This window comes from Kitasatospora sp. NPDC036993, from assembly GCF_055607525.1.
In genome coordinates this window covers 433,946-490,165 of record NZ_JBVJRP010000001.1, presented here as the reverse complement: position 1 = coordinate 490,165, position 56,220 = coordinate 433,946, and the positions used below count along the sequence as shown (strand labels likewise).

The 56,220-nt window shown below is 72.9% G+C and carries 51 protein-coding genes (2 of these 51 only partly in view); 23 read left to right on the top strand and 28 right to left on the bottom strand.

What is annotated here, in order from left to right:
* Both ACZ7C5_RS02285 and ACZ7C5_RS02280 read right to left on the bottom strand, forming a co-directional pair.
* On the bottom strand, positions 1-170 hold the 5' portion of the coding sequence (locus ACZ7C5_RS02285) for a hypothetical protein (protein WP_470321723.1). The gene continues 25 nt to the left of window position 1, outside the view; the window shows 170 of its 195 coding nt (coding positions 1-170); it begins with the start codon at positions 168-170; its stop codon lies beyond the left edge, outside the window.
* A 9-nt stretch (positions 171-179) separates the two neighbouring features.
* Positions 180-926, bottom strand: a complete 747-nt coding sequence (locus ACZ7C5_RS02280) for a hypothetical protein (protein WP_470321722.1) — start codon at positions 924-926, stop codon at positions 180-182.
* 28 nt (positions 927-954) lie between these two features.
* Between ACZ7C5_RS02280 and ACZ7C5_RS02275 the strand changes: the two genes are divergently transcribed.
* A complete protein-coding gene (locus tag ACZ7C5_RS02275) occupies positions 955-1,830 on the top strand; it encodes a glycosyltransferase family 2 protein (RefSeq protein WP_470321721.1) in 876 nt (291 codons plus the stop codon).
* A 24-nt stretch (positions 1,831-1,854) separates the two neighbouring features.
* Here ACZ7C5_RS02275 and ACZ7C5_RS02270 read toward each other — a convergent pair whose 3' ends face one another.
* Genes ACZ7C5_RS02270 through ACZ7C5_RS02260 form a run of 3 tightly spaced genes read right to left on the bottom strand, consistent with a single transcriptional unit; the run spans position 1,855 to position 5,116 of the window.
* Positions 1,855-2,994, bottom strand: a complete 1,140-nt coding sequence (locus ACZ7C5_RS02270; protein WP_470321720.1) for a DegT/DnrJ/EryC1/StrS family aminotransferase — start codon at positions 2,992-2,994, stop codon at positions 1,855-1,857.
* Positions 2,991-4,046 (bottom strand): NAD-dependent epimerase/dehydratase family protein, encoded by a 1,056-nt coding sequence (locus ACZ7C5_RS02265; RefSeq protein WP_470321719.1) that lies wholly within the window; start codon positions 4,044-4,046, stop codon positions 2,991-2,993. Before ACZ7C5_RS02265 ends, ACZ7C5_RS02270 begins: the two co-directional genes overlap by 4 nt.
* Positions 4,047-4,063: 17 nt before the next feature.
* A complete protein-coding gene (locus ACZ7C5_RS02260) occupies positions 4,064-5,116 on the bottom strand; it encodes an NAD-dependent epimerase/dehydratase family protein (RefSeq protein WP_470321718.1) in 1,053 nt (350 codons plus the stop codon).
* A gap of 125 nt (positions 5,117-5,241) precedes the next feature.
* Here ACZ7C5_RS02260 and ACZ7C5_RS02255 point away from each other — a divergent pair, with 125 nt between their 5' ends.
* The gene (locus tag ACZ7C5_RS02255) at positions 5,242-6,162 is read left to right on the top strand and encodes a hypothetical protein (protein ID WP_470321717.1); all 921 of its coding nucleotides are present in this window, start codon (positions 5,242-5,244) and stop codon (positions 6,160-6,162) included.
* A 287-nt stretch (positions 6,163-6,449) separates the two neighbouring features.
* Entirely contained in the window at positions 6,450-6,827 is a 378-nt protein-coding gene (locus tag ACZ7C5_RS02250) for a hypothetical protein (protein ID WP_470321716.1), read from the top strand.
* 748 nt (positions 6,828-7,575) lie between these two features.
* Here the strand turns inward: ACZ7C5_RS02250 and ACZ7C5_RS02245 are convergent.
* A complete protein-coding gene (locus tag ACZ7C5_RS02245; RefSeq protein ID WP_401089098.1) occupies positions 7,576-7,794 on the bottom strand; it encodes a helix-turn-helix transcriptional regulator in 219 nt (72 codons plus the stop codon).
* A 651-nt stretch (positions 7,795-8,445) separates the two neighbouring features.
* Here ACZ7C5_RS02245 and ACZ7C5_RS02240 point away from each other — a divergent pair.
* Entirely contained in the window at positions 8,446-9,741 is a 1,296-nt protein-coding gene (locus ACZ7C5_RS02240; protein ID WP_470321715.1) for a tyrosine-type recombinase/integrase, read from the top strand.
* Positions 9,742-9,812: 71 nt separating this feature from the next.
* On the opposite strand, the gene ACZ7C5_RS02235 is transcribed toward ACZ7C5_RS02240, so the two are convergent.
* On the bottom strand, positions 9,813-10,460 hold the full coding sequence (locus ACZ7C5_RS02235; RefSeq protein WP_470321714.1) for an ATP-binding protein: 648 nt from the start codon (positions 10,458-10,460) through the stop codon (positions 9,813-9,815).
* A 230-nt stretch (positions 10,461-10,690) separates the two neighbouring features.
* Here ACZ7C5_RS02235 and ACZ7C5_RS02230 point away from each other — a divergent pair, with 230 nt between their 5' ends.
* The 11 genes from ACZ7C5_RS02230 to ACZ7C5_RS02180 all read left to right on the top strand — a co-directional run bounded on the left by ACZ7C5_RS02230 (position 10,691) and on the right by ACZ7C5_RS02180 (position 23,181).
* Positions 10,691-11,506: a hypothetical protein gene (locus tag ACZ7C5_RS02230; RefSeq protein ID WP_401089104.1), complete on the top strand. Its 816-nt coding sequence runs from the start codon at positions 10,691-10,693 to the stop codon at positions 11,504-11,506.
* A gap of 184 nt (positions 11,507-11,690) precedes the next feature.
* Positions 11,691-12,434 carry a YcnI family copper-binding membrane protein gene (locus ACZ7C5_RS02225; RefSeq protein WP_401089106.1) on the top strand — a complete coding sequence of 248 codons (744 nt, stop codon included), beginning with the start codon at positions 11,691-11,693 and terminating at the stop codon, positions 12,432-12,434.
* Between the two features lie 76 nt (positions 12,435-12,510).
* Positions 12,511-13,179, top strand: coding sequence for an SCO family protein (locus ACZ7C5_RS02220; RefSeq protein WP_401089108.1), 669 nt, complete (start codon positions 12,511-12,513; stop codon positions 13,177-13,179).
* Positions 13,176-13,700 (top strand): copper chaperone PCu(A)C, encoded by a 525-nt coding sequence (locus ACZ7C5_RS02215; RefSeq protein WP_401089110.1) that lies wholly within the window; start codon positions 13,176-13,178, stop codon positions 13,698-13,700. The genes ACZ7C5_RS02220 and ACZ7C5_RS02215 overlap by 4 nt, the downstream gene beginning before the upstream one ends.
* Positions 13,701-13,713: 13 nt before the next feature.
* A complete protein-coding gene (locus tag ACZ7C5_RS02210) occupies positions 13,714-15,756 on the top strand; it encodes a FixH family protein (RefSeq protein ID WP_401089112.1) in 2,043 nt (680 codons plus the stop codon).
* Positions 15,757-15,761: 5 nt separating this feature from the next.
* A complete protein-coding gene (efeB, locus tag ACZ7C5_RS02205; RefSeq protein WP_401089113.1) occupies positions 15,762-17,075 on the top strand; it encodes an iron uptake transporter deferrochelatase/peroxidase subunit in 1,314 nt (437 codons plus the stop codon).
* Between the two features lie 124 nt (positions 17,076-17,199).
* Positions 17,200-18,135, top strand: a complete 936-nt coding sequence (gene pheA / locus ACZ7C5_RS02200; RefSeq protein ID WP_401089115.1) for a prephenate dehydratase — start codon at positions 17,200-17,202, stop codon at positions 18,133-18,135.
* A gap of 600 nt (positions 18,136-18,735) precedes the next feature.
* On the top strand, positions 18,736-20,010 hold the full coding sequence (gene serS / locus ACZ7C5_RS02195) for a serine--tRNA ligase (RefSeq protein WP_401089117.1): 1,275 nt from the start codon (positions 18,736-18,738) through the stop codon (positions 20,008-20,010).
* A gap of 52 nt (positions 20,011-20,062) precedes the next feature.
* The gene (locus ACZ7C5_RS02190; RefSeq protein ID WP_470321713.1) at positions 20,063-20,917 is read left to right on the top strand and encodes an HAD family hydrolase; all 855 of its coding nucleotides are present in this window, start codon (positions 20,063-20,065) and stop codon (positions 20,915-20,917) included.
* A gap of 205 nt (positions 20,918-21,122) precedes the next feature.
* Entirely contained in the window at positions 21,123-21,845 is a 723-nt protein-coding gene (locus ACZ7C5_RS02185; RefSeq protein WP_401089121.1) for a FadR/GntR family transcriptional regulator, read from the top strand.
* 64 nt (positions 21,846-21,909) lie between these two features.
* Complete coding sequence (locus ACZ7C5_RS02180; RefSeq protein WP_470321712.1) at positions 21,910-23,181, top strand: CynX/NimT family MFS transporter; 1,272 nt, start codon at positions 21,910-21,912, stop codon at positions 23,179-23,181.
* Between the two features lie 84 nt (positions 23,182-23,265).
* Here the strand turns inward: ACZ7C5_RS02180 and ACZ7C5_RS02175 are convergent, their stop codons facing one another.
* From ACZ7C5_RS02175 to ACZ7C5_RS02160, 4 genes are read right to left on the bottom strand one after another with little or no spacing between them, the layout of a single operon-like run.
* Positions 23,266-23,982, bottom strand: coding sequence for an ABC transporter permease (locus tag ACZ7C5_RS02175; protein WP_401089124.1), 717 nt, complete (start codon positions 23,980-23,982; stop codon positions 23,266-23,268).
* Positions 23,983-24,040: 58 nt separating this feature from the next.
* Positions 24,041-24,958 carry an ABC transporter ATP-binding protein gene (locus ACZ7C5_RS02170; RefSeq protein ID WP_401089126.1) on the bottom strand — a complete coding sequence of 306 codons (918 nt, stop codon included), beginning with the start codon at positions 24,956-24,958 and terminating at the stop codon, positions 24,041-24,043.
* A 29-nt stretch (positions 24,959-24,987) separates the two neighbouring features.
* Positions 24,988-25,887, bottom strand: coding sequence for an ABC transporter permease (locus ACZ7C5_RS02165; RefSeq protein ID WP_401089128.1), 900 nt, complete (start codon positions 25,885-25,887; stop codon positions 24,988-24,990).
* The gene (locus ACZ7C5_RS02160) at positions 25,871-26,962 is read right to left on the bottom strand and encodes an ABC transporter ATP-binding protein (RefSeq protein ID WP_470321711.1); all 1,092 of its coding nucleotides are present in this window, start codon (positions 26,960-26,962) and stop codon (positions 25,871-25,873) included. The genes ACZ7C5_RS02165 and ACZ7C5_RS02160 overlap by 17 nt, the downstream gene beginning before the upstream one ends.
* Before the next feature lie 217 nt (positions 26,963-27,179).
* Between ACZ7C5_RS02160 and ACZ7C5_RS02155 the strand changes: the two genes are divergently transcribed.
* Genes ACZ7C5_RS02155 through ACZ7C5_RS02140 form a run of 4 tightly spaced genes read left to right on the top strand, consistent with a single transcriptional unit; the run spans position 27,180 to position 31,064 of the window.
* Positions 27,180-27,623 (top strand): hypothetical protein, encoded by a 444-nt coding sequence (locus tag ACZ7C5_RS02155; protein WP_401089131.1) that lies wholly within the window; start codon positions 27,180-27,182, stop codon positions 27,621-27,623.
* Positions 27,624-27,637: 14 nt separating this feature from the next.
* Positions 27,638-29,920, top strand: coding sequence for a hypothetical protein (locus tag ACZ7C5_RS02150; protein ID WP_470321710.1), 2,283 nt, complete (start codon positions 27,638-27,640; stop codon positions 29,918-29,920).
* A complete protein-coding gene (locus ACZ7C5_RS02145) occupies positions 29,917-30,540 on the top strand; it encodes a hypothetical protein (RefSeq protein WP_401089135.1) in 624 nt (207 codons plus the stop codon). The genes ACZ7C5_RS02150 and ACZ7C5_RS02145 overlap by 4 nt, the downstream gene beginning before the upstream one ends.
* The gene (locus tag ACZ7C5_RS02140) at positions 30,537-31,064 is read left to right on the top strand and encodes a hypothetical protein (protein ID WP_470321709.1); all 528 of its coding nucleotides are present in this window, start codon (positions 30,537-30,539) and stop codon (positions 31,062-31,064) included. Before ACZ7C5_RS02145 ends, ACZ7C5_RS02140 begins: the two co-directional genes overlap by 4 nt.
* Before the next feature lie 43 nt (positions 31,065-31,107).
* On the opposite strand, the gene ACZ7C5_RS02135 is transcribed toward ACZ7C5_RS02140, so the two are convergent.
* Both ACZ7C5_RS02135 and ACZ7C5_RS02130 read right to left on the bottom strand, forming a co-directional pair.
* A complete protein-coding gene (locus ACZ7C5_RS02135) occupies positions 31,108-31,995 on the bottom strand; it encodes an LLM class flavin-dependent oxidoreductase (RefSeq protein ID WP_470321708.1) in 888 nt (295 codons plus the stop codon).
* Positions 31,996-32,051: 56 nt separating this feature from the next.
* On the bottom strand, positions 32,052-32,963 hold the full coding sequence (locus ACZ7C5_RS02130) for a serine/threonine-protein kinase (protein ID WP_401089142.1): 912 nt from the start codon (positions 32,961-32,963) through the stop codon (positions 32,052-32,054).
* Positions 32,964-33,060: 97 nt separating this feature from the next.
* Here ACZ7C5_RS02130 and ACZ7C5_RS02125 point away from each other — a divergent pair, with 97 nt between their 5' ends.
* The 3 genes from ACZ7C5_RS02125 (at position 33,061) to ACZ7C5_RS02115 (ending at position 35,283) form a co-directional block, all read left to right on the top strand.
* Entirely contained in the window at positions 33,061-33,606 is a 546-nt protein-coding gene (locus ACZ7C5_RS02125; protein ID WP_470321707.1) for an RNA polymerase sigma factor, read from the top strand.
* A gap of 14 nt (positions 33,607-33,620) precedes the next feature.
* Complete coding sequence (locus ACZ7C5_RS02120) at positions 33,621-34,454, top strand: hypothetical protein (RefSeq protein WP_470321706.1); 834 nt, start codon at positions 33,621-33,623, stop codon at positions 34,452-34,454.
* Between the two features lie 94 nt (positions 34,455-34,548).
* Entirely contained in the window at positions 34,549-35,283 is a 735-nt protein-coding gene (locus tag ACZ7C5_RS02115) for a hypothetical protein (RefSeq protein WP_470321705.1), read from the top strand.
* Positions 35,284-35,441: 158 nt separating this feature from the next.
* On the opposite strand, the gene ACZ7C5_RS02110 is transcribed toward ACZ7C5_RS02115, so the two are convergent.
* On the bottom strand, positions 35,442-35,630 hold the full coding sequence (locus ACZ7C5_RS02110; protein WP_188299315.1) for a hypothetical protein: 189 nt from the start codon (positions 35,628-35,630) through the stop codon (positions 35,442-35,444).
* A gap of 161 nt (positions 35,631-35,791) precedes the next feature.
* On the opposite strand from ACZ7C5_RS02110, the gene ACZ7C5_RS02105 reads away from it, so the two are divergent.
* Positions 35,792-36,634, top strand: a complete 843-nt coding sequence (locus ACZ7C5_RS02105; protein ID WP_401089149.1) for an HAD family hydrolase — start codon at positions 35,792-35,794, stop codon at positions 36,632-36,634.
* 66 nt (positions 36,635-36,700) lie between these two features.
* On the opposite strand, the gene ACZ7C5_RS02100 is transcribed toward ACZ7C5_RS02105, so the two are convergent.
* The 14 genes from ACZ7C5_RS02100 to ACZ7C5_RS02035 form a co-directional block, all read right to left on the bottom strand.
* The gene (locus tag ACZ7C5_RS02100) at positions 36,701-37,636 is read right to left on the bottom strand and encodes a phosphate ABC transporter ATP-binding protein (protein ID WP_401089152.1); all 936 of its coding nucleotides are present in this window, start codon (positions 37,634-37,636) and stop codon (positions 36,701-36,703) included.
* A gap of 23 nt (positions 37,637-37,659) precedes the next feature.
* Positions 37,660-38,571, bottom strand: coding sequence for a sortase (locus ACZ7C5_RS02095; protein ID WP_401089154.1), 912 nt, complete (start codon positions 38,569-38,571; stop codon positions 37,660-37,662).
* Positions 38,568-40,415 (bottom strand): substrate-binding domain-containing protein, encoded by a 1,848-nt coding sequence (locus tag ACZ7C5_RS02090; protein ID WP_470321704.1) that lies wholly within the window; start codon positions 40,413-40,415, stop codon positions 38,568-38,570. Before ACZ7C5_RS02090 ends, ACZ7C5_RS02095 begins: the two co-directional genes overlap by 4 nt.
* Positions 40,416-40,453: 38 nt before the next feature.
* Positions 40,454-41,698, bottom strand: coding sequence for a phosphate ABC transporter permease PstA (gene pstA, locus ACZ7C5_RS02085; protein WP_401089157.1), 1,245 nt, complete (start codon positions 41,696-41,698; stop codon positions 40,454-40,456).
* A 70-nt stretch (positions 41,699-41,768) separates the two neighbouring features.
* Complete coding sequence (pstC, locus tag ACZ7C5_RS02080) at positions 41,769-42,800, bottom strand: phosphate ABC transporter permease subunit PstC (RefSeq protein ID WP_401089158.1); 1,032 nt, start codon at positions 42,798-42,800, stop codon at positions 41,769-41,771.
* A gap of 110 nt (positions 42,801-42,910) precedes the next feature.
* Entirely contained in the window at positions 42,911-45,475 is a 2,565-nt protein-coding gene (locus ACZ7C5_RS02075; RefSeq protein ID WP_470321703.1) for a hypothetical protein, read from the bottom strand.
* A gap of 307 nt (positions 45,476-45,782) precedes the next feature.
* A complete protein-coding gene (locus tag ACZ7C5_RS02070; RefSeq protein ID WP_188296267.1) occupies positions 45,783-46,370 on the bottom strand; it encodes a hypothetical protein in 588 nt (195 codons plus the stop codon).
* Between the two features lie 279 nt (positions 46,371-46,649).
* Positions 46,650-47,693 (bottom strand): PstS family phosphate ABC transporter substrate-binding protein, encoded by a 1,044-nt coding sequence (locus ACZ7C5_RS02065; protein WP_188296268.1) that lies wholly within the window; start codon positions 47,691-47,693, stop codon positions 46,650-46,652.
* Between the two features lie 446 nt (positions 47,694-48,139).
* Positions 48,140-48,544 carry a hypothetical protein gene (locus tag ACZ7C5_RS02060; RefSeq protein ID WP_401089162.1) on the bottom strand — a complete coding sequence of 135 codons (405 nt, stop codon included), beginning with the start codon at positions 48,542-48,544 and terminating at the stop codon, positions 48,140-48,142.
* On the bottom strand, positions 48,534-48,947 hold the full coding sequence (locus ACZ7C5_RS02055; RefSeq protein WP_401089164.1) for a YegP family protein: 414 nt from the start codon (positions 48,945-48,947) through the stop codon (positions 48,534-48,536). Before ACZ7C5_RS02055 ends, ACZ7C5_RS02060 begins: the two co-directional genes overlap by 11 nt.
* A gap of 296 nt (positions 48,948-49,243) precedes the next feature.
* A complete protein-coding gene (locus ACZ7C5_RS02050) occupies positions 49,244-51,070 on the bottom strand; it encodes a GAF domain-containing sensor histidine kinase (protein WP_401089166.1) in 1,827 nt (608 codons plus the stop codon).
* Between the two features lie 59 nt (positions 51,071-51,129).
* A complete protein-coding gene (gene cydD / locus ACZ7C5_RS02045; RefSeq protein ID WP_470321702.1) occupies positions 51,130-54,666 on the bottom strand; it encodes a thiol reductant ABC exporter subunit CydD in 3,537 nt (1,178 codons plus the stop codon).
* A gap of 4 nt (positions 54,667-54,670) precedes the next feature.
* On the bottom strand, positions 54,671-55,696 hold the full coding sequence (cydB, locus tag ACZ7C5_RS02040) for a cytochrome d ubiquinol oxidase subunit II (RefSeq protein ID WP_470321701.1): 1,026 nt from the start codon (positions 55,694-55,696) through the stop codon (positions 54,671-54,673).
* A gap of 34 nt (positions 55,697-55,730) precedes the next feature.
* On the bottom strand, positions 55,731-56,220 hold the 3' portion of the coding sequence (locus tag ACZ7C5_RS02035) for a cytochrome ubiquinol oxidase subunit I (RefSeq protein WP_401089171.1). 1,055 nt of this gene lie beyond the right edge of the window; 490 of the gene's 1,545 nt are visible here — the last part of the coding sequence; its start codon lies off the right edge, out of view; the stop codon is at positions 55,731-55,733.

The window sequence follows — 56,220 nt, the reverse complement described above, 5'->3', positions numbered from 1 at the left end:
CCGCTGGCCAGGCTTCGGAGCATGGCGTTGTCCCGCAGGAGCCAGCCGTTCGGGGTCTGCGTCTCCAGGCGGTGAGCCCAGTCGGCTTCGCTCTCCGCGAGCCCGGCGGGTGACGGGCGCGAGACCGGCGCGTTGTAGCTGGTGTGGGCGTATTCCCAATCGGCGTGCAACGGGTCCTCCTACTCGGGCAGCACGGTGTGGAGTGCGTGTTCCAGGGCTTCGCCGTGAGTGGCGCCGTCGAGGCGTGCCTGCTCGCTGTGAACGACCAGGTCGAACGCGACCGGCGGGAGCCACGCCGGCAGGGCTACGCGGAGGCGGCTCGGGTCAGGCCACCAGCGGCGGAGGGGCAGTCGGTAGCGGTCGAGTGCGTCGGCGGCCTTGAGGAGGTCCACCAGGTGCGGGCTCTGCCGGTAGGCGTCGGCCTGGCTGTCGGTGAAGTTGTCGTGCGGGACGTCGTGGAGCGCGACGGCAGTGATCGTCTCGGTGGTGACCGGTTGGCCGAAGGTGCGGGCCACGGTGTCGAGGTTGCCGGCGAGCCAGCGTGCGGCGCGTTCGCCGTGGCCGGGGTCGTCGCGGTCGTGGTGCCGTCGGCAGTCGTGGCAGGCCGCTGCGGCGGCGAGGGCCAGGGCTTGATCACGACCGGGCTCGTGATGTTGGGCGAGGAACTGGACGAGAAGGCTGACGCGGGCGTTGTGCATGGCGCCGTGAATGGAGTCGATCACGGCCGGGCTGGCGAACCAGGAAACGTCGGGTACCAGCAGGGTCGGGCGATATGGCATCGTGGCCGGGGCACTGGGACCGGCGGGTCGGTTGCCGGCGATCCAGCTCAGGGTGTGCTGGTCCATGTGCTGGTGGTCCGGGAGCCTGCGGGTCTCGGCGAGTACGCGCAACGGCGCGTCGGCCGCTTCCGGTGTCGGCGAGATCATGAAGGACTCCTCGATGGGATCGGGTGCAATGGGCGTCACGCTGGGCGTGGTGGTGCTGACGATGGGCAACCGGCCGAAGGAGCTTCGTGCGCTCCTGGACTCGGTCGAAGCCCAGGAGGGCGGCGGCAGCACCCGGGCCGTGGTGCTCGGGCAGGGCGTGAAACTGCCCGAGCTGCCGGAGTGGCTGGACGCGGTCGAGCTGCCCGAGAACCTGGGCATCCCCGGAGGGCGGAATGCCGGCGTCGAGCGGCTGCGTGAACTCGGCGGTGTCGACGTCCTGGTGGTCCTGGACGACGACGGGCTGCTTCCCCGAACCGACACTTTCCGGCTGGCCCGGGAAGCCTTCGAAGAGAATCCGCGCCTCGGTGTGGTGTCCTTCCGGATCGCGGACGAGACCGGGTACACCCAGCGCCGCCACGTCCCCCGATTCGGCGCGAGCGATCCGCTGCAGTCCGGCCCGGTCACGACGTTCCTGGGCGGCGGGCACGCGATCCGCATGAGCGTGATCGACCAAGTCGGCCTGTTCCCCGCCGAGTTCTTCTACGCGCACGAGGAGACCGACTTCGCCTGGCGCGCGCTCGATGCCGGATGGGAGATCGACTACCGGGCCGACCTGGTGTTGCAGCATCCCCGCACCGATCCGGCCCGGCACGCCACCTACTACCGGATGACGGCACGCAATCGGGTGTGGCTGGCGAAGCGTCATCTGCCTGCCGTTCTGGTGCCCGTCTACCTCACCTCCTGGGCGCTGTACACGGTGGTGCGGCGGCCGCCGCTCTCCGGTCTCAAGGCTTGGTGGTCCGGCTTCTTCGAGGGCGTTCGGACACCGTGTCCTCCGCGTCGGCCGATGCGGTGGAGCACGGTGTGGCAGATGACCAGGCTGGGTCGGCCGCCGGTCATCTGACAGTCGGCCTCGCGGAGTTGCGGGTCAGGACCAGACAGCGAGGATCGCGTCGATGACGCGCTGCACGTCCGTACTGGTCATGGCCGGGTAGCACGGCAGGGACAGCTGCCGGGCGGCGATCTGATCGGTGACGGGCAGGTCGCAGTCGACGTACCGGTAGGCGGCGAGTCGGTGGACCGGTTTGAAGTGGACGCTGGTGCCGATCCCGTAGGCGTCGAGGAGCAGGTCGGCAACTGTGTCGCGGCTCCGGCCACCGAGCGGTTCGATCAGGACGGGGTAGAGGAACCAGCCGTGCTGGACGCCGTCCAGCACGGTCGGCAGCCGCAACCCCGGAAGGCCGGCGAGGGACCGGTCGTAGGAAGCGGCGATCTGCGCCCGTCGCGCGGTGAAGTCCGGCAGCTTCTGGAACTGCTGGATCCCGACCGCGGCCGTGATGTCCGGCATCGTGTACTTCAAGCCCGGCACGGTGACCTCGTAGTCGGCGGTGCGGCGCTTGCCGTGGCGCTGCCACACTGAGGAGTCGATGCCGTGTCGGCCGAGGAGGCGTGCGGCCTGGACGAGGTCCGTGCGGCCGACGATCATCCCGCCCTCGCCGGTGGTCATGACCTTGTTGGCGTAGAAGGACAACACCGCCAGGTCGCCGATGCTGCCCGCTTGCAGACCGTCACGCGAGGCGTGCAGAGCGTGGGCGGCGTCCTCGATGAGGACCAAGCCGTGGTCGTCGGCGAGCTTGCGGAAGGCCGGCAGGTCGCAGGGGTGGCCACCGTAGTGCATGACCACGATGGCCTTCGTCCTGGAGGTGATCGCCAGCTCAGCCGCCTCGGGGTCGATGTTGAACGTGACCGGATCCACCTCGGCGAACACCGGTGTGCCGCCGCACTGGACGACGGCGTTCGGGGCCGCGCAGAAGGTGAGGCTCGGAGTGATCACCTCGTCCCCCGCCCTGATGCCGACGGCGAGGAAGGCCAGGTGCAGGGCGGCGGTGCACGAGGACACGGCGAACGCGTCCTCGGCTCCGAGTGCGGTCTTCACGACTTCCTCGAACCGGGTTGCCTTCGGGCCGTGCGTGAGCCAGCCCGACCGCAGGGTGTGGATCACCTCGGCCTCCTCCTCGCTCCCGATGGACGGCCGGTTCCACGGAAGAAACGGTGCGGTGGTTGTCACGGCCGCCCCCACGTGGCGGTGTACTCGGCCTGATACCGCTGGCAGGCGGGGGAGCGCACGGATCGCACCCTGTCGGCGGTGAAGGCGTCCACCAGGCCCCGGTGGTTGTCGTACTGGGGCTCGTCCGGATCAGCGATCGTGCGGGTCGCGAGGAGGTCGGCGATCTCCTGCACGCCGTCCTTGAGAGCGGTGGAGCACGCCCCGGGCATGTGGCGCTGGAGCCGGGTGAAGCTGACCCGGTAGTCGCGGGCGTCGGCCTCGTCCCGCTCCGGCCCGCGCTGGATCTTCGAGCCGGGCACGACGGCAGCGACTGTCTCGGCGATGTCGGCGATGGTGTGGTTCTCCTGGTCGCTGCCGACGTTCCACGCCCCGGTCAGGTTGTCGGCCATGACGCCGGTGAGGACTTCGGCGACGTCACCGACATGGACGAGGGGTCGGCGCTGTGCGCCGCCGTTGAGCGGGATGCGACCGGTGGCGACCGCGCGGGAAGCCATGGAGTTGACGACGGAGTCCAGACGCTGGCGGGGCGATGAGCCGTGGACGGTTGCCAGCCGAAGGGTCGTGAACTCGGTGACTCCGGCGAGTACGTCGGGGAGGCGCCGTTCGGCGAGGACCTTGGTCCGGACGTAGATGCCCAGCGGGTTCGGCTCGGTGTCCTCGTCCACGGTGCCCTCGTGCCTGCCGTAGACGCTGCAGGAGGAGAAGAACACGTACTGGCCGACGCCCGCGCCGGCGGCAGCCTCGGCGGCGATCATCGGGGCGGCGTAGTTCAGCTCGACGGCCAGTTCCTCGTCCAGTTGGCAGGCCGGTTCGCCGACGATCCCGCCGAGGTGCACGACGACGTCCGCGCCGTCGCAGACGTCGGCCAGCAGGGCGGGGTCGCGCAGGTCCCCGCCGACGAACGCGGCGGTGTTGGGTAGTAGCCGACCCGGGTCGTCCCCGCGGTTGTAGATCAGGCCGTCCACGACGGTGACGTGGTGGCCGTGGGAGACGAGGTAGTGGGAGGCGACGGAGCCGATGTACCCGGCTCCGCCGAGGAGCACGACGCGCATGGAAGCGGTCCCTTCGTTCAGGCGGCCATAGAGGCGGTCGGCGCGGCAGTGAACCAGTCCGGGATGGCGCTCGGCGTGGTCCTGAGCCAGTTCACGTAGCGGTCCACGCCCTCGGTGAGGGTGACGGCGGGGCGCCAGCCGAGCAGGTCGGCGGCCCTGCGGGTGTCGGCGTAACCTCCGCGCGGGTCGCCCTCGGGCATGGGTGTCTCGACGAAAGCGGCGCGGGGGTAGTGGGCGGCGACCAGCTCAGCGATCCGCCGGACCGAGGTGGGGATGCCGGTGCCGATGTTGATGGTCTGTCCGGCGGCCTGGTCGGCGACGAGGGCGAGGATCGTGGCGTGCGCGATGTCCTCGACGTGGACCATGTCGCGCACCTGGTGGCCGCCGCCGTTGAACCGCATCGGCGTGCCCGTGTGCGCGGACAGGGCCAGCCACGGGACCATCCAGGAGTGCGAGCCGGGCTTGGGGATCTGCGGGTCGCCGTAAACCGAGAAGTACCGGACGATCGAGTACTCGGTACCGCTGCTGCCGAGCATCAGACGCGCCTGGTGTTCGCCCCACAACTTCGTGTTGGCGTACACGGAGATCGGGGTCAGCGGCTGGTCCTCGATGAAGCGCGCCACACCGTCCACCGCTGGGATGCCGTCGCCGTAGACGGAGGCGGAGGACACGAACACCAGCCGCTTCACCGACGACTCCAGCACCGCATCCAGAACGGTCTGGGTACCCTGCACATTCGCCGCGAAGGCAGTGTCGGGCCGGCGGGTGCAGGCGGCGACGTCGGCGTGCGCGGCGGCGTGGATCACGTAGTCCGCGCGGCCTGCGAGCCACTTCACGGTGGCCCGTTCGCGCACGTCTCCGAGGACGACCCGGGCACCGTGCTGGTCCACCCGGAACAGGTCCCGCACCGGGTGCGGGTAGGCGTCGAACCTGTCCAGGACGGTCGGCTTGGCTCCGCACGCGGCGAGCTGGGCGACGATGCGGCTGCCGACCAGGCCACCACCCCCGGTGACCAGCACGCCGGCCCCGGCCAACTCGCGTAGGCGCGGGTCGAAATACACGTCGGCCATGAGGCAACGACCTCCTCTGAAGTGCGGGTTTGTGCACTCAGTGAACAGCCGGCCACGTCCAGGCGGTACGGTGATGGCCCGCCCATCCCGTTCAATCTGTTCAAGATCAGTTCTGGGGGTGCGAGTTGACTGGCAGCAAGAAGCCCAACCGGCAGCTGGCGAGCATCATCGAGGAAGCCGGGTGCACGTACGAAGCCCTGGCCAGAACGGTCCGCACTGTTGCGGCGGAGGCCGGCGAGACCTTGCACACCTCCCGATCCGCCGTACTCTCCTGGGTCCGGGGCGGCACCCCAACTGGCAGAACCGCGACCTACCTTGCCGAGGCTTTGACCAGAATGGTGAAGCGGAAGGTGACGGCCGCCGAGATCGGTCTAGGCTTCCCCGCAATCGGGGAGGTCATGACCCCTGATCCTCTGGCAACCGCTGCCGATCTCGGGAGACTTGTCATGTTCCACCGTCGCGACTTCCTCGCCCTCGCCTTCGGCACCGCTGCGGTCGGGCTCCCGCTCGTCTACGACCACCAGGCCGTCGCCGCTGCCCTGCGAACCGCGAAGGGCAGTCGCAGGGCCGGGGCTGAAGAGGTCTCCACCGTCCGGCAGCTCACCGAGATGTTCCGGACCGCCGACGAGAGACTGGGCGGCGGCCACGGGCTGTCCACTGTCTCGTCCTATCTGGCGGACGCCGTCGTGCCGATGCTCCAGGCCACGTTCCCGTCCGAGGAGGTCCGCCGGAGCGCGTACGGCGCGGCGGCTGAGCTGGCGACCTTGGTCGGATGGAAGTGCCATGATCTCGGCCGCGAGGGCGCGGCCCAGAGGTTCTACCTCCTCGCCTACCAGCTCGCCTGCGAGTCCGACCCCGCAGGTCACGGAGCCTGGATGATGCGGGCCCTCACCCACCAGGCCCTCGATCTGAGCCAGACCACGCACTGCGTCGAACTGGCCGAGGCCGCGCTGTCGCGGGCCCGGGGGAAGGTCGACCGGACCTCTGGGATCAGTGCCTGGATCTCATGGACGGCGTGGCATCCGACCGGAACCGGAAGGAGCTGAAGACGGTGCGCTCGACCATGGCCGTCTACAGCAGGCGGGGAATCCCTGGCGCATCCGAACTCGCGCAGAGAGCTGGCGAACTCGTGTCCCAGTGACGCCAGCTGCGTCGGCCGCTTCCCGACGAACGTGCCACTCCTTCCGCCCTGAACCGCTCTTCGGCCTTCGGACGGGTGGGCGACGGTCCGGCGCGCTGCGCGGGCCGCGCCCTCTGGCCGGGGCGGCCACGCTCACCAGTCCCAGGTGGCGCAGAGAGCCACAGACGCTACGAGGACGCAGGCGGCGACGCGATGCCGTACTGGGCCCTCTCCTGGGGCCCATCGCGCGCCACGGCCAACTCCCGTAGTGCCAAGGTCTTCTCCCGGCTCGGCGACCGGAAGGGCGCCGCGGAGAACTACGCGGCAGCGGCGGCCCCCCAACCGGCCACGACCTACACGAGGATCCTCGCGCTCGACCTGGTGGCCCAGGCGAGGATGGAACTCGCGGACGGCGGCATCGAGCAGGCGTGCGGCACCTGGAACCGCGCGCTCGACGCCATGGCCGGCGTGCAGCCTGTCCGCACCCACCGTTCGGTGCTGGAGATACGCAAGAGCCTCGCCCAGTTCAAGAGCCGTGGTGTTTCCGCCGCCCAAGAGCTCGACGAGCGGGCAGCCACCTTCTTGGCCTGACGGCCCACCATGGCTCCGATACCCGGTTCAAATGAAGCCGCCCGCCGAAGCCTGAGTCCCTCCGCCGCCTGCATCAGCCGGATGGCATCGAGCCAATCGGGCGGCGGAAGAAGGAGAGTTCGGCCATCATCGTCACGTGCAAGCAGGGGATGGGATCCGCGTGGCGTGGAGCCGAGGGCGGGCTGCGGCGGTGCGCCGTCGGGCGCGGCTACGGCGATGGCGTCGGCAGGTAAACCGCCGCGCGGGCGAAACCGAACCGGACCGGACCATCGTCCGGACCGGACGGGACCGGACCGTCCGCAACACCGGTCCCCGTCACCGGACCGTCGATCCGGACGGTCCCCGTCTGCGGACCGGCGGTCCGGGACGGAACCGCAGGCCGGTCCGCCGGTCCGTCCCCGTCCGGTGGAACGGTCCGCTCGGTCCGCGCCTGCGGACCACCGTCCGTCGAAATGGTCCGGGACCGGTCCCCGTGTTCCGCCACAGGCTGCGGACCGTCCCCGGGTTCGGTCCCCGTGTCCGGACCGTCCGCAGCGGACGGACGACGGCCGTCCGCAGAGTCCGGAACCGACACCGGTCCCGTCGAGGGTGTGGAAGGCATGCTCTCCAAGGAGTCTCCTAACTGCGCTCCCGGACCGTGGAGTCCGGGACCGCCGAGTCGAGCGGTGATGTGGGGAAGGGCCGTACGGCCCGCCGACGCGCTGGGCGGCGGGGACCGGGGGGTGGAAGCTGACCGTGCAGGTGGTGCTCAGGCGGCGGCGCGGCCTGAGCTCAGATCGTCCAGCCATGCCTCCACCTCGGTCCAGCGGTAGCGCAGGTGCCGGCCGACCTTGATCGCCTTCGGGCCTTGGCCCCGGTGCTTCCACCCGTAGACGGTGTCGAGGGGCACCTGTAGGTGGTCGGCGAGCTCCTGGGCGGTGGCCAGCGGGCGGCGGTCGGCAGTGGTGGCGCGGAAGGGCTTGGGCACGTATCTCCTATGGGCAGGGAACAAGGGCAGGCCGAAATAGACGGTCCCTTTTCGGGCCGCCTGCTCGGGTGAGCGATGGAAGTTCAGCAGGAGATCGGAGAATTTCCCAAAAAGACTCCAACCCCCTCGCGGGGGCCTCCTGCGAACGCGATCCGGGCGAGTATGACCGGCCTGCGGCTCGGGACCTAAAACGGACCGAGCATCACCCACCCTGGCTGGGTGCACGAAGTTGCCGCCCGCAGGTGACGGCGCCCATTAAGACCGTAGGAGCCGGGATATCCCCTGGGCAAGGACTTCGGGAAGATCACGGAAAAGATCTTGCTGAGCGCGCCAGGCCAGCGCGCTTGGGCCACCGACAGCACTCCCCCAGTGAGGACGCGTGGCCCAGGCCACTGCCACATGCCCCTCTCGCGAAGGCTCGCGCATTTCCCGGGACGATCTGACACTATTTGGCACTATCGGCCGCTGACGGGACGATCAAGCACCGTCCATTTGACAAACGCCCGCCGGTCGATGAATATCCAACACCCGCCCGAAGAAAGCATTGATCGCGACTTATCGGATCTGCGGTTCGCCCGCGAGGAAAATCCCCCTTTACCCACCGCCGCCCACCCGGCGCGTATCTCCATGTCTCCAACCCGAAGGAGCCGAATGGCCACCGTCTACGACACCTGGCACAAGACCTACCCCCGCCCGACCGACAAGCCCTACCGTGAGCACAAGGGCAAGTACCCGAGCGCCGACCACGGCAAGGGCAAGCGCTGGCAGGTTCGCTACCGCGACCCCGACGACGTCCAGCGCAAGGAGGACTTCGAGCTCAAGACCAAGGCCGATGACCGCGCCGCCGAGCTCAAGGTCACGCTCAAGGAGGGCACCTACGTCGACCCGAACGCGGGGAAGACGACCGTGGGCGAGTACGCCGAGACGTGGCTGGAGGCCGCCACTCCCGGCCCGACCACCCTGGAGCGCTACGACGGCGTGGTGCGCAACCACATCGTGGCCCGCCTGGGGAAGTTGGAGCTCCGGGCACTCAAGCCGACCACGATCAAGCGCTGGATAAGGCGACTTCAGGACGAAGGGTTCGCGCCGTCCAGCATCGGTTGGTACGGCTCCGTCCTGATCATGATGCTGGATGCGGCAGTTGACGACGGCGCGATCGCCACCAACCCCTGCCGGGCGAAGTCGGTGAGCTTCCCGAAGGTGGAGAAGGAGCCGGTCGTCCCGTGGTCCGTGGAGCGCGTCCACGCGGTCATCAACGGCCTGCCGGAGCGCTTCCAGGCCGGCGGATCCGTCGCGTTCGGCTGCGGGCTCCGACAGGGCGAGGTCTTCGCCCTCTCCGTCGACGACATCGACTTCCGCCGCCGCATGGTGACGGTACGTCGGCAGGTGCGCTTCGTGGCCAAGACGATGGTGTTCGCGCTGCCGAACGGCGGCAAGGTCCGACAGGTCCCGCTGCCCGATGGACTGGCGAGGGCCCTGAAGGCCCACATGAAGAAGTTCCCGCCGACCCGGGTCACGCTCCCCTGGCGCCTCGCCGATGGCGACGACCACACGGCGAACCTGCTCTTCACCGACGACAGTTCCAAGCCGTACCACCGCAGCGTCTTCAACGCGGGCGCATGGAAGCTCGCGCTCGTCGCGGCCGGGGTGATCCCGCCGCGCGAGAAGGGGGCGAAGTACTTCCAGGCGGCCCCGGACGACGGCATGCACGCCCTACGGCATGCCTACGCATCGGTGCTGCTGGATGCCGGCGAGACGATCAAAGCGCTGGCGGCCTACCTCGGCCGCAGCGACCCGGGCTTCACGCTCCGGACCTACACCCACCTGATGCCGACGAGCGAGTCCCGGACCCGCTCGGCAATCGACAGGGTGCTTCCTGGTGCGAAGGCGGGGCACAGCGCGCCGAAATCCGAAGGCATGTGCCCCACGTATGCCCTGGCGGCCTGATTCCGGTCTCGCGTTCGCCGCGACCTGGACCTAGGAAGAGGCTATTCGTGCAGGTCAGAGAGCTATAAGCGCTACGACGCGGCGCGCAGGAGGGCGTTGTCCTGCCACTTGAGGATCTTGTCGAAGCTGACGATCGCGCCCCGCAGCGGGTGGTTGCGGAGCTGGACGTGGTCGGTGAGGGCGTGGATGAGGAAGAGGCCGCGGCCGGATTCGGCGGTGAGGTCGGGGAGGGTGTCCAGGTCGACCGGGCGCAGGGTGGGGGCGGTCGGCCCGCAGGGCAGGACGTGGGTGTCGTACGGGTGGCCGTCGCGGCGGGGGCGGTGGGCGGTGAGCACCCGGGACGGGACGGTGGCGCGGCCGCGGCGGGTGCGGTGCGGGCCCCGGCCGGTGACGGCCGGGCGGGCCGCCGGTGCGGACGCGGCCGGGCGGCGGGCGGGCGCGGCCGGCCCGGCGAGGGCCGGCAGGCCGGGGCCGGAGTCGGTGACCTCGATCCGCAGCCGGTCGCCGCAGATCGAGGCGGTGACCTGGAACAGGTCGTCGGGCCGTCCGGTGGCGCCGTGCTCGACGGCGTTGGCGCAGGCCTCGCTGAGGGCGACCCCGAGGTCGTCCGCGATCTGCGGGTCGACGCCCGCGGTCGCCATCGCACCGAGCAGGATGCGCCGGGCCAGCGGGACGCTGGCCGGGTCGCGCTTGAGGTGCAGAGTCCACCAGATGTCCACGGGAGGTCCCTCCTGGCTGCGGCTCCACATACAACTAGGTATCTCCGGGCGATTCGGCGGTGAACCGTTCCCGGGGGCCGCTACCGCCCGTTCGGCGGATGGACTGGGGGCCGGGGTCTGTGCCGGGCGGCGCGTCGGTCACCCCGCACGCCGCTGCCGAAAGGGGCATTCGTAGGGATTTCCCACCCTGCCCGTGTCGGCGGCGTACGCAATGAGAGGATGGCCCGGCCATGACTGCCCTCGCCGCCGCCCCGCTCCCGGGCGCCCCAGGACCGGCCCGGCCGGTGGGGTCCGCCGCCTGGGACCTGCGGCTTGCCCGGGCCGTCCCGTTCGCGCTGGTGTGCACCCTGATCGCGGCCGCCGGGCACGCCCTGGCGGGCGGCGGGAACGTGCCGCCGACCGCGCTGGCGGCGGGCTTCGCCGCGATGCTGGCGTTCGCGGCGGCAGGCGGAGGCCGGGAGCGTTCGCTGGCGGGCATCGCCGGGGCGCTGGGCGCCGGGCAGCTCGGACTGCACTGCCTCTTCCACGGTTTCAACGGCTCGATGCCCGGCATGCACCACGGCGGCTCGGCGGCGCTGACCGTGCCGCAGGTGGCCGGCCGGCTGATCTGCAACGAGGCCCGTCCCGGCACGCTGGCCGGCCTGTCCGGCGGCCCGTCGCCGGAGCAGCTGGTCTCCTCCGCCGGCCTGGACCCGCACGCGTACACCGCCGCGCCCTGGTGGCAGGCCGGCGTGTTCGGCATGACGCCGTCGATGCTGGCCGGGCACCTGGCCGCCGCGCTGGTCGCGGGCTGGTGGCTGCGGCGCGGCGAGGCGGCACTGTGGCGGCTGCTGCGGGTGGCCGCCACGGCCGCCAGGGAGCACTGGGCGGCGCCGCTGCGGACGGCGTTCGCGCTGGCCGCCGCGCTGCTGCGCGGGCTGTTCGGCGTGGCGGGCCCGGCCCGCCGGTTCGGGGCCGGGGACGGGACGGGCCCGCTCCCCGCGGGTGCCGTGCTGCGGCACAGCGTGGTGCGGCGCGGTCCGCCGTGCGGGGCCCTCGCGTACTGACCGGCGTTCCCGGCGGCCCGTTGGCCGTACCGGACGCCCGGTGTGCGCACCGTCCGGCCGTTCCCCGACCACCGGGGCGGCCCGAGGCTCTGCCCCCCACGTCCCCAGGCGCGGCCCCCGCGGCACGGCTCACGTCCGTCGCCCGGTACCGGCCGCCGCCGAGCTCCGATCGGAGACCCGCATCATGCGTTCCCTTCCCGCCCGCCGTCTCGCCGCCGTCGCCCTGACCGCCGCCGCCTCCGTGGTGGCGCTGGCCGGCCCGGCCTTCGCGCACGTCACCGTGAACCCGGGCGCGGCCGCCCAGGGCGGCTACACGGCCGTCGACTTCCGGGTGCCGAACGAGAACGACACGGCGGGCACGGTGAAGCTGGAGGTCAACCTCCCGCTGGACCACCCGCTGGCCTCGGTCCGGACCCTGCCGCTGCCGGGCTGGACCGCCGCGGTCGAGAAGGCCAAGCTCGACAAGCCGATCAAGGTGCACGGCAACGACGTCACCGAGGCCGTCTCCAAGATCACCTGGACCGCCGACGCCGGCACCAAGATCGCCCCCGGCCAGTTCCAGGAGTTCCGGGTCTCGCTCGGCCCGCTGCCGACCGACTCCGACAGCCTGGTCTTCAAGACCCTCCAGACCTACGACAACGGCGACGTCGTCCGCTGGATCGACGAGAGCAAGGACGGCCAGCCCGAGCCGGCCAAGCCCGCCCCCGTCCTGAAGCTCACCAAGGCCGCCGAGGGCGACGGCCATGGCGTGACCGCCTCCCCGGCCGCGAACGGGGGCAGCTCCGACCACGCCGCCGCCTCCGGCGACGCCAAGTCCAGCGACTCCACCGCCCGCACCCTCGGCGTGGTCGGCATCGTGGTCGGTGTGATCGGCACCGCCGTCGGCGTGCTCGGCCTGCGCCGCAGGAGCGGCGGCTCCGCCTCCTGACCCCCCGCGCCGGCGGTCCGCGACCCCACCCCGGGCCCGGACCGCCGGCCGTTCACCGCGCACGATCGGAACTCCCATGCCCCGCACCACCCGCACCACCCGTCTGGCCGGCGCGGCCGCGCTCGCGCTGGCCGCCGCCCTGACCCTCTCCGCCTGCGGTTCCTCCGGCGGCGACGGCACCGCCGCCAAGGTCACCCGGCAGAAGGAGGACACCCCGTACCAGGGCACCAAGCTCGCCAGGAACTTCGAGAAGCCGGACCTCCAGCTGACCGACACCTCCGGTCAGCCCTTCGACCTGCGGCAGCAGACCAACGGCAAGGCCACCCTGCTGTTCTTCGGCTACACCAGCTGCCCGGACGTCTGCCCGACCACCATGGGCGACATCGGCGTCGCGATGAAGGCGCTCCCCGAGGAGGACCGGAAGAAGATCAACGTCGTCTTCGTCTCCACCGACCCCCAGCGCGACACCCCCCAGGTGCTGCGTACCTGGCTGGACTCGATGGGCGGCGACTTCATAGGCCTCACCGGGGACCTGGCGAAGGTGAAGACCGCCGCCAAGTCGCTCGGCATCATGATCGAGGACCCGGTGGTCAACCCGGACGGCACGGTCACCTCCACCCACGGCGCCCAGGTGCTGGCCTTCCTCCCCTCGGACGACAAGGCGCACGTGCTCTACATGAGCGGCACCGAGGAGAAGACGTACGAGCACGACCTGCCGCTGATCGCCAAGGGGGTCGCGGCGTGACCGCGGTGACCACCGGAACCCGCCGCTTCCGCCGCACCGCCCTGCTCGGCGCCGTCGTCGCGACGGCCCTGGGCGGCGGCGCCATCCTGGCCGCCTGCGGCACGGACGGCGGCACCGGCGGCGGCACCGGCCAGGACGGTGCCGCCGCCGGCCCGGCCAGGCTCAGCGTCGCCGACTCCTACATCCCGCTGCCCCCGGCCGGCGGCATGGCGGCCGGCTACCTGACCGTCAACAACGACGGCGGACAGGACCAGCTGCTCAAGGTGACCAGCCCGGCCGCCGGGTCGGTCACCATGCACCGCTCGACCGCGTCGACCATGGAGCAGGTGGACAGCCTGGACGTCCCCGCGCACGGTGCCCTGCAGCTCGCCAGGGGCGGCAACCACCTCATGATCATGGGATGGCAGAAGGCCCCCGCCCTCGGTGACGAGCTGGAGCTCGACCTCACCTTCGCCAAGTCCGGCACCATCTCCGTCAGGGTGCCGGTCAAGGAGCTCACCTACCGCCCCGGCCAGAGTTAGGGGACCGCCAACCATGGGGACCGCCACCACGCAGCCGGCCGGCCCGGAGAAGGCCGCCCACCGCCGGATCGCCGGGGTGCTCGGAGTGCTCGGCGCGCTGCTCGCGCTGATGCTCGCGGGCGCCGGACCGGCCTCCGCGCACGCCACCCTGGATTCCACCGACCCGCGGCAGAACTCGGTGGTCGCCACCGCCCCGCAGGCCGTGACCCTGACCTTCAGCGAGTCCGTCTCGCTCTCCGGCGACTCCGTCCGGGTGCTCGACCCGGCCGGCCAGGCCGTGGACACCGGCAACCCGGCGCACGCCGACGGCAAGGGCAACACCGCCAGGGTCGGGCTGAAGGGCGGGCTCGGCAACGGCACCTACACGGTGGCCTGGCGGGCCGTCTCGGACGACTCGCACCCGATCGGCGGGGCGTTCACCTTCTCCATCGGCGCGCCCTCGGACACCTCGGTGTCGGCCACCGCGTTGCAGGGCGCCGAGGCCGACGGCCTGGTCGCCGCCCTGTACGGCACCGGACGCACCGTCGCGTACGCGGCCTTCGCGCTGCTGGTCGGCGCCGCCGCCTTCGTGCTGCTCTGCTGGCCGGCCGGCACCGCCCGGCGCCCGGTGCAGCGGCTGCTGATGACCGGCTGGACGGCGCTGCTGGTCTCCACCGTCGCGGTGCTGATGCTGCGCGGCCCGTACGAGCGCGGCTCGGGGGTCGGGCAGGCCTTCGACCTGTCGCTGGTGCGCGCCACGCTGGACGAGCGGATCGGCACCGCGCTGGCCGCCCGGCTGCTGCTGCTCGCGGCGAGCGGGGTGTTCCTGTCGCTGCTGGTCGGGCAGCTGGGGCAGCCGCCGCGGCCGGTCGGGCCGAAGCCGGAGGACCAGGGATCCGTGGTTTCCGGGGCTTCCGAGGACGACCCCGAGGCGGCCGAGCTGCGCGAGCTGGAGCGGCGGGCCGCCGAACGGCCGCAGCGCGAGGTCCGGCTCGGCCTCGGCGTGGCCGGGCTGGTGCTGGCGGTCGCCCTCTCGGCGACCTGGGTCGGCGCCGACCACGCCTCGGTGGGCATCCAGGTCTGGCTGGCGCTGCCGCTCGGCATCCTGCACCTGATCGCGATGGCGCTCTGGCTGGGCGGGCTGGCCGCGCTGCTGGTGGCACTGCGCGAGGGCGTCGGCGCCGGGGTGGTGGACCGCTTCTCGAAGATCGCCTTCGGCTCGGTGGCCGTGCTGGCCGTGACCGGGATCTACCAGTCCTGGCGGGGGCTGGGCAGCTGGGGCGCGCTGACCGGCACCGAGTACGGGCGGCTGCTGCTGGTGAAGAGCGGCTGCGTGGTCGTGATGCTCGGCGTCGCCTGGATCTCCCGGTCCTGGCTGGCCCGGCTGCGCTCGGCCCCGGCCGAGGCGGTGGAGGTCGAACAGGCCGAACTGCCGGAGCCGGTCGCCGTGGCGGCGCACAGCGAGGACCCGCTCCGGCAGGCCCAGCTGGAACGCCAGCGGGACGCCCTGCGCAGCGCCGGACGGGACCGCGGGCTGACCCCGACCCGGGCCGGGCTGCGCCGCTCGGTGCTGGTCGAGGCGCTGGTCGCGGTGGCCGTGCTGGTGGTCACCACGATGCTCACCAACTCGCCGCCCGGACGGGTCGCGGGCGAGGTCAAGGGCGAGGGCACCGCAGGGGCCGTCGCACCGGCCGCCGGCGGGGCCGCGGCGGCGCCGCAGACCGAGCCCGGCCGCACCGTCGACCTCAAGCTCCCGTACGACACCAAGGGCCGGACGCCGAACGCCAAGGGCACCGCGACCGTCACCCTCAACCCGGCCAGGACCGGCCCGAACGAGGTGAAGCTCGCGCTGGTCGGCGCGGACGGGCAGCCGGTGGACGTTCCCGAGGTGCAGCTCGCCTTCACCCTGCCGGACCGCGACCTGGGCCCGCTGCCGGTCGCGCTCACCCCGGAGGGCACCGGCCGCTGGAGCGGCACCGCGCAGCTGCCGCTGGCGGGCACCTGGGTGGTGTCGGTGCAGATCCGCTCCTCCGACATCGACCAGACCACCCCGACCCAGCAGTTCAAGATCGGGTGAGCGAGGTGGCGGACGTTTCGACACAGCAGGAGTCCACGCGGCACGGGTCCACGCCGCACGTCTCGACGGGGCACCCGGGCTTCACCCGGCGGGCGCTGCTCGGCACCGCCGGGGCCGGGCTGCTGGCCGGCGCCGGCGCGGGTGTCGCCGGGGCGGTCGTCCTGGACGGCCGGCCCGGTACGGCGACCCCCGCGGCCGGCCGGCCGGGCGGGGCGCTGGGCGCGGCCCGGGTGCCGTTCCGCGGCGAGCACCAGGCCGGGATCACCGACCCGCCGCAGGCCAGGGTGCAGCTGGCCGCCTTCGACCTGACCGAGGGCGTCGGCCGGGACGGGCTGCGCACCCTGCTGCAGCGCTGGACGAGGGCGGCCGACCGGCTGACCGCCGGAGAGCCGGCCGAGGAGTTCGACAACCAGGTCGCGCTGGACGCCGGGCCCTGCTCGCTCACCCTCACCCTCGGCTTCGGCGCCACCCTGTTCGACCGGGCCGGACTGGCCGACCGCCGGCCGCCCGGGCTCGAACCGCTGCCCGCCTTCCCCGGTGACGCGCTCGATCCGGCCCGCGGCGACGGCGACCTGTTCGTCCAGATCGGCGCGGACGACGCCCTGGTGGCGGTGCACGCGCTGCGGGTGCTCCAGCGGCTGGCGGCCGGCACGGCGGCGCTGCGCTGGCAGTCGGCGGGCTTCGCCCGCACCCCGGGGGCGGCCGCGCAGCCGGTGACCGGACGCAACCTGATGGGCCAGATCGACGGCACCAACAACCCCAGGCCGGACGAGGAGGGCTTCGCCGCCAAGGTGTTCTGCGCCGCCGGCGGCGACCGGCCGGCCTGGCTGGCCGGCGGCTCGTACCTGGTGTTCCGGCGGATCCGGATGCTGCTGGACAACTGGGAGGCGCTGCCGGTGGACCGGCAGGAACGGGTGATCGGGCGGCGCAAGTCGGACGGCGCCCCGCTCGGTGCGCCCGCCGGGGCCGGCGAGCGCGCCCCCGTCGACCTCACCGCCCAGGGCCAGGACGGCACCCTGGCGATCCCCTCCGACGCGCACGTCCGGGTCGCCGCCCCGGCGGCCAACGGCGGGGCGGCGATGCTGCGGCGGGGCTTCTCGTACCACGACGGGCTGCTGCCGGACGGCTCACCGGACGCCGGACTGCTCTTCCTGGCCTTCCAGGCCGACCCGCGCCGGGGCTTCACGCCGGTGCAGCGCAAGCTCTCCAGGGGCGACGGCCTCTCCCGCTTCCTGCGGCACGAGGCGAGCGGCCTGTACGTGCTGCCGCCGGGCGCACCGGCCGGAGGCTACCTCGGGCAGCAGCTGCTGGAGGGGTAGTTCCCCGAGGCCGGGCGCCGCGGGCCCCCGTCCGTGAGACACGTTCCTGCCCGGGCCGCGGAATCGTTAGGGTGACTGCTTCGGCAACCCTGCCCGCGCACCACCGAGATCTCCCGGAGGCGTCATGTCGGCCACCCGCTACACCTACCTCGGACCGGCCGGCACGTTCACCGAGGCGGCGCTGCACACCCTGCCCGAGGCGGCCACCCGGGAGCTGGTGCCGCTGTCCTCGGTGGCCCTGGCGCTGGAGGCGGTGCGCGGCGGGGAGGCGGCCGGGGCGTTCGTCCCGATCGAGAACTCGGTGGAGGGCGCGGTCACCGCGACCAACGACGAACTGGCCGCCGGCACACCGCTGATGATCTACCGTGAGGTGCTGCTGCCGATCACCTTCGCGCTGCTGGTGCGGCCCGGCACCGAGCTGTCCGGGATCAAGACGGTGACCAGCCACCCGGTGGCCCAGCCGCAGGTGCGGCGCTGGCTGGCGGCCAACCTGCCGGAGGCGAGCTGGGAGTCGGCCGCCTCCAACGCGGACGGCGCCAGGCTGGTCGCCGAGGGCCGCTACGACGGCGCCTTCGCGGGCGAGTTCGCGGCGCCGATCTACGGGCTGGATCCGCTGGTCAAGGAGATCGCGGACGCGAAGAGCGCGGCCACCAGGTTCGTCCTGGTCGGCCGCCCGGGGCGGGTCTCCTCGCCGACCGGCGCGGACAAGACCTCGATGGTGGTCTGGCTGCCCGCGGACCACCCGGGCGCGCTGCTGGAACTGCTCCAGGAGTTCGCGGTGCGCGGGGTCAACCTGATGCGGATCGAGTCCAGGCCGACCGGCGAGGGCATGGGCAGCTACTGCTTCCTGATCGACTGCGAGGGCCACCTGTCCGAGCGCCGGGTCGGCGAGGCGATCATGGGGCTCAGGCGGATCTGCCCGCAGGTGCGGTACCTCGGCTCCTATCCGCGCGCCGACCGGCAGGAGTCCACCCACCGGCGTCCCGGCACCTCGGACGAGGATTTCGTCTCGGCGGCGGACTGGCTCTCCCGCGCGCTCGACGGCCGCGGGGACATCTGAGGCGCCGGGGCGGCCGAGAGCCTCAGGGCTTCCGAGGGCCTCGGGACAGCCGAGACCTTCGGGACATCCGAGCGACACCTCTTGTCTTTCCGCTGTCTTTTCGACCGTTTCCGACCATTTTTGATCGGGTCGATCGGGAGGGGCGGGTGACCCGACCCGTCATCCACAGGCGGCCCCGATGCCGCGACCGCTGTCCACAGGCCCCTCCGCTGTCCACAGCCCGGAGTTATCCACAGGCCTGGGGACGAGTCGACAAACCGGTATAGCCATTGCCCAGACCTGGTCGGACCATCGGTTTGCGTCGCAGAGATGACCAATCAGACCAGAGTCACCCGGTTGCCAGCAAATCACCCGTCCGAGTGCTTCAATTCCCTCACTCGGGAAGGTTCATTGAGGTTTGAAACCTCAATTCCCTGATTCGTTCACGCGGAAGGCAATCCTCCCCTTTGATCCACAGGCCCGGGCCCCGGCCTGTGGATAACCCACCCCCGGAGCGTCCCCCACGCGTTCCCCACAGGAGTTATCCACAGGCCGGGGGGAGTTATCCCCAGGGAAAAAGCCGTACCGGTGGAGGAACGGCCGACCGGTACGCTTGGGCCTGTGATTGACCTTCGCCTGCTTCGTGAGGACCCTGACCGAGTGCGCGCCTCGCAGCGCGTCCGTGGCGAGGACGTCGACCTGGTCGACGCCCTCCTCTCCGCCGACGAGCGGCGCCGGTCCTCGGGCAGCCGCTTCGACGAACTGCGCAGCGAGCAGCGGGTGCTCGGCAAGCAGGTCGCCCAAGCCAAGGGCGAGGAGAAGGCCGCCCTGCTCCAGCGCACCAAGGACCTGGCCGCCGCGGTCAAGGCCGCGGACGCCGAACAGGGTGCGGCCAAGGAGGAGGCGGACCGCCTGCTCCGCTCGCTGGCGAACCTCATCGACCCGGCCGCCCCGGTCGGCGGCGAGGAGGACTTCGTCACCCTGGAGGAGATCGGCACCCCGCGCGACTTCGCCGCCGAGGGCTTCGAGCCGCGCGACCACGTCGAGCTCGGCCAGATCCTGGGCGCGATCGACACCGAGCGCGGCGCCAAGGTCGCCGGTGCCCGCTCCTACTACCTGACCGGCGTCGGCGCGCTGCTGGAGCTCGCCCTGGTCAACATGGCGATCGCCCAGGCCACCGCGTCCGGCTTCATCCCGATGATCACCCCGACCCTGGTCCGCCCGGCCGCCATGGACGGCACCGGCTTCCTCGGCCAGGCCGCCGAGAACGTCTACCACCTCGCCGAGGACGACCGGTACCTGGTCGGCACCAGCGAGGTCCCGCTCGCGGCGTACCACATGGACGAGATCCTCGACGCCGAGAAGCTGCCGCTGCGCTACGCCGGCTACTCCTCCTGCTTCCGCCGCGAGGCCGGCACCTACGGCAAGGACACCCGCGGCATCATCCGCGTCCACCAGTTCGAGAAGGTGGAGATGTTCGTCTACACCACTCCGGAGGACGCGGAGAACGAGCACCGCCGCCTGCTCCAGTGGGAGAAGGACTTCCTCAACGCGCTGGAGCTGCCGTACCGGGTGATCGACGTCGCCTCCGGCGACCTCGGCTCCTCGGCCGCGCGCAAGTTCGACATCGAGGCGTGGATCCCCACCCAGGGCAAGTACCGCGAGGTCACCTCGACCTCCAACACCACCGAGTACCAGGCCCGCCGGCTGTCGATCCGGATGCGCGAGGAGGGCAAGACCCGCCCGCTCGCCACCCTGAACGGCACCCTGGTCGCCGTCCCGCGCACCATCGTGGCGATCCTGGAGAACCACCAGCGGGCCGACGGCTCGGTCGTCGTGCCCGAGGCACTGCGGCCGTACCTCGGCGGGCGGACCGTCCTCGAACCGGTCAAGTAGCCCGGTCCGCAGCACCCAGCACCACCCGCCACTCCCGGGAGACGCACGGCCCATGAGCACCATCAGCCCCAGCCCCGCCTCCCCCGGAGCCCCCGGCGGCGGCGACCTGCCCTACCGGCTGGTCGCCACCGACCTCGACGGCACCCTGCTCACCAGCGAGGAGACCGTCTCCGAGCGCACCCGCGCCGCCCTGGCCTCGGCCACCGGCGCGGGCGCGCTGCACATCATCGTCACCGGACGCTCGGCCGTCTGGGCCCGCCCGGTCTTCGACGAGATCGGCTACACCGGGATAGCGGTCTGCGGCCAGGGCGCCCAGGTGTACGACGCCGGCGCGCACAAGCTGCTCACCTCGCTCACCCTGGACCGGCGGCTGGCCGCCCTCGCGATCGAGAAGATCGAGGCCGAGACCGGCCCGCTCGCCATCGCCGCCAACCAGGACGGCCTCGACGGCCAGGTGCTGGCCGGCCCCGGCTACGAGTTGCAGATCGGCTCCGAGCTCCCGGTCGTCAGGGTCGAGCGCGACGGGCTGCTCACCGCCCCGCTCGGCAAGCTGTACATCCAGCACCACGCCCTGACCGACGACGCCCTCGCCGAGGCCGCCAGGCGCGCCGCCGGCGACCTGGTCGGCGTGGTGATGGCCGGCGCGGGCGTGGTCGAGCTGCTCCCGCTCGGCCTGTCCAAGGCCACCGGACTGGCCGTCGCCGCCCGCCGCCTGGGCGTCCGCGCCGCCGACACCATCGCCTTCGGCGACATGCCCAACGACGTCCCGATGTTCGGCTGGGCCGCCCACGGCGTCGCCATGGCCAACGCCCACGAGGAACTCCTCGCGGTCGCCGACGCCGTCACCGCCGGCAACGACGAGGACGGCGTCGCCGAGGTCCTGGAGCGCCTCTACCCGCAGCGCTGACGCCTCCGGTGGGCGGCCCCCACCGCGCGCAGGTCGCCGTGTCCCCGGTGGGACGCGGGGACCACTTGTCCGCGCAGCGGCCGTCCGGAGGGACGATCGGGTGTTCACGTGCTGTTCAGGGGTGGGTTGTAGGATGACCGGGCAAGCGGTTGTAGGATGACCGACGACCGATGATGACGTGTGCGGTGACGACGGGAGGTCCGGCATGAGCGGCGGTCTGCAGGCGGCCGGACGGCGCTCCCTGGTCGACACCACGATCGAGCAGCTGCGGGGGCAGCTCGCGGCCGGGGCGTGGCCGGTGGGGTCGCGGATTCCCACCGAGCACGAGCTGGCCGAGCGGTTGCAGGTCGGCCGGAACACCGTGCGGGAGGCGATCCGGGTGCTGGTGCACGCCGGAATGCTGGTCTCCCGGCAGGGCGAGGGGACGTTCGTCCGCTCCACCAGCGACCCGGCGTCCGTGCTGCGCGGCGTCCAGCGCTCGGGCATCCGGGACGTCCTGGAGGTCCGCGCGGCGCTGGAGACCGAGGGCGCCCGGCTGGCCGCGCTGCGGCACACCCCCGAGGACGTCCGGCGGATGCGGGCCGCGCTGGCCCGCGAGGCCGAGGTGTTCGCGGCGCACCCCGAGCGGGCGAGCCGCGAGGCCACCGTCGAGCACGACCTGGAGTTCCACACCGCCGTCGTCGAGGCCGCGCACAACCCCGCGCTGACCGAGGTGTACCGCTACTTCGGCGCCTCCGTGCGCGAGTCGATGACCTCCGCCTTCGGCGACCACGAGATGCCCGAAGCGGTCGTGGCCACCCACGAGGCGCTGGTCGACGCGATCGAGAGCGGTGACCCGGACCTCGCCGAGGCCGCGTGTCGTGCGCTGCTCGCCGAGCCGACCGCGGCCGTCGAGCAGCTGCTCGCGGCCATCGCGGCCCGGAAGTAGGACGGCGCGAGCCTCCCCTTCCGTCGTCCGCTTCCACGCACATTCACGAAAGAACAGCACACCCATGGCCGTCACCCGCGCCCAGCAGCCGGTTGCCACCACTCCTGCCCCGCTCCCCGTCCGCGCCCGGCTGGCCCATCCGTTCCTGCTGCTGACCGGCATCGTGCTGGTCGCGCTGAACATGCGCGCCTGCCTGGCGGCGGTCTCCCCGATGGTCGGCGAGATCCAGCGGATCTTCGGCCTGTCCGCCACCGCGAGCGGGCTGATCACCACCGTGCCGGTGCTGTTCCAGGGCGTCGGCGCCCCGCTCACCCCCCGGCTGACCCGCCGCTTCGGCACCGAAAGGGTGGTGCTCGGCGCGGTACTGGTGCTGGGCGCGGGCGTGCTGCTGCGGGTGCTGCCCTCGGTGGCGGCCCTGTACGCGGGATGCGTGGTGATCGGCGTGGCCATCGCGGTGCTGAACGTGTCGATGCCGGGCCTGGTCAAGCGCGAGTTCCCGGACCGCGCGGCCACCATGACCGGCGTCTACTCGACCACCATGCTGGTCGGCGCGACCCTCGCCGCCGGCACCTCCGTCCCGCTGGAGCACGCGCTCGGCGGCGGCTGGCGGGCCTCGCTCGGCGCCTGGTCGCTGCTCGCGCTGGTCGCGGCGGTGGCCTGGCTGCCGCAGGTGCTGCGCTCCCGGCAGGAACGGCAGGAGCAGCAGGGGCGGCCTGGGACGGCGACCGCGGCCGCCACGGCCGGCAAGCCGATCGAGGGCATCTGGAAGTCCCCGCTGGCCTGGCAGATCAGCCTCTTCATGGGCATCTCGTCGCTGCTGGTCTACACCCTGGTCGCCTGGATGCCGACCATCCTGGCCGACCACGGCATGGATCGCGGCCAGGCCGGCCTGGTCTTCGCCTTCTCCAACCTGGTGCAGGTGGCCGGCGCCTTCCTGGTGCCGCTGATGGCCGGCCGGATGACCAGCCAGCGCGCGCTGGCGGTGACCATGGCCGTCCTGAACGGGCTGGGCATCGCGCTGCTGCTGGTCGCGCCGGTCTCCGCCGCCTGGGTGTCGGCGACCATCCTCGGCGTGGCCCAGGGCGGTTCGCTGGGCCTGGGCCTGGCGTTCATCGTGCTCCGCACCCGCACCGCGGGCGGCGCCGCCCAGCTGGGCGGGATGTCGCAGGCGATCGGCTACCTGGTCGCGGCGGTCGGCCCGGTCGGCGCCGGTGCGCTGCACCAGCTGACCGGCGGCTGGGACGCCACCCTGCTGCTGATGCTGGTCCTGGTGCTGGTGGTCGGCGCGGCCGGCTGGGGCGCGGGCCGCGACCGCACCCTCGGAACCGCCTCCTGAACCACCCGCCGGCCCCGCCCGGGCCGCGCCCCGCGGATCACCGCCGTACGGATCACCACCGTGCGGCGGTGATCCGTACCGGGCTCACTCCTCGCCCGCGAGGGTCAGCCCGGCCAGCTTCACCGAGGCGAACACCGTCGCCCCGACGGTGACCGCCAGCAGCAGCGGCACGGCCGCTCCGAGGGAGACGCTCGCGGTGATCGCGTCCTCCCCCGCGACCGCCCCGGCCACCGCCCGGCCCCACTGCTGGATGCTCAGCGTCCGGGCGCCCTCGACGTAGTTGCCGACCAGCGACTCCCAGATCAGGGCGTACGCCAGCCCGGCCACCACGGCGTGCCTGGTGACCACGCCGAGCAGCAGGAACAGCGCGCTGTACGCGGCCCCGGCGACCAGCACCGCCACGGTGTAGCCGAGCGCCACGCCGTCCTGGGTGCCGTAGAGGATCAGCCCGGCCAGCAGCGTCGGGACCACCGAGAACAGCCAGGTGACGCCGATCGCGACGGCCAGCTTGGTGGTGACGATCCGCCACCGGGGCAGTGGCTTGGCGAGCAGGTAGACGATCGAGCCGTCGTCGATCTCGTTGGCGATCACGCCGGTGCCGACCACCAGCCCGAGGATCGGGACCAGGGTGCCCAGGCCCAGCTCTCCGACGATCTTGAGGGTCATGCGGTGCTCGTCGGCGTCCGATCCGGCGGCGATGGCCGCGGCGACCAGCAGCAGGACGGGGGCCACCAGCAGCAACAGGCCGCGGCGGCGGCCCAGCAGCCCGCGCAGGGTCAGCCTGGCGACGGTGGGGTTCATGGTCGGTCGGCCCCTTCCTGGGTCCGGTTGGTCGGTGACAGCACGGGGTCCGGGGTCCTCATGTGGAGACCAGGTAGGAGAAGACGCTCTCCAGCGATTCGTCCGCCGGGGAGACGGTGTACAGCCGGATGCCGGCCTCCCCGGCGACCCGGGGCAGCAGGGTGGTGAAGCCCTGGAAGTTGACCGCCTCGATCCGCAGCGCCCGCTCCCGCTCGTCCACCTCGATGCCGGAGGTGGAGCCGTCGGCGATCAGCGCGGCGGCGAGCCGGCGGTCGTCGCTGGAGCGGACCAGGTAGCGGTGCGGGCGGTCGGTCATCAGCCGGCGGATCCTGCGGAAGTCGCCCGAGGCCGCGTGCCGGCCGGCGACCACCACCTCGATGTGCCGCGCCAGCTGCTCGACCTCCTCCAGGATGTGGGAGGAGAACAGCACGGTGCGGCCGTCCGCGCCGAAGCGGCGCAGCAGCTCCATCAGCTGGAGCCGCTGGCGCGGGTCCATGCCGTTGAAGGGCTCGTCGAGCAGCAGCACCGACGGGTCGTGGACCAGGGCGGAGGCCATCTTGACCCGCTGCTTCATGCCCTTGGAGTAGGTGCCGGTGCGGCGGTCCTTGGCGTAGGCCATCTCCACCAGGTCCAGCGCCCGGCGGGCGGCGGCACCCGGCTGGGGCAGGCCGTGCAGTTCGGCGTTGGCGAGGACGAACTCCCAGCCGGTCAGGTAGTCGTACATCGACTCCCGCTCGGGCACCAGGCCGATCTGCTCGTACACCCGCTGGTTGCGCCAGATCGGCGCGCCGTCCAGGGTGACGGAGCCGCTGGAGGGGGCCAGGAAACCGCTCATCATGTGGATGAGGGTGGACTTGCCCGCGCCGTTCGGCCCGAGCAGGCCGGTGATGCCCGGGCCGATGGACATGGTGATGTCGTTGACCGCGACCACGTTCCCGAACCACCGGGAGACCTTGTCGATGCTGATGGTGGCCATGCCGCCCTCTCTCAGACCCTGCTGTCGAATCAGACGCGGCTGTAGCGGCGCAGCAGCAGCCGGTACGAGCCCGCCACCATGGCCACCGCGACGAGCGCGAACACCACCAGACCGAGGCCGCCGGGCGCGTGCCGGCGGTCGAAGCCCTCGCCGAGCCCGAACAGCTCGTTGACCACGGAATCCACCAGCAAGGTGGGCGAGATCAGCCCCGACCACTGCATCGCGTCGCTGCCGCCGTTGGAGGGGTTGCTGATCCCCACCGCGATGGCGCCCAGCGCGGTGCTGACCGTCAGGTAGCCCATGATGGCGGCGACCCCGAAGCCCCGGCGCGGGGTGGTGGCCGCGATCAGCACGGCCACCGAGGTCGGCACCAGGGCGTACAGCACGGCCGCGGCCAGGCCGTACAGGAAGTGCCCGGTGTTGTGCCCGAAATCCATCCCGCCGAGCAGCGAGCCGACGTACAGCACCAGCAACGGGGCCGTCATCAGCAGCAGTTGGGCGCAGACCATGGCGCCGAACTTGGCCCGGACGTAGTCGGAGTGGGTGATCGGGCGGGAGAAGTAGAGCGGGACGGTCAGGTAGCGCAGGTCCCGGGAGAGCAGCACCGGGGCCTGGGAGGCCAGGAAGACCGAGACCACCAGGCTGAAGTTGGAGAGGTAGCCGGCGTACTCGACCGGCAGCTCCTCCCGCTTCATCACGATCGCCAGCGCCACGAAGATCACCGCGGGCAGCGTCATGACGCCCAGCACGAGCATCGGCAGCACCTTGGACTTGCCGGAGCGGCCGAGGCCGTACGCGGCGCGCAGGCTCTGGGTGAAGAGCGCGCGGGTGGCGTAGGCGCGGCCGAGCCGGGGGCCGGCGTAGCCGCGGTAGCCGATGTCGTGGATGACGCCGGTGTCGGTGGGCCTGGTCTCAGGAGGCAGCGCCATCGTTCGTCCCTCCCTTGCTCTGCTCGGTGTCCCTGCCCCGGCCGGCGTCCTGGGCCTCGTCGGCCTGCTGGGCGTCGGCCTGTTGGGCGTCGGTGTGCTGGGCGTCGGTGTGCTGGGCGTCGGCGTGCTGGGCGTCGGCGTGCTGGGCGTCGTCGGTGAAGAGCTCGGCGACCCGGTGGCGGCGCTGCTCCAGCCGGACCAGGCCGAGGCCCAGACCGGCGACGGTGTCGCGGATCGTGTCGTACGTCGAGTCGTCGGCCAGCCGGACCAGCAGCAGGTGCGAGCCCTCCGACTGGACGGACAGGCCGGCCGCGGCGAGGCGCTCGCGCACCAGCGGCCCCGGCTCCGCGCCGTGGTCCTCCGGGAGGTCGGTGACCTCCACCGCGAGGACGGCCGTCGCCTCGGTGAAGGAGGCGGTGGAGGAGGAGCGCAGCAGCTTGCCGCCGTCGATCACGACCAGGTGGTCGCAGGTGCGCTCCAGCTCGCCGAGCAGGTGGGTGGTGACCAGCACCGAGATGCCGAAGTCGGTGTGCACCCTGCGGATCAGCCCGAGCATCTCGTCCCGGCCGGCCGGGTCGAGGCCGTTGGTCGGCTCGTCCAGCAGCACCAGCTTCGGGTCGTGCACCAGTGCCTGGGCGAGTTTGACCCGCTGCTTCATGCCGGTCGAGTAGCCGCCCATCGGGCGGTACCGCTCCTCGTACAGGCCGACGTGCCGCAGGGTGTCCGCGGTGCGCTCACGGGCCGCGGTGGCGGGCAGGCCCGCCATCCGGGCCATGTGCACCACGAACTCGGTCGCGGAGACGTCCGGTGGCAGGCAGTCGTGCTCGGGCATGTAGCCGACCTGCGCGCGGATCTCGGGGCCCCGGGTGGCGATGTCCAGGCCGAGGACCTCGCCCCGGCCCGACGTCGCCGGGGCCAGCCCGAGCAGGATCTTGATCAGTGTGGACTTGCCCGCGCCGTTGGCCCCGACCAGACCGACCACACCCGGCCGCACCTCTACGGTGAGCTGGTCGAGGGCGGTGACGCGGGGAAACCTCTTGGTGAGGCCGTCCGTCTTGATGACAGCTGTGGACACGTCGACCAACGTAACGGTCCTGTCCGGCAAGGGGCATGAGCTGGAATGACGAGGCCGTCTGCTGCTGCGGTATGACGTCGGGCCCCCGCACCCCTAGGGGGTCGGCAAAGGCGGAACCCGCCTGTACTCTTTGTCGGCATCTTGACGTACTTGCCGAACTCTTTGCCGACGGGGGTGCTGGAGCAGCAGCGCTCCGGCACGGAGGGGATCGATCGACATGTCTGACCGGGCGACCGCGTTCGACCGGATGATGAACCCTTGGGCCTATGACGCGGACGGGAACCTGACCGCCCAGGCCCGCGCCCAGGAGACGGCCCGCACCCGGATCAACTCGGCCTCGGCGGCCGGTGGCGGCGGTGGCGGCGGTGGCGGTGGCTTCAGCGCCGACCCCGGCGCGCTCACCGCCGCGGGGAACAGCTCCGACCAGATCCACGCCCGGCTCAACGCCGACGGGCGCGGCGCCGACGAGGCCACCGCCAAGGTCTCCACCGCGCTCGCCGACTGGAGCACCGGCAAGGCCGCGCAGGGCGTCGCCGGCACCTGGGACCAGTGCGTCGCCGCCCTCGGCGCCACCGTCGGACAGACCACCCAGGCGCTGCGCGCCACCGCCGCCGGCTACCGGCAGAACGAGTCGGCCGTCCAGCACGACCTCGGCGCCTGAGAGGACCCCCAGCGATGGTCGACTTCCACGAACTCAGCACCGCCGACTTCGGCGTCCTGGACAACGCCGTCACCGCCTGGACCACCGTGGCCCAGAAGATCAAGTCGATGGACGACGACTGGGACAGCACGGTGATCGCCAAGGTGAACTCCGCCTGCTGGAGCGGCCCCTCGGCGGACCAGGCCCGCCCCGGACTCCAGCGCACCAACGAGCAGTTGACCGCCGCCGTGACCGAGGCGAACGCCTTCGCCTCGATCTTCAAGGAGGCGTCGACCGAGTTCAAGGCGGCAAAGGCCAAGCTGGACAAGGCCGTCGCGGACGCCCGCGCCGCCGGACTGACCGTCACCGACAACGGCACCGTCAGCTGGCCCCCGGCCGACTCCGCCACCCGGCACGACCACGAGGCCCTCCGGGACTACCAGAAGGAGTGGGGCGACAAGGCGGAGGCCGCCCGCAAGGCGATCGACGCCGCCGTCGCCGAGGCCACCGCCGCCGACGAGCGGATCGCCTACGCGCTGCGCGCCGACAGCACGACCGACCCGCAGAAGTCCTTCAACGGCAAGGCCATCGGCGGCGGCCCCGAGGCCGACGGCAAGCGCGCCGCCCGGCTCGCGGCCAGGGGCGGCGACATCACCGAGCCCGAACTCACCGAGCTGAACTCGCTGCTGGCCTCGCACGGCGACGACCCGAAGTTCGCCACCAAGTTCTACCAGGACCTCGGCCCGGACGGCCTGATCAAGTCCTGGAACGGCATGGTCGGCGACCCGGCGCACCCCCGCGACGACAAGGACCCGCGCTGGAAGGCCTACCAGCGGCTCCAGAAGAACCTGGGGCTCGGCCTGGCCACCGCCACCCGCACCACCAACGAGCCGCACCTGTCCGACGAGTGGGCCGCCGCCCTGCGCAAGGCCGGCTCCCAGCCGGTCTGGGACAAGCCGTACCGGGCCTCGGGCCTGGACTACGTGCCGTACGGCTACCAGGTGCTCTCCGGCATCCTGATGAACGGGAACTACGACGCCCACTTCATCAACCCGATCGCCGAGCACGTCACCCAGCTCGACACCCAGGACAGGTACTGGCCGGCCCCGATGCCCGGCTCCAGGATCCAGGGCTTCAACCTGAGCGGAGGCGACGAGGCGGGCTCCGGCTTCCGCCCCACCACCGCCGTGCTGGAGGCGCTCGCGCACAGCCCGGAGGCGGCCGACACGTTCTTCACCGAGCGGCCGACCGCGTACAACGAGGACGGCACGGTCAACCAGGGCGGCAAGCCCAAGCCCTCGGACTACTTCGACTACTACGCCCACGACAAGGACTGGATCCCGGACACCACCTCGCGGGACTCCACGGTGTGGGACCAGAGCAAGCAGGCCGGGCCGGCCGCCTTCGGCCGCGCCCTGGAGGCCGCCACCACCGGCCACCCGTACGACGAGCCCGGCCCCGTCCCGCCGGAGCGGCACACCACCGAGCAGTCCGACCTGATGAAGCGGGTCGTGGACACCTTCGGCCCGCACGGCGACGACGGCGCGCTGGACGACATCAAGGGCGACGGCAAGCTCGCCGCCATGCGGGGCAGCCTCGGACACATGACCGCCGAGTACATCGGCGACGTGCAGAACTCCCTCTCCCACGGCACCGACCTGCCGGTCAACGGCTCCCCCGCCGCTCTCGACGCCTCCTCCGTGGCCGGGCTGCTCGACGCGCTCGGACGCGACCCGGACGCGTACGGCGCGGTGACCAACGCCAACCAGGCGTACACCACCGCCCTCATCCGCGGCCACCTGGACAGCGGGCAGACCGACTTCGCCCGGCTGGAGTCGGACATCAAGCACGACGCGGAGTCCGGCGGCGTCGTCGGCGGCTACCTCAACCAGGCCCGGGTCGACGAGGTGCACAACCAGCACGCCGCCTCCGACAAGGAGTTCAACGACGCGCTGGAGAAGAACGTCGGCTACGGCAAGACCGCCTTCAACTCCGTCATCGGCACCGTGACCGACAAGATCCCGCTCGGCGGCGAGATCGCGGGCGAGATCGTCGACTCGATCGCCGAGAGCGTGATCGAGGCCAACAAGAAGGACACCACCGAGGACGGGCGCCAGGAGAGCCGCAACCACACCGCCGAGGCCGAGGGCCGGGTGGCTCGGGGGGCCGACCAGGCGGTCAGGGACGCCGGCTCCGGCACCGGGGTGACCCGCCAGGACATCGACCGGCTCGCCAACAGCGCCCGCGACAGCTCCCTCCAGGGCATGGCGCGCGGCACGGCGAACAACGTGAGCACCAACGCGAAGGGCGACGCGTGAGCGGACTCGCGGCCCGCTGGGCCCGGCTCCTGGCCGGCCGGTGGGCGGGGCGGTGGGCCGGCCGGTGGGCGGGGCGCCTCCACGATCCGCTGCTGCTGCCGGCCGTGCTGGTCGTGGCGGTGGCGGCCGCCGGGTACATCGGTTACCGGGACTGGCAGGGCCACCGCCCGGTCGAGGCCGCAGGACGGTCGGCCCAGCTCTGCCGGCAGCCCACCGGCGCCGACACCCCGCTCGGACGGCTGCTGCCGCCCGGCCGGCAGGACTCCGAGGAGCGGATCCGCTCCGGCGTCCGCGCCACCGACCAGCAGACCTGCACCGTCCGGATCGACGGACGCACCGTGCTCACGGTGACGTCCGTCCTGCGCACCGGGGACATCGCCCTGACCTCCGCGGACGCCCGGCGCCGGGACGCCCGCCCCTTCGACGTGCCCGGCCTGTCCGCGGCCTGGCCGGGCGGCGCCGTCGCGGCCCAGTACTGCCTGACCGGCCCGAGCGGCTACGTCGAGGTGCAGGTCACCGCCGGGGAGGCGGCCCGCGCCGACGGTGCGGACGGCCTCGACGCCCTCGAACAGGTCGACCGCGCCGCCCTGGCGGCGCTCACGAAGGAGCTCTGCCGGTGAAGCACCCCCGGGCCCTGACCGCGGGCGGCGCCGCGCTGCTGCTCGGCGGCGGCCTGCTCGGCTGGCACCTGTACCTCGGCCACACCGCCTACCGGCCGCCGGCCGTCGCCCTGTCGCACGGCGAGTGCCTCGGCCTGCTCGACGACCCGGACGTCACCGCGCTGCTCGGCGGCGCTCCCCGGGTCTACGTACAGACCGACCACCGGACGGCGGACGCGACCGCCCCGGCGTCCGTCCGGTGCTCGGTCAACGGCGAGGGCGGGCTGCTGCTCACCGCCGAAGCCTCGGTCGGCGCCGAGCTGACCGGCGGCGACAGCCGCGGGGCGGCCAACTTCGAATGCGTGCTGGACGGCAGGAGCACCGGCTACCGGGCCGTGGTCAGGCTCACCGGCAAGGACGGCAGGGCCCTCGCGGACGAACCCGGCCGCAAGCGGATGGGCCGGCTGGCCGGCGGCTTCGCCGAGCGCGCCGCCGGGAGGCAACTCGGCTGCGCGGGCGGCGCCGAGCGGCTCGACGTGATGTGAGCCGCCCGGCGCCGGGGAGGGACCGAGGCCGGCCGTCTCCGGCTCAACCCAGCTGGGCGAGGCCCTCGGTGGCGATCCGCTCGAAGACGGCGAGGTCGTTCTCGAAGATCGAGTCGGGGACCGGCCAGTGGATCACCAGCTCGGTGATCCCGATCTCCCGGTAGGTGCCCGCCCAGTCGACGAACGCGTCCAGCGAGGCCAGCGGCCGCTCCGCGGTCGAACCCTGGAGCAGCACCTTCTCCAGCCCGGCCACGTCCCGGCCGGCCGCCTCACAGGCCGCGGTCAGCTTCCCGACCTGCGCCGCGACCACACCGGGAGCCTGCTCGACGGGCACGTCCGCCGGGCCCTTCGGGTCGCCGTACGTCACCCAGCCCTGCCCGTACTCGGCGGCCAGCCGCATGCCGCGCGGCCCGGCGGCCGCCACGTAGAACGGCAGCCTCGGGGTCTGCACGCAGCCGGGGACGTTCCGCGCCTCGACCGCCGAGTAGTACGTCCCCTCGCGGGTCGTGGCGTCGTTGCGCAGCAGCTCGTCCAGCAGCGGCACGAACTCCCCGAACCGGTCCGCCCGTTCCTTCGGCGACCACGCGTCCTGCCCCAGCGCCGTCGCGTCGAAGCCCGTCCCGCCGGCCCCGATCCCCAGCGTGAACCGCCCACCGGACACGTCGTCCAGCGTGATCAGATCCTTCGCCAGCGTCACCGGGTGCCGGAAGTTCGGCGAGGACACCAGCGTGCCCAGCCGCAGCCGCTCGGTGGCCGTGGCCGCCGCCGTCAGCGTCGGCAGCGAGCCGAACCACGGCTCGTCCTGGAACGACCGCCAGCTCAAGTGGTCGTACGTGTAAGCGGCGTGGAACCCGAGTTCCTCGGCCCGCCGCCAGATCTTCTGCCCCTCGCTCCACCGGTGGATGGGGAGGATCACCGTGCTCAGTCGCATGGCAGCGACCCTACGGTAGCCGTCAGCGGCCGGGGCCCTCCGACTTGACGACCGCTTCAGCGCCGCAGCCAGCTCAGCAGGGTCGCCGCCGTGAACGCCGTGGCCGACGCCAGCCAGACCGCGCGCGGGGTCAGCCACCCGGGGCCTTCCGGCGGCCGGGACTGCGGGACCGGAGCCAGCAGCGCGTCCGCGAAGGCCTGGGCGGTCGGCGGTCGGTCCGCCGGCTCGACGGACATCGCGGCCCGTAGCAGCACGGCGACGTTCGGCGGGAGCTCCGCTCCGGCGGGGAGCGCCGGCAGCGTCGAGGCGGTCTGCCGGTCGGTCATCAGGGCTGTGGCGCGTCCGCCCGGGCCGAACGGCTTCTGCCCGGTCAGCAGCTCGTAGGCCACGACGGCCAGCGCGTACACGTCGGCCCTCCCGTCGAACCCGCCGGTCTGGAAGGCCTGTTCCGGTGCCATGTACGCGGGCGTGCCCGTGGTCACCGTCAGCCCGGAGGCGTCGGCCAGTTGCTTGGCGCTGCCCAGGTCCGCCACCAGCACCGCGGCGGGCGCGGGGCCGGCGGCGAGCAGCAGGTTGGACGGCTTGACGTCGCGGTGCACCACGCCCGCCTCGTGCAGGACCTGAACCGCGTAGCCCGCCTCCGCGGCCAGCCGCAGCGCCTCCTGCGGGTCGCACTGCCCGACCCGGTCCGCCAGGGTGCCGCCACGTACGTGGTCCATGACGAAGTAGGGCCGGTCCTCCTGCACCCCGACGTCGTGCACCCGGACCACCCGCGGGCTGGCGATCCGGCGCAGCAGCCTCGCCTCCGCCAGGAACCGCTCGCGCACATCCGCGTTGGCGGCCCAGTTCTCGGCCAGCACCTTCACCGCGACCTCGGTGTCGAGCTCCGGATCGTAGGCCTTCCAGACCGTCGCGAAGGAGCCGGCTCCGAGCCGCTCCTGGAGGAGGTAACGGCCGAGCTTGCGCATGTGGCAGCATTCTGCCGGAGTCGGGGGGAGTGCGGAACTCCCGTTCGACGGGCGGGGTGCCAGACGGTGCCGGGCGGGGCGGAACGGGGGGATCCGGGTGTTCGAGGACGGCGAGCTGGAACGGCTCGTGGCGGCCGCTCAGGCGGGGGAGCCCGGCTCGACGGAGTACCTGCTGGCCAAGCTGCGGCCGGTGGTGCTGCGCCGCTGCTCGCGCTTCCTGCCCCACCACGCCGACGCGGAGGAGGCCGCGCAGGACGCGCTGCTGTCCATCAGCACGCACCTCGGCGGGTACGGCGGCCACGGCTCCTTCCTGGGCTGGGTGACGGTGATCGCCTCGAACGCCGCCCGGTCCACCTACCGCTCGATGCGCCGGCGCGCCGAGGACAGCCACGCCGACCTCCCCGAGTCCGTCGACCCGCGTACCACCAGCGTCATCGCCGGGACCCGGCTCGACCTGATGGAGGCGCTGGCCGCGCTGGAGCGGCAGCACCCCACCCTGGTGGAGGCCTTCGTGCTGCGCGACCTCGGCGGCCTGACCTACGTCCAGGTGGCCGAGGAACTGGACGTTCCGCTGGGCACGGTCAAGGACCGCATCCACCAGGCCCGCCGCTTCATGCGCGAGCGCCTGGTCACCGGTCTGTGAAGGGCGGTCCTGCGGTGGGCGGCGGCCACGCCGTCGTCCGGCCCCGGTCCGCCGTCGCCGCCCTGGTCGCCGCCGCCACGCTCGGGCTGGTGACCGGCCGGTTCGTCCTGCCGCCGCCCCCCGGCGGCACCGGGCACCCGGCGGCGCGGCCGGGTGCCGCGGTCGGCGGGGCCTCCTCGGGCGCGTCCGCTCCCGCGACGCCCGACGGGTCCGTCCCGGCGCCCGGGACCTCGGCCTCCGGCTCACCGACCGGTGCGACCGGTGCGACCGGGCCGGTGACGACCGCGAACCTTCTGGAGCCCGCGGCGTTCGGCCCGGACCTCGACACCGAGCGGATCCACGTCACCGACCGCTTCGGCGACGGGGCTTACGCCAACGCGGCCTGCTCCGGCGAGAAGACCCTCACGCAGACCCTGGGCGGGCCCGGTGCCCACTTCCGCGGACTGATGACCGGCTCCCGCACCTCCCCGGAGGACCCCACGCGGTCCGCCGACCACGGCGGCCAGGTCGCCCGCGAGGTGGCCGCCGCGGCCCAGAGCCCTTCCCTGGCACAGAACTTCGCCGACCGCCTGCTGCTGGAGGAGGTGCCCTGCCAGGAGGCGGCGCCAGGGCACTGGGTCTACGGAAGGACCACGACGGTGCGGCTCGCCCCGGACGTCACCGCGAGCTGGATGGGCAGCTACCAGGGATCCCTCAACACCACCCGTACGGCGCCCGAGGGCAAGGAGCCCTGCGGCGGCATCGCCGTGCTGCGCAGCGGCAACCACTACGCGGTGCTGGAGGTCGATGCCTGCCTGGGGACGGCCGCGATGGACCGTGTGGTCAGGACCGCTCTGTCACAGCTGTGAAACAGCCGGTCCGGGCTCCAACTTTCCCTTCTCCGGCGGCATCTCCCCGGTCGTACGAGGACGCAGCGGGCGTCCCGACCAGCAGGGGGACCAGATGACCGAGAACCAGGCCGTCCAGCAGAAGTCCGTTCGCCGCAACCGGGTCGCCACCGCGGCCTGCTTCGCCGCCTCACTGATCACGGTCAGCGTCGTCGGCGGGAGCCAGTCGGCCACCGCCGACGGGACCGCGCCCGACGCCGCGCACCGTGCCGCGGTCGCCGCCCAGCCGGTCACCGGCGCCACCGCCCACCCGGCCGCGGTCGCGGCCGCCGCGCCCGGACTCGGCTCCGCCGGCCTCGTCCAGAGCGAGGACTCCTCCCGGCAGGGCCTGAACCCGGTCGGCGCGACCATCGATCTGACCGGACGCGAGGGGCTGTCCGCCTGCTCCGGCGAGGAGACGATGCGCGGCCTGACCGCGGGCAAGGCCACCGGGTACGCGTCCGTGACCTGGACCTTCGACACCGACAGCCGACTGAAGGAGTCGGCTGCGAGCGCCCCCACCGGGACCGCGGCCGACAGCTGGGAGAAGCAGCTCGTCGCGCTCGTCCAGGAGTGCCAGGACGAGCCCGCCGGCCACTGGTACTACGGCGCGGCCCACACCCTGACCGTCAACGGCGGCACCGCCCGCTGGTACCTGTCCTACAACGGCGACGGCGCCGTCAGCGGCGGGGCCGCGGTCCTGCGTACCGGCACCAGGGTCGCCGTCGTCGAGCTCACCGGCCGGCCCACCGACGTCCCGGCCTCCGTCGAGGGCGTCGTCACCGCGGCACTGAACCGCCTCCGCTCCTGAACGGCGGCCCCGCACCGCCCGCGCCGGCGGGCGGAGCGGGTCAGGGGTATCACGTCCACTGGGCGTCCGATCGCCCGTAGCGGTGGGCTGTGCCTTCGAGGGCCCGTGAGCGGGCGCGGCCGTGGGCGGGTGGGCCGGTTGCGGGCCCCGGCCGGGCGCTACGGGTGGGGGCGGGTGCGCTGGGCGGGGAGGGAGGGGGCGGCGGTGCGGCGGGCCAGGTCGGCGAGGGTGTGGAAGAGGACGTCGCCGAGCAGGACCGGGTCGCGCGAGGCGGCGGGCGCCTGCGGGTCGCCGGGGTCGGGGCGGGCGGTCTGGGGCGGCTGGTCACTGAGCTGGCGTGTGGGCATGGCTCTTCCTGCCGACGGGGTGGCCGTGGGCAGTCATGCCCGGCGTGTCCTGCCGGGGACCACCGGCGCGGGCGGATCGGCCGGAAACGGCGCATGAAGGGCTTGATCACGGCGAGGACGGCGGCCGGGCGCGGGCCCGTGACGGTGACCTCGGGGCACCGATGGGCGAAGATGGACCGGTGACCGAACCGCGCACCGCCCTCCGCCTCATCGCCACCGACCTGGACGGCACCCTGCTCTGCTCCGGCGGCACCGTCTCCGACCGCACCGCCGCGGCGCTGGCGGCGGCCGAGGCGGCCGGGGTGCAGGTGGTGTTCGTGACCGGGCGGCCGCCGCGCTGGATGCGGCAGGTGAGCCCGCACATCGGCGGGCACGGGGTGGCGATCTGCTCGAACGGCGGCGCGGTGGTGGACGTGCGGCGCGGCGAGCTGCTGGAGAGCTTCCCGCTGCCGGTGGAGACCACCCTGGCGGTGGTCGAGGCGCTGCGGGCCAGGCTGCCCGGCACCGCGTTCGCCTTCGAGTACCCGGGCGGCTGGGCCAGGGAGGCCGGGTACGCGGTGCCGATGTGGGGCGACGAGCTGGAGCACGAGGTCGGCAGCGCGGAGGAGCTGCTGGGTGCCGGCGGTCCGGTCCGGGGCCTGTTCAAGCTGCTGGCCAAGCACCCTGACCTCGACCCGGACAAGTTCCTCGCGGAGGCCGGGGAGGCGGCCGGGCACCTGGCCGAGATCACCCGCTCCGCGGCGATCCCGCTGCTGGAGATCAGCGCGCCCGGCGTCACCAAGGCCAGCACGCTGGCCCGCTGGTGCGCCGGGCGCGGGATCGACCGGAGCGAGGTGGTGGCCTTCGGCGACATGCCGAACGACCTGGAGATGCTGGCCTGGGCCGGCACCGCCTACGCCGTCGCCAACGCGCACCCGCGGGTGCTGGCCGCGGTGCCGCTGCACACCGTGAGCAACGAGCAGGACGGCGTCGCGGCGGTGCTGGAGCGGCTCCTCGGCCGGTAGGGCCGCAGGAGCCGCCCCACCGGCCCGGACCGGCACAGCCCGGACCGGCACAACCGGCTGGCCGGCCTAGCCGAAGCGGCCGTTGACGTAGTCCGAGGTCCGCTGGTCGCGCGGGCTGCCGAAGATCTGCTCGGTCGGCCCGGCCTCGACGATCCGGCCCGGGGTGTCGTGGGTGGCCAGGAAGAACGCGCAGGACTGCGAGACGCGCTGGGCCTGCTGCATGTTGTGGGTGACGATCACGATGGTGAGCCGCCCGCGCAGTTCGTCGATGGTCTCCTCGACCCTCCGGGTGGAGGTCGGGTCGAGCGCGGAGCAGGGCTCGTCCATCAGCAGGATGTCCGGCGAGACGGCCAACGACCGTGCGATGCACAGGCGTTGCTGCTGGCCGCCGGAGAGCGCCCCGCCCGGGGTGTGCAGCCGGGTGGACACCTCGTCCCAGAGCCCGGCCCGGCGCAGGCTGGTCTCCACCAGGTGCCGGCGCTCCTCCTTGGAGACCTTGATCCCGGCCAGCTTGAGCCCGCTGGAGACGTTGTCCTGGATGGACATCGCCGGGAACGGGTTGGGCCGCTGGAACACCATGCCGATCCGGCGCCGCACCTCGGCGGGGCGCCGGCCCGGCCGGTAGACGTCGTCGCCGTCCAGCAGCACCTCGCCGGCGAGGGCGGCGCCGCGCACCATCTCGTGCATCCGGTTGAGGATCCGCAGGTAGGTGGACTTGCCGCAGCCGGACGGGCCGATCAGCGCGGTGACCTCGCCGGCCGGCATCGCCAGCGAGACCCGCTCCAGCACCTTGCGGCTGCCGAACCAGGCGGAGACCTCCCGGGTCTCCAGCCCGGCCAGCGGCTCGCCGTCCTGGTACCGGCCGTCGGCGCCGTACGGCTCCGCGCCGTACGTCCCGGCGGGCGGCGCGGGGGCGACCGGGGGGAGGGTGATGGTGTCGGCGACGGGGTCGGCCGGTGAGGAGTCGACCAGGGGGGTGTCGGTCAGTGGTGCGTCGGTCATCGGAACGGTCCTCCGGGCGCGCGTCAGTAGAGGTTGGGCAGCAGGGCGGCGGCGTTCTCGTAGACCGCCCAGAGCAGCGCGGCGGCCACCGGCGCGAGGCTCAGGTACGCGGCCGAGCGCCGCCAGAACCGGGCCAGCACCAGGGCGCCGGCCACCGTGCCGAGCAGGCCGAGCGACCACAGCTGGAGCGTGGCCAGCGCGCCCTTGTCCGCGGCAAGCGCCTTGTCGTACGGGATGGTCGCGGGGCGACCGCCGGGGTTCTGCTGCGGGTCGCCCTCCAGCCGGGCGCCGATCAGCACGGTGGAGCCGGGGATCCAGTCGGAGTCGCCGGTGACCAGGACGAGCCGGTTGCGGGCCGGGTCGACGACCGGGTGGTCGCCGTCGCCGTACACGTTGACGGTGTAGGTGAACTTGCCCTGCCCGGTGGTGGCTTCGATCTTGTCGCCGACCCGCAGCCTGGACAGGTCGGCGAACGGGGCGCCGAAGGTGGCGCCGCGGCCGAAGACCACCGCGACCCCGCCCTGGCCGGGCAGCGCGGTGTCCCTGCGGTGGCCGGGGCCGCGCATCAGGTCCCGGCCGGTGGTGCCCTCGACCACCACGGCCTGGTGCAGGCCGATCGCCGGGATGTCCAGCAGCGCCACCGGGGCGCCGTCGGCGGCCGCGCCGGTCGGGGCGACCGCCTTGGCCAGCTGGTCGCGGAAGGTCTTGTACGCGGTCGACTGGTAGTGCCGCTGCTGGACGTGCGAGAGCGTGAACAGGAAGCCGACGAAGCCGAGCACCAGCGCGGCCGCCAGGCTGACCGCCCAGGCGCCCTGGAGGAACCGCCGCCGCCCGGCGGAGACGGCGGCCCTGGCCGGGGCGGCGGGGGTGACGGGGGCGGCCGGCCGCTCCGGCGCGGGCGGCGCGACCGGCTTCTCCAGCACCGGGGCGGTCACGAGGTGCCGCCCGAGCCGTTGCGGCGGCGCAGCAGCCGGCGGCCGAGCAGCGGCGGGACGAGCACCACGGCGAGCAGTTCCAGCGCGGTCAGGGAGGACAGCATCCAGTCCTCGGGCCTGCCGCTGACCTCGACCACGTTGGCGGCCACCTCGGTGGATCCGCCGCGGCCGCGGGCGACCACCTGGCCGGTCTGCGGGTCGATCACGTCCTCGGTGCCGTCACCGCCGGCGCCGGGCGCGTTCGGGTCACCGGCGGCACCGGCAGCACCGGCCGCGTTCGGGTCACCGGCACCACCGGCGGTACCGCCGGCACCACCCGCCGCGTTCGGGTCACCGGCACCACCGGCGGTACCGCCGGCACCACCCGAGCCGGAGCCGCCCGCACCGGTACCGGCCTTGCCGCCGGCGGTGCCGCCGGCCCCGCCGGAGCCACCGTTGCCGCCATTGCCGCCGGTGCCGCCGGTACCGCCGCCCGAACCGGCGTTCGTCGCCTGACCGCCGCAGTTGGCCCCCGCGTCCTTCTTGTCGCACGGGTTCGGCGCCGGCGCGTTCTTGAGGACGGTCAGCTCACCGGCCGAGTTGAAGGTCGGGTTGGCGCAGTTGGCGAGGGTGTCCGGGTTCACCGGGCTGGCGTTGCCGGGGATGCTCTTGGTCTGGAGCAGACCGCCCTTGACCAGGCCGCGCGGGATCGGCGAGTAGCCGAGGCCGTCCGCCTCGCCCTGGCCCTCGCAGAGCACGTAGGAGAGGAAGCGGCTGAGCGCGGAGCCCTTGTCGTTGTTGAACCGCGGCGGCACCGGCTGGGCGGCCCCGGCGCGCGGCACGATCACGTAGCTGTAGCTGGAGATCGGGTAGGCGCGCGGGTCGTCCATGGTGTAGACGCCGTCGAGGTTCTGCTGGAGGTAGTTCGGGTCGGTCGCCGGGGTGTTGTCGTCGACGCCGCGGATCTTCGCCGCGGTGAGCGCCACCGCGACGTTGGAGGCGGTCGGCAGGGAGTAGTAGCCCGCCGCGTTGAGCACCTTGACGACCGGCCAGTTCGAGCGCTTGGCGAAGGCGTACTCGTCGTAGCCGATGGTGCCGAGGTTGTTCGGCTCCTTGATGTAGCCGGCGACGGTGTCGGAGCTGCTCTGCGCGGTCATCCGGCCGGAGGACGGGAAGAACTCGGTGTAGTCACCGCAGGGGACGCCGTTGACGCCCTTGCAGTAGGCCTCCCACTGCTGCTGGTGGGTGTGCTGCATCCACCGGGTGAACTGCGCGGTGGCACCGGAGCCGTCCGAGCGGACCACCGGGGTGATCGGCAGGTTCGGCAGGGTCTTGCCGTAGTCGGCGGTGATCTTCGGGTCGTTCCAGTTGGTGATCTTGTTGGTGAAGATGTCGACGACCGTCTGCGGGGAGAGCCGCAGGTCGCGGACCTGCTTGCCACCGACGACCAGGTTGTACATGAAGGTCGTCCCACCGGCCGTGATCGGCACGTAGGAGTAGCCGTAGACCGGGTTCTCCTTGGTGCCCTGACCGCCGCTGCGGCGCTCGCCGCTGAGGCCGGTGTCGTCCTGCGAGCGGAACGGCACGTCCGTGGCGGTGAAGTCGTCCTGCCCGAGGCTCCAGGCGTTGCGACCGGCCGCCGAGCCGATCGGGTTGAAGTTGATCTGGATGCCCAGCGGGCCGACGTCCTGGCGCCACTGGTCGATGGCGGGGCCGGCCCAGCTGGAACCGTCGGCGTTCAGCGCGACCGAGGCCGCGTACGCCGGGACGCTCTGTCCCAGCAGCAGGGAGGCCGCGGCGAGCAGCAGGGACAGCAGCCCTGCCGCCAGTCGGGCCACGGAGCGCCTTGCGGCCTCCCAGGACATGTGAACTCCTCTGGTTCCGAGGGTGGTTGTACGGCGCATCACTGCTTCTTCGGCTGGTTGACGGACGGACGGGCGACGGCGGCCGCGGCAGCCGCCTCGAGGCGGCGGGCGTTGCGATTGAGCTCGCGCTTCTGGGCCCGCGTCAGCTGGCCGGGCTGCCGTCCGCCGAGCACACGGGCGGTGACGAAGAGGATCAGCACCAGGCCCATGAGGGTCAGTGCGGCGGCGAAGCCTCGCGAGATCATTCCGTCGTAGGGCTGCTTGACGTAGTTCCAGATGTACAGCGGCAGCGACACCTGGTGCTCGGAGAACGGGTTGCCGTTGAACTGCGAGGTGAAGCCGGAGGTGAGCAGCACCGGTGAGGTCTCGCCGACGCCGCGCGCCATGCCGAGCACCACGGCCGTCATCAGGCCGGGGCGGGCGGTGGGCAGCACCACGTTCCACACCGTGCGCCACTGGCTGCCGCCCAGTGCGTACGAGGCCTCGCGCAGGGTGCCGGGCACCAGCCGGATGACCACCTCGGAGGCCCGGGTGACGATCGGCATCATCATCACGGTGAGCGCGAGCGAGGCCGCGAAGCCGCTCTTCTCGAAGCCGAAGGTGATGATCACGATGCCGAGCACGAAGAGCCCCGCGACGATGGACGGCAGCGCCGTCATCGCCTCCACCAGGGTCCGCACCGGCCGCGCCATCCGGCCGCCGACCTCGGACATGAAGACCGCCGCGGCGATGCCCAGCGGAACGGCGAACAGCGTTGCCAGGCCGAGCTGTTCGAGCGATCCGACGATCGCGCCGAGCGCACCGCCGGAGTCGATCGGGGAGAGCGGGCCGGTGCGCTCCATCGACTCGGTGAAGAAGTTCAGATGGCTCGCCGCTTCGATGCCCTTGCTCGCCACGAAGCCGATCTGGTCGACGATCAGCGCGACGACCGCGATCCCGGCGCTCCACGCGACCACGGACACCAGGCGTTCGCGCACCAGCATCGCGCCCCACTGAAGCCGGCCCAGCGCGAAGTAGCCGGCCAGGAAGAGCGCGTACCAGCAGATCACGAAGCCGGAAGCGCCGCTGAACGGCAGCACGCGCTCGTACAGCAGCCAGTTCAGCCCGAGCGAGCCGACCAGGGCGCCGGCCATGGTGAGGACGTCCTCACGGGTGACGCCGCCGAGCTTGACCTTCTTCTCGGGGCGGGGTTCGCCGGGCCCGGCCGGTGCGGGACCGGCGGCGGGCACCGGACCGGCGGCGGGCCCGGACGCCGCGGCCGGCGGCAGGTCGAGCGTGGTCATCGGGTGGTCCCTTCACGGTGGTTCGGGCCGCGGTCGGCCGCGAGGCGGAGAAATCGACCGTCCGTCATGTTCAGTCCGCCGTCGAGGCGCCGGAGCGGGACCGGTTGATCACGAAGCCGGCCCCCACGTTGACCACCAGGGTGAGCGCGAACAGCACCAGGCCGGCCGCCATCAGCGCGGAGAGCGAGAGCTTGTCCGACTCGCCGAAGCGCAGCGCGATCAGCGCCGAGATCGAGTTGGCGCCGTTCTCCAGGATGTGCGTGATGGTCTTGAAGTTCGGCGAGATGATCAGCGCCACCGCGATGGTCTCGCCCATCGCGCGGCCGAAGCCCAGCATCACCGCGCCGATGACGCCGCCCTTGCCGAACGGCAGGACGACCGTGCGCACCATCCCCCAGCGGGTGGAGCCCAGCGCGTACGCGCCCTCCCGCTCGCCCTGCGGCGCCTGGGAGAAGACCTCCCGGCTGAGCGAGGTGATGATCGGAATGATCATCAGGGAGACCACCACGCCGGCGATGAAGGTCGAGGAGGTGTAGGAGGTGCCGATGTCCCCGGTGCGCACCTTGAGGAAGGGGATGTACTCCCCCAGGTGGTTGGCCATCCAGCGGACGAAGCCGACGATCCTCGGCTGGAGGAAGAACAGGCCCCACAGGCCGTAGACGATGCTGGGGATCGCCGCCATCAGGTCGATCAGCGAGATCAGCGTGGCACGCAGCCGCGGGGGCGCGTACTCGGCGATGAAGACCGCGGTGCACAGCGCCACCGGAACGGCGATCACCAGGGCGATGACGGCGATCAACAGGCCGTTCGGCAGCACGGCGGCGATACCGAAGTTGTGGGCGGCGGTCTGCCACTTCTGCTCGGTCAGGAAGGACCAGCCGACCGTCCGGAAGGCGTCCGTGCCGCGAAGGAGCAGGAAGAAGGCGATCAGACCCATGATCGCGAACACCGAGAGCCCGGCCACCCGCAGCACGCCGCGGAACACCCGGTCGGCCGGGGTGGCGGGGGCGGTGATGACGCGGGGAACGTCGGTGTCTGGTCCGCGATCGGGTCGGCCCGGCGCCCCGGCGGGCGTTGCCGCGGGCTCGGCGGCGGCTGTCATGGCTGCATCTCCGTGCTCGGGTACGGAGGCCGGGGCGGAGCCCAGGCCCTGAGGGTGGCCCGGCGGGGCCGGAACGGCGGCCCCGCCGGGTCGTACGGACGGCGTGCGCGTCACGGACGGCGGCGCACCCGCGACCAGCCCTTGCGCAGGCCGTTCAGCGCCCGCTCCCCGGCCGGCGTGCCGCCGAGGATGAGCGCCGCAGGGCCGCCGACCAGCAGCACCAGGCCACCGATCAGCGCGACCGGGAGCAGCAGCCTGGCCGCGCCCGAGCGGTCCGCGGCGGGCGTCCCGGCCGCCACCGGTGCGGCGGCCAGCGGGCCGCCGCTCGCGCTCGGCGTGGCGGTGGGCTTCGCGCCCGGCGCGGCGGCCGGGGCGACCGCCCCGGTGCCGCCGGTGGTTCCGGTACCGCCGGTGGAGCCGCCGGTGAGGCCGGAGCCGGACGAACCGTCGCCGGTCGTGCCGCCGGTGCCGCCGGTACCGCCACTGCCGTCGGTGCCCCCGGTGCCGCCGGTGCCGCCGGTGCCCCCGGAACCCTCACCGGAGCCGGACGAGCCGGTGCCCCCGGTGCCCCCGGTGCCGGCCGCACCCTCGCCGCCCTCGGCGGGCGGGGTCGTCGGGGCGACCTGGTTGCCGGGCAGCTTGCCGTCCTGCGCCTCCACGTGCTTGGCGGCGTCCGCCGCCTGCTGGCGCTGGGCGCCGTTCAGGGCCAGGAAGCCCGCCGCCAGCTTGCCCGGCTCGAAGCCGAACACCTGGCCGGTGGTGGTCACCGTCTTCAGGAACTGGGAGACCGCCCCCGCCTTGGCCTCCGGGAGGCCCTGGGTGGGCACCATCGCGTACTGCACGGTGGTCAGCGGGTAGGCCCGCTGGTCCCGCGAGAAGGCCGTGTCGGCGACGCCGTACGGCAGTTGCTGCACGCCGGTGGCCGGGTCGGTCGGCATGTCGGCCACCGCGGCCTGGAAGCCGGAGCCGTCCGGTGAGACGAACTGGCCGGCTGGGTTGAGCAGTTGGGCCTCAGGCAGGGAGAAGGCCTTCGCCTGGCCGGTGTCCATGACGGTGAACAGCGTCCGCTCACCCGGCGGCATGGCCGGGCAGGCGGGATGGGTACCGTCCCCGTTGAGTCTCGCGACCGTGCAGTTGGGCGTGTTCTGGAGGAGCTTGCGGGCCATGTCGCCCAGCCCCATCGTGTTGGGGTTCCACTCGTACTGCTTCCACCGGTCGAACGGGTCTTCGGTGGCCCCGGCGATGCCCGAGGAGTCCTGTCGGATGAAGGACTCGACCGGGTACCCGGAGAAGGTGGGACGCAGGTAGAAGGTGTCCACGTGCATGCCCCACGGGTCGGGCTCGCCGTCCAGGAAGCGTGCCGCGTCCGGGTCCGACACGATCCACGAGGTCAGCTGGTGCACCAGGTCCGTGGTACCGCCGACGACCGTCGGGCTGGAGTTGGCGGTGCTGCAGAACGTCGGCCAGGCCAGCCCGGAGGCCGGCGGAAGGACGTTGAGCTTCAGGAACTCCGGATCCTTGAAGAAGCAGTCGGGGTTGCCCCGGACCGAGGCGATGTCGGAGCTGGCCGGCGAGTAGGACTGGGTGAGCAGCTTCGCCAGCAGCCGGGCGTTGAGCTTCATGTCGCGGATCTGACGGCCCGTCCCCGGATCGTCCACCACGAAGACCACCGAGATGCCGGTCGTCGTCAGCGGGGCGTAGACGTACGGCCTCGCCGGCGGCTCCCGGTCCGGCCGGGCGGTCAGCGCCACGTCCTTGCGGCCGCCCAGGAAGTCCTCCCGGGCCTGCGGCTCCCCGCCGGCCGAGCTGTACTGAAGCGCGAGCGGCGCGCTGCCCTGGCAGAGGCCGGCCCGCCACTGCTGCATGGCCCGGTTGGCCATCTCCAGCCCGGCCAGCGTCATGTCGGCGGTCCGGCCCTCGCACTCGGCCGGGGTGGGCGCGAACTGCAGCGGGATGGCGACGTGGTTCTGCCACGCGCACTGCTCGCTGGTGGTGAGCTGGTTGCGGACGTTGCCCTGGCCCATGACCTTGTCGGTCGCCGTCGGAACGTACCCGTCGGCGGTGACGTCGGCGTCGTGGTTGTCGCAGTTGGTCTTGCCCTTGCGGTTCCAGATCGCGATGCTGTCCCCGCCGTAGTTCGGCTCGACCACGATCGAGCACGGGTGGGTGGCGTCACACCCCAGCGTCGGGCTCTGCACCGCCGTCCAGACCTCGATGTTCGCGAAGCCGGAGCCGTCCGGCCCGGTCGGGGAGAGGGCCATGTTGCTCGGGAAGTCCGGCGTCGTGATGCCGGGCGCGGGCTTCGGCTGCTCGAAGCCCTTCTCCGGGTCCGTGTTGTACAGCGTGCTCCCGTAGCAGTCCGTGATCTTGGGGTCGGCGCCCCGGCACTGGTAGACCCTGACCGGGTAGCGCGCCAGGTCCCCGAACACCGGGGTGACCGGCACCGGCGCCCCCATGAAGTCCACGGTCGGGGTGAACCCGGTCCAGGACACCTGGATGACCTGGTTGGTCAGGTTCTTGGTCTGCGAGACGGTGATGCTGCCGTGAGGGCCCTTCGACTGGCTCTCCGGGATCCAGACCTCCGGTCCCTCCACGGTCGTGGCGGACCCGGTCGCCGCGGTGGCCGGTGCCACCGTGCCCAGGCCGATGGGCACCACGCCGAGCGCGACCACCACCGACCACACCAGCGCGATCGACGGCAGTCGGCGTCTCCACCCCCCCGGTTCTCTCCGGACGGGCAATCGGACTCTCATGACGGGCACCTCCGTGCGGATCCGCGCCGCCGGGATGCGCGACGCGAGGGGGATCGGGCTGCGGGCGCGACCGGCGATTCCGGTACGCATCCATTCGGCCCGCCACACATGGCCGGATCCGGTCGCCCACGTGTACGAGGGCCCAACGCGGCGACTCCGTAGCGGAATTGGCCAATCCACACGGGGAGGCCCGCACCTGACGGCGCGGGCCTCTCGGGGTCGGACGGCGTCAGCCGTTGACCGTCAGGGAGAACGAACCCACCGACTGGCCGGCGGTGAAGAAGGTGGTCTTCAGCTGGGTGTCCAGGTACTGGGCCGCCGAGGCATCCACCTTGAAGTCGGACGAGTTGAGCGTCTGGGTGGTTCCGCTGTGCCCGGTCTGCGCCACGCCGGCCGGCTTCAGCAGGTTGACCGCCGTGGTCCCGCCCTCCGGCACGCCGGTGAGCCGCCAGGCCTCGGCGTTGAACGCGAGCTGCTTGAAGCGCACGCTCTTGCCGGTGAAGTAGTCGATGAACAGCAGGCTGCCGCCCAGCTGCACCTCGCCGTAGTAGCCCTGGAGGCTGACCGAACCGCCGGTCACCGGGAAGGAGACCTTGAGGCCCTCGGCCGAGTTGTAGGAGACACCGGCATCCGGCAGCGGGAGAACGACCACGCCGTTCTGCGCCGCGGAGGACACGAACGTGGTGCTCACGGTCGCCACGGCAGTGCCGGTCACGGCGGCCGGCGCGCTGTCGGCGGCGGCCGCACCGCTCAGGCCGGTCACGGCGAGGATGACCGCGACGCTGCCGGCCAGCAGCCGGGCGGGAGTACGGGACATGCTGAACTCCTTGGGAGAGGGAGAATTGGTGCTGGTGGTACACCGGTCGGACGACCGGCAGTTCAGGGGTGCCTCACCGCGGCGGGGGCGGCAGTCGACAGGCGGCCCGGAGGATCGGCTCTGGCGGAGGAAGCCGCGGGCCACGGTCGGCGGGGAGCGGTCGCGTCCCGGCTGTGCGGTCGCGGCGACGTGGAGCCGAACCGGACCGATGGGCCGGCGGCCACAGGCACGAGGCCCGTGACCGCCAGGTCTGCAGGTTGTGCAGGGAATCAGGGTCGATCAGGTGAGGGTGGCGACACCGCAGGCGGCGGTCGGCAGGAAGCCGTAGCTCTTCAGGTCGTTGGTGGCCTGGGTGGAGTTGCAGATCCAGCCGTCCTCGCCGAAGATCGCCTGCAGGGCGACGCCGTGCGCGTCGGTGGCGGTCCACTCGGTGTTGCGGACCACGTTGTAGACCACGCGGCCGAACTGCGAGTTGGCGAAGGTGCTGTTGATGACGTTGCTCGCCACCGGAACGATCGTGGTGCCGTTGATGGTGACGTTGCGCAGGGTCAGGTTGCCCGGGGCGTCCGTCGCGGTGCTGTGGCCGCCGACCGTCTGGCCGAGGAAGCGGGCCACGGAGTAGGGGAAGACCACGTTCGGGTCGTCGAGGCGGGAGTCGGTGCCCTCGTTCTCCTCCGGACCGTCGGTGACGCAGGAGCCCAGGGTCGGGTTGCCGATCGCGGTCAGGAAGAAGGCACGGGTGCCGGAGTTGGCCTGCGGCAGAACCGGCTTGATGGCGACGGCCGGCTTGGTGGAGTCGATCTGGTTCCAGGTGCGGAAGTTGACGTCACACTGGTAGATGCCCTTGAGCTGCGCCGGGGTCAGCGCCGCCGGGGCGTTGCCGTTGAGCTTGGCGGACCAGGTCACCGCGTCCTTGGCGAGCGCGACGAAGGCGAGGCCGGTGGCGTCACCGGTCGCCGGGCCACGCGAGGAGCGGGCGAAGTCGACCGTGGCGGTGGTGTTGGTGGCCAGGGCCTTGACACCGGCGCCGGAGCCGTTCGGGCGGGTGATCGCGGTGGCACCGGTCTTGGTGGTGATGGTGCCGGCCGGGGTCGCGTCCCAGCTGTACAGGCGCGGGGTGCTCGCGTTGGTCAGCGACGCGTTGTAGTCGGCGGCGAGCTGGTTCAGCACCGACTGGGTCGTGTCGGAGCCGACACCGACGATGTCGATGGCGCGCGGGGTCACACCGGCGGCCGGGTCGGCGACGGCGGTGCCGCCGGCGACGGTGGCGATGGAGGTCGCCAGGGCGGCGACGGTGAGCAGCTTGGCAGCGGTCTTACGCATGTTCCTCTTCCTCCGGGGGAGAGACGTACATCGCGTGAACCCGTACTCCGGTCGGGAGTCCGGGGCCTTGTGGCCGCGTCCGCTGCGGCCTCGTCGGCAGTGCCGATCCTGGCCGTCGGGGAGGTTCCGCCGGAAGGGAGGCCGAGTCCGGCCGGGGAATGTCGACTCATCGGTTCGGCGAGGTTTAGCCACTGGTCAGCACGCACGTGACAGGGGCACCATCGGGCCTCCGCGCCCGGTCGACGTTCTTCTCCAGGAGGCTGCTCGGAGTGTTGCCGGAAACCTGCCCTTCACCGGGACAGCACGAACGGAGGCGGATGCACCGGGAGCGCACGGAGGCATCCGGAAAGCGGACGGAAGCGCGGGTGGCGGCACCGCGGGGCAGCGGATCCGGAAACGCCGACATGACGGTCCGTCACATCGACGGACCGTCATGACGCGGCGCCCTACAACGGCCAGCGGCCGTCCCGTCCGGACCGCCGTAGCTCCTGCCCCACCTTCTGCAGTCCTGCCAGGAACCCCTCGATCCCGGCCTGGCACTGGTCCCGCCGCAGGTACCCCCGCGCGCTGCGGGCGACCGGAACGGCGGCGGCCGCCCCCGGCCGGGTGCTGCGCACCGGCAGGTAGGCGGCCCAGACCCACTGGCGCCCCTCGGACTGTCCGACCGAACATCGCAGCGCGGCCCGTTCGATCAGCAACTGCCGCACGGACTGCGCGAGTTCCTCCTCGTTGCGGTAGGTCCGCACGCCGACCCCGAGCGGCCGCCCGTTGGCGGCCCGCAGCGCCCAGCCGAGGCCCCGGTCGGCCGTCGGCACGATCAGCAGCCGCGGGCCGCGCCGCTCAGCGGCCATCGGCGCGTCTCAACGGCGCTGCGGGCTCAGGAAGTTCGCGCGGCGACTGCTTGGCGAGCAGCACCACGAACCGCCGGAACGCGTTCTGGCAGGTCGCGTACCGTTCGTACGCGCGACTGGAACGCACCTCGGGAAGGCTGCGGGAGCCCTGGACGACCCAGATCCAGCCGATGCCCTCCCGTACGTGGGTGATGCGTGCGGTGAGATCGGTCGCCACGACGCGCAGGCCGTCGAAGCCCCGCTCCGCCTCGCCGGCCGTCTCGAACGCGGCCGGGGTGATCGCGACCACCCGTCCGTTGGGCGCCTTCAGTTGCCAGCGGTAGCGCCCGTCCGCTGCCCGTTCGGCGCGGAAACCCCCTCGACTTGCCCCTGCTGCGGTGTGACCGCGGCCGGCAGCGTTCACTGCCCCCTCCGTCCGGTTGCCCTCCGGATTCCCCTCCGAGCGGAGCAAAGCTATGTGTGCACACGGAGACCCCGAAAGCCCAGAACGTTCACAACTTGCGCCGTTGGTCGGGAAGTTCTCTCTCGTTTAACTTTCACTTGTCACGGGCCGAAACCGACGGAACGTGTTCCGGTTCGCTCACCGACCGATGAATCCGCGGTCGGAAAGCGGCAAATCCGAAATCAGCGCAGGTCCCCGCGCCGGAATCGGCCCCCGGATTCGACGGCCGGGTCCACGCCCCCGGTCCACGGCCCCGGTCAGAGCCTGGCCGTCCAGCGCACCATCGTCCCCTTGCGGTACGGCCCGCTCTCGTGCCAGGCGTCGCCGCCGAGCGCCTCGGCCCGCCGGGTCAGGTTGAGCAGTCCGCTGCGCCGCCCGCCCGCCGGGATGCCCACCCCGTCGTCGGTCACGGTGAGCAGCACCCCGGGCCGCCCGCCCCGGTCCAGCGACTCCGGGTCGCCGCCCACCGGGCGGCCGTCCTCGCCCAGGTGGGTGGTCGCGTCGACCTCCACGCCGACCCGGGAGGCGCGCGCGTGCCGGGCCGTGTTGGAGAGCATCTCCCGCAGCGCCGCCAGCAGTTGACGGCCGGTCTTCTCGCCGACCAGGCTCTCCACCGGCCCGACGAAGCTCACCGAGGGCTTGAAGCCCAGCGCGGCGGCGGCCTGGCTGGCCTCCCGCAGCACCCGGGTGCGCAGGGTGTCCGGCGCGTCGCCGTGGTTGTCGTGCTGGAGGGCGTAGATGGTGGTGCGGACCTCCTGGATGGTGGCGTCCAGCTCGTCCACCGCCTTGCCGATGCCGGTCTTCACCTCGGGGACGATCGCCCGCCGGGCGGCGCTCTCCAGCATCATCCCGGTGGCGAACAGCCGTTGGATCACCAGGTCGTGCAGGTCGCGGGCGATCCGGTCGCGGTCCTGGAAGACGGCCAGGCGCTGCTGGTCGCGCTGGCCCTCGGCGAGCCGCAGGGCGAGCGCGGCCTGCGAGGCGAAGGTCTCGGCGAGCTGCTTCTCGCTGTCGGTGAACGGCAGGGCGCCGCAGGGGCGCCAGACGCAGAGCCCGCCGAGCACCCGCCCGGCGGCGACCATCGGCACGGCCATGGACGGGCCGAAGCGGCGGGCGAGCCGGATCACCACGGTCGGGTCGCCGGACATGTCGTCCAGGTAGACGCTCTCCCCCGCGAGCAGCTGCGCGGCGAAGCTCTCCCTGGGCAGCAGCTCGCCGCGGACGAACTCGGCCAGCTCACCGGAGGCGTGCGCGACCCGCATCTGCCCGTCGCCCTCGCCCCCGCCCTCCGGACCGGTCGGCAGCAGGATCATGCCGAGCGCGGCGTCCGCCAGCTCCCGCACCTGTTCGGCCGCGACGGTCAGCGCGCTCTCGGCCTGTTCGGCGGAGAGCAGGGCGGTGGCGACGGCGGCGGCGCCGGCGATCCAGCGCTCGCGGCGGCGGCCCTCCTCGTACAGCCGGGAGTTCTCGATGGCCACGCCGGCCGCCGCGGCGAGCGCGTGCACCACCTGCTCGTCCTCGGGGGTGAAGGCGCCGCCACCGATCTTCTCGGTGAGGTAGAGGTTGCCGAACACCTCCGCGCGGACCCGGATCGGCACGCCCAGGAAGGTCCTCATCTGCGGGTGGTGCGGCGGGAATCCGGAGGAGCGCGGGTCGGCGCCGAGGTCGGTCAGCCGCAGCGGCTCGGGGCGGTCGATGAGCACGCCGAGGATGCCCCGGCCGGCCGGCAGTTCGCCGATCTCGGCGGCGTTCTCGTCGTCGACCCCGACATGGATGAAGTCGGCCAGGCCGGTGCCGCCGGGGGCGATCACGCCGAGTGCCGCGTACCGGGCGTCGACCAGCTCGGCCGCGCCGACGGCGATCCGGTGCAGGGTGGCGTGCAGGTCCAGCCCGGCCCCGATCGAGACCACCGCCTCCAGCAGCCGCTGCATCCGGTCGGTGACCGCGGCGGCGGACTGCAGGCGCTCGGCGACCTCGGTGACCAGGGTGTCCAGCCCGAGCGAGGCGATCTCGGGCACCCGGTGGGGGGTCGGCTCGGGAGTGGCCTCGGGGAGGTCCGGCGTGGGGTCCGGCGTGGGGTCCATGGAGAAAGCCTAGTTTGTACGCTTTTCAGACAAAGGGCGGCGCGACCGGCGGCCCCTGATCAGCGGCCCACCGGCTCCGGCACCCCGTCCGACGCCCGCTCCGGCACCCCGTCCGCCTCCTGTCCCAGCAGCCCGTCCGCCTCCCGCTCCCGCCGCCGCATCGCGTGCAGCCGCCCGTCCGGGTCGGCGACCAGCTCCGACCAGCGGCCCCGCTCGGCCACCCGCCCGCCGTCCAGCACCAGCACCTCGTCGACCGTGGCATCGTCCAGCCCGGCCAGCCGGTGGGTGATCAGCACGGTGGTCCGGCCCTCGGTGGCGGCCAGCAGATCGGCGGTCAGCGCGTCCGCGGTGGGCAGGTCGAGGTGCTCGGCGGGCTCGTCCAGGACCAGGACGGGGAAGTCCGCGAGCAGCGCCCGGGCGAGGGCCAGCCGCCGGCGCTGGCCCCCGGAGAGCCGGGCGCCGTGCTCGCCGACCATGGTGTCCAGGCCGTCCGGCAGTCCCTCGGTCCACTCCAGCAGCCGGGCGGCGGCCAGCGCGGCGCGCAGCTCGTCCTCCCCCGCTCCCGGCCTGGCCAGCCGCAGGTTCTCCCGCAGCGAGCTGTCGAAGACGTGCGCGTCCTGGGCGCAGAGCCCGATCACCCGGCGGACGTCCTCGCCCGCGAGCGCGCCGGCGTCCACGGCCTGCGGACGGCCGGCCGCGAAGGTGACGGTGCCGGAGCCCGGCTCCAGGAAGCGCAGCAGCGCCTGGGCCAGGGTGGTCTTGCCGGAGCCGGACGGGCCGACCACGGCGATCCGGCGGCCGGGGGCGAGGTCGAGGTCCACTCCGGTGAGGGCGTCCACCGCCTGCCCGGGGTGGCGGACGGTCAGCCCGCGCACCGCGACCGGCAGCGGCTGCTCCGGCAGCGCCACCGGCTCGGCGGGCTCGGTGACCGGCGCGGGGGCGTCCAGCACCTCGTCCAGCCGGGCCCGCGCGGCGCGGCTGCGCTGGCGGGCCTGGACGGCGAGCGGCATCCCGGTGACGGCCTCGAAGGCGGCCAGCGGGGTCAGCACCACCACGGCCAGGCAGACCGGAGCGAGCGCCCCGGCGCGCACCCCCTGGACGCCGACGGCGGCCGCGGCGGTCACGGTCAAACCGGTGAGCAGCGCGATCAGCCCGGTGCCGAGCGCCGTGGTGGCCGCCGAGCGGGCGGCCAGCCCGGTCAGCGCGGCGTCGGCGGCGCGGACGGCGGCCAGCCGGCCGGGCAGCGCGCCGGCCACGGTGAGTTCGGCGGTGCCGGTGAAGGCGTCCACCACCGCGGTGGCCAGCCGGCCGCGCGCCGGGGCCTGGCGCCGCTCGGCGCCGGCCGACCAGCGGGCGGCCAGGGCGGGCACCAGCACGCCCGCGAGCAGCAGCCCGAGGCCGAGCACCAGCCCGGCGGCGGGCAGGAAGGCGGCCAGCGCCGCCGTCGAGGCCACGGCGACCACGCCCGCCACCGCGGCCGGCAGCCGCCAGCGCAGGTAGTGGTCCTGGATCGCGTCCACGTCGGCGACCAGCCGGGAGAGCAGGTCACCGCGCCGGAAGGCGGGCAGCCCGGCCGGGGCGAGCGCGCTCAGCCGCCGGTAGACGGCGGCCCGCAGGGTGCCGAGGCCGCGCAGCACCGCGTCGTGCGAGACCAGCCGCTCGGCGTAGCGGAAGACGCTGCGGCCGATGCCGAAGGCCCGCACCGAGGTGACGGCCATCATCAGGTACAGCACCGGCGGCATCTCGGAGGCCCGGGAGATCAGGTAGCCGGAGGTGGCCATCAGCGCGACGGCGCAGCCGAGGGCGAGCGCGCCGAGCAGGATCGACAGGGCCAGCCGGGGCGTGCTGCCGCCCTCGGGCTCCGGCTCCTCGGGCGCGGCGGGGGCCGGGGTCGGCCTCCCGCTGTGTGCCAGCGGGGTGACCGGGGCGGCGGACGCGACGGCGGCGGGCCCCGCCAGCCGTGCCCGCCGGTCGGCGACGGCCAGCAGCGCCGGACGGTGCGCGACCACCAGCACGGTGCGCGCCGGGTCGGCGGCGAGCGCCCGGACGGCGTCCACCACGGCCGCCTCGGAGGCGCCGTCCAGGTTGGCGGTCGGCTCGTCCAGCAGCACCAGCGGCCGGTCGTCGGCGAGCAGCACCCGGGCGAGGGCGAGGCGCTGGCGCTGCCCGGCGGAGAGCCCGGCGCCGTCCTCCCCCAGCCCGGCCGCCAGGTCGGTCACGAAGTCGAGCGCGTGCGCGGCCCGCAGCGCCGTCCAGAGCTGCTCGTCGGTGGCCTCGGGCCGGTAGAGCCGCAGGTTCTCGGCGACCGTCCCGGCGTACAGGTGCGGGTGCTGCGGCACCCAGGCGATCTGCCGCCGCCAGCTCGCCGGTTCCAGCTCGGCCAGGTCGTACGAGCGGCCGTCGGCGGCGGTGATCCGGACGGTGCCGGACTCGGGGGCGGTGAGGCCGAGCAGCACGGCCAGCAGGGTGGACTTGCCGGCGCCGCTCGGGCCGGTGAGGGCCGTGGCGGAGCCGGGAGCCAGGGTCAGCCCGGCTCCGTCCAGCGCGGGCTCGGTCCGCCCGGGGTGCCGGACGACCAGGCCCTCGGCGGCGATCGACGCCCCGGCGAGGGCGGGCGCCGGGGTGGTGCCGGCGGCGGGCAGCGGGGTCTCCAGCACCCGGAACAGCTCGTCGGCGGCGGTCAGTCCCTCGACGCTGGAGTGGTAGAGCGCGCCGACCTGGCGGATCGGGAAGTACACCTCGGGGGCGAGCACCAGGATCAGCAGCCCGGTCTCCAGGTCGAGCGTGCCGTCCACCAGCCGGAAGCCGACGGTGACGGCGACCAGCGCGACGGACAGGGTGGAGAGCAGTTCCAGGGTGAAGGAGGAGACGAAGGCGATCCGCAGGGTGCGCAGGGTGGCCCGGCGGTAGTCCGCGGTGATCCTGGCGATGGTGGCGGCCTGGGTGTGGGCCCGGTTGAACACCTTGAGGGTGGGCAGCCCGGCGACCACGTCGAGGAAGTGGTGGGAGAGCCGGGCCAGGGTGTCCCACTGCCGGTCCATCCTGGCCTGGGTGGCCATCCCGATCAGCACCATGAACAGCGGGATCAGCGGCAGCGTCCCGGCGATGATCGCGGCCGAGGTGAAGTCGGCGCCGACGATCCGCAGCAGCACGATCACCGGGACGACCACGGCCAGCGCCAACTGCGGCAGGTAGCGGGCGAAGTAGTCGTCCAGCGCGTCGATGCCGCGGGTGGCGAGGGTGGTGAGTTCGCCGGTGCGCCGGCCCGCCAGGTAGGACGGGCCGAGCGCCGTGGCGTGGTCGAGCAGCCGGCGCCGCAGGGTGGACTTCACCCGGGCGACGGACCGGTGGGCGGTGAGCTCCGTGAGCCAGCCGGTCAGCCCGCGGCCGACCGCCGTCAGCGCGAGCAGCAGCAGCGGCGTGGTCAGCTCCCCGAGCGTCGCCCCGCGCTGGAAGGCGCGGACGACGATCTCGGCGATCAGACTCGCCTGGGCGACCACCAGGGCCGCGCCGACCGCGCCGAGCAGCACGGATCCGGCGAGGAAGGCCCTGGTGGTGCGGGCGTACCCGAGGAGTCGGGGGTCGACCGGCTTCACGGCGTCAGGCCTGGTCGAGCGGGGCGGCCGGGTCGTGCCCGGGGATGTGCTGGACACCGATCCGCTTGCGGAACACCCAGTACGTCCAGCCCTGGTAGAGCAGCACCAGCGGGGTGAAGATCGCCGCCACGACGGTCATCACCTTCAGCGTGTACGGCGAGGACGCGGCGTTGCTGACGGTCAGGCTCCACTCCGGGTTCAGGGTGGAGGGCATGACGTCCGGGAAGAGCGCCAGGAAGAGCATCGCGACCGCGGCCACGATGGTCGCCCCGGAGAGCGAGAACGCCCAGCCGTCGCGCCGGAGCTGGTTGGCCGCCAGGGCGCCGACCAGGGCGATCACCGCGACGATCAGCGCGGCGAGGCTGCGGCCGTTGCCGTGCTCGGCCTGGGTCCAGACCAGGAAGACCAGCGCCAGCACGGCGGTGGCCAGCCCCGACCACAGCGCGGCCGTACGGGCCCGGTCACGGATCCCGCCGACCGTCTTGAGGACGGCGAACACCGAGCCGTGGAAGGTGAACAGGGCGAGCGTCACCAGACCGCCGAGCAGCGCGTACGGGTTCAGCAGGTCCCAGAGGCCGCCGGTGTAGTTCTTCTGCGCGTCGATGTCCACGCCGCGCACGATGTTGGCGAAGGCCACGCCCCAGAGGAAGGCCGGGATGAGCGAGGTCCAGAAGAGGGCCTCCTCCCAGTTCCGCTGCCAGCGGGCGCCGTCGCGCTTGTGCCGGTACTCGAAGGCCACGCCGCGGACGATCAGGCAGACCAGGATGACCAGCAGCGGGATGTAGAAGCCGCTGAAGAGCGTCGCGTACCAGTCCGGGAAGGCCGCGAAGGTGGCGCCACCCGCGGTCAGCAGCCAGACCTCGTTGCCGTCCCAGACCGGGCCGATGGTGTTGATCAGCACCCGCCGCTCGGCGGTGTTCCTGGCCAGCGGCTTGGTCAGCACGCCGATCCCGAAGTCGAAGCCCTCCAGGAAGAAGTAGCCGATCCACAGGACCGCGATCAGCACGAACCAGACGTCGTGGAGTTGCATGTCAGATCCTCAGTTCCCCAGTGGTCCTGGTGCCTCAGTACGCGAACGCGAGCGGCTTGTCGGCGTCCTCGTCCGAGGACGGTCCGCGCAGCGACGGGTCCTTGGTGGGCGGCTGTTCGGTCACCTCCGGGCCGGCCTTGGCGTACTTGACCAGCAGCTTGACCTCGATGACCGCGAGGATCGCGTACAGCGTGGTGAAGGTCGCGAGGGCGCCGATCTGGGTACCGGTGCTGACGTTGGGGGAGACCGCGCTGGCCGTGGTCATCAGGCCGAAGACGGCCCAGGGCTGACGGCCCATCTCGGTGAAGATCCAGCCGAAGCTGTTGGCGATCAGCGGGAAGCCCATGGTCAGGATGCCGATCCGCCAGCTCCACTTGGTGAGCAGCGGCCCCAGCTCCCGCTTGGGGGTGAGCATCAGCCGGGGCACCTCGGTCTCGCCGGTGCGGAACTCGGGGTGCAGGAAGAGCTTCTTCCTGGTGGTCCACAGGCCGATCAGGCCGGCCAGGAAGGACGTCATCCCGAAG

Bases quoted from the DNA above. Each gene is read 5' to 3' on its own strand.
- ACZ7C5_RS02280 (WP_470321722.1), bottom strand. From the start codon at position 926: ATGATCTCGCCGACACCGGAAGCGGCCGACGCGCCGTTGCGCGTACTC.
- ACZ7C5_RS02275 (WP_470321721.1), top strand. From the start codon at position 955: ATGGGCGTCACGCTGGGCGTGGTGGTGCTGACGATGGGCAACCGGCCG.
- ACZ7C5_RS02265 (WP_470321719.1), bottom strand. From the start codon at position 4,046: ATGCGCGTCGTGCTCCTCGGCGGAGCCGGGTACATCGGCTCCGTCGCC.
- ACZ7C5_RS02260 (WP_470321718.1), bottom strand. From the start codon at position 5,116: ATGGCCGACGTGTATTTCGACCCGCGCCTACGCGAGTTGGCCGGGGCC.
- ACZ7C5_RS02250 (WP_470321716.1), top strand. From the start codon at position 6,450: ATGCCGTACTGGGCCCTCTCCTGGGGCCCATCGCGCGCCACGGCCAAC.
- ACZ7C5_RS02240 (WP_470321715.1), top strand. From the start codon at position 8,446: ATGGCCACCGTCTACGACACCTGGCACAAGACCTACCCCCGCCCGACC.
- ACZ7C5_RS02230 (WP_401089104.1), top strand. From the start codon at position 10,691: ATGACTGCCCTCGCCGCCGCCCCGCTCCCGGGCGCCCCAGGACCGGCC.
- ACZ7C5_RS02225 (WP_401089106.1), top strand. From the start codon at position 11,691: ATGCGTTCCCTTCCCGCCCGCCGTCTCGCCGCCGTCGCCCTGACCGCC.
- ACZ7C5_RS02220 (WP_401089108.1), top strand. From the start codon at position 12,511: ATGCCCCGCACCACCCGCACCACCCGTCTGGCCGGCGCGGCCGCGCTC.
- ACZ7C5_RS02210 (WP_401089112.1), top strand. From the start codon at position 13,714: ATGGGGACCGCCACCACGCAGCCGGCCGGCCCGGAGAAGGCCGCCCAC.
- pheA (WP_401089115.1), top strand. From the start codon at position 17,200: ATGTCGGCCACCCGCTACACCTACCTCGGACCGGCCGGCACGTTCACC.
- ACZ7C5_RS02190 (WP_470321713.1), top strand. From the start codon at position 20,063: ATGAGCACCATCAGCCCCAGCCCCGCCTCCCCCGGAGCCCCCGGCGGC.
- ACZ7C5_RS02185 (WP_401089121.1), top strand. From the start codon at position 21,123: ATGAGCGGCGGTCTGCAGGCGGCCGGACGGCGCTCCCTGGTCGACACC.
- ACZ7C5_RS02180 (WP_470321712.1), top strand. From the start codon at position 21,910: ATGGCCGTCACCCGCGCCCAGCAGCCGGTTGCCACCACTCCTGCCCCG.
- ACZ7C5_RS02175 (WP_401089124.1), bottom strand. From the start codon at position 23,982: ATGAACCCCACCGTCGCCAGGCTGACCCTGCGCGGGCTGCTGGGCCGC.
- ACZ7C5_RS02170 (WP_401089126.1), bottom strand. From the start codon at position 24,958: ATGGCCACCATCAGCATCGACAAGGTCTCCCGGTGGTTCGGGAACGTG.
- ACZ7C5_RS02165 (WP_401089128.1), bottom strand. From the start codon at position 25,887: ATGGCGCTGCCTCCTGAGACCAGGCCCACCGACACCGGCGTCATCCAC.
- ACZ7C5_RS02155 (WP_401089131.1), top strand. From the start codon at position 27,180: ATGTCTGACCGGGCGACCGCGTTCGACCGGATGATGAACCCTTGGGCC.
- ACZ7C5_RS02150 (WP_470321710.1), top strand. From the start codon at position 27,638: ATGGTCGACTTCCACGAACTCAGCACCGCCGACTTCGGCGTCCTGGAC.
- ACZ7C5_RS02135 (WP_470321708.1), bottom strand. From the start codon at position 31,995: ATGCGACTGAGCACGGTGATCCTCCCCATCCACCGGTGGAGCGAGGGG.
- ACZ7C5_RS02130 (WP_401089142.1), bottom strand. From the start codon at position 32,963: ATGCGCAAGCTCGGCCGTTACCTCCTCCAGGAGCGGCTCGGAGCCGGC.
- ACZ7C5_RS02115 (WP_470321705.1), top strand. From the start codon at position 34,549: ATGACCGAGAACCAGGCCGTCCAGCAGAAGTCCGTTCGCCGCAACCGG.
- ACZ7C5_RS02110 (WP_188299315.1), bottom strand. From the start codon at position 35,630: ATGCCCACACGCCAGCTCAGTGACCAGCCGCCCCAGACCGCCCGCCCC.
- ACZ7C5_RS02105 (WP_401089149.1), top strand. From the start codon at position 35,792: ATGGGCGAAGATGGACCGGTGACCGAACCGCGCACCGCCCTCCGCCTC.
- ACZ7C5_RS02100 (WP_401089152.1), bottom strand. From the start codon at position 37,636: ATGACCGACGCACCACTGACCGACACCCCCCTGGTCGACTCCTCACCG.
- ACZ7C5_RS02090 (WP_470321704.1), bottom strand. From the start codon at position 40,415: ATGTCCTGGGAGGCCGCAAGGCGCTCCGTGGCCCGACTGGCGGCAGGG.
- pstA (WP_401089157.1), bottom strand. From the start codon at position 41,698: ATGACCACGCTCGACCTGCCGCCGGCCGCGGCGTCCGGGCCCGCCGCC.
- pstC (WP_401089158.1), bottom strand. From the start codon at position 42,800: ATGACAGCCGCCGCCGAGCCCGCGGCAACGCCCGCCGGGGCGCCGGGC.
- ACZ7C5_RS02070 (WP_188296267.1), bottom strand. From the start codon at position 46,370: ATGTCCCGTACTCCCGCCCGGCTGCTGGCCGGCAGCGTCGCGGTCATC.
- ACZ7C5_RS02065 (WP_188296268.1), bottom strand. From the start codon at position 47,693: ATGCGTAAGACCGCTGCCAAGCTGCTCACCGTCGCCGCCCTGGCGACC.
- ACZ7C5_RS02060 (WP_401089162.1), bottom strand. From the start codon at position 48,544: ATGGCCGCTGAGCGGCGCGGCCCGCGGCTGCTGATCGTGCCGACGGCC.
- ACZ7C5_RS02050 (WP_401089166.1), bottom strand. From the start codon at position 51,070: ATGGACCCCACGCCGGACCCCACGCCGGACCTCCCCGAGGCCACTCCC.
- cydB (WP_470321701.1), bottom strand. From the start codon at position 55,696: ATGCAACTCCACGACGTCTGGTTCGTGCTGATCGCGGTCCTGTGGATC.